Origin of the sequence: Mesorhizobium sp. B2-3-4, from assembly GCF_006442315.1 — a bacterium.
GTDB lineage: Bacteria > Pseudomonadota > Alphaproteobacteria > Rhizobiales > Rhizobiaceae > Mesorhizobium.
This window is the reverse complement of the sequence record NZ_VFVY01000034.1, coordinates 1-42314: the sequence shown is the minus strand read 5'-3', so window position 1 is coordinate 42314 and position 42314 is coordinate 1. Positions and strand designations below refer to the sequence as shown.

General features: G+C 61.2%; 52 protein-coding genes and 1 tRNA gene. 15 read left to right on the top strand and 38 right to left on the bottom strand.

Annotated elements, in window-relative coordinates:
* The first annotated feature begins 238 nt into the window (after positions 1 to 238).
* The 4 genes from FJ967_RS32405 (at position 239) to FJ967_RS32390 (ending at position 1699) form a co-directional block, all read left to right on the top strand.
* A complete protein-coding gene (locus tag FJ967_RS32405) occupies positions 239 to 493 on the top strand; it encodes a hypothetical protein (RefSeq protein WP_140736383.1) in 255 nt (84 codons plus the stop codon).
* Entirely contained in the window at positions 490 to 756 is a 267-nt protein-coding gene (locus FJ967_RS32400; RefSeq protein WP_140736382.1) for a hypothetical protein, read from the top strand. Before FJ967_RS32405 ends, FJ967_RS32400 begins: the two co-directional genes overlap by 4 nt.
* A 284-nt stretch (positions 757 to 1040) precedes the next feature.
* Entirely contained in the window at positions 1041 to 1295 is a 255-nt protein-coding gene (locus tag FJ967_RS32395; protein ID WP_140736381.1) for an XRE family transcriptional regulator, read from the top strand.
* Positions 1292 to 1699 (top strand): hypothetical protein, encoded by a 408-nt coding sequence (locus FJ967_RS32390; protein WP_140736380.1) that lies wholly within the window; start codon positions 1292 to 1294, stop codon positions 1697 to 1699. Before FJ967_RS32395 ends, FJ967_RS32390 begins: the two co-directional genes overlap by 4 nt.
* Positions 1700 to 1942: 243 nt before the next feature.
* Here FJ967_RS32390 and FJ967_RS32385 read toward each other — a convergent pair whose 3' ends face one another.
* Both FJ967_RS32385 and FJ967_RS32380 read right to left on the bottom strand, forming a co-directional pair.
* On the bottom strand, positions 1943 to 2458 hold the full coding sequence (locus tag FJ967_RS32385; RefSeq protein WP_140736379.1) for a response regulator: 516 nt from the start codon (positions 2456 to 2458) through the stop codon (positions 1943 to 1945).
* 654 nt (positions 2459 to 3112) lie between these two features.
* Positions 3113 to 3223 carry a putative RiPP precursor gene (locus FJ967_RS32380; protein ID WP_140707696.1) on the bottom strand — a complete coding sequence of 37 codons (111 nt, stop codon included), beginning with the start codon at positions 3221 to 3223 and terminating at the stop codon, positions 3113 to 3115.
* Between the two features lie 452 nt (positions 3224 to 3675).
* On the opposite strand from FJ967_RS32380, the gene FJ967_RS32375 reads away from it, so the two are divergent.
* Positions 3676 to 4611, top strand: a complete 936-nt coding sequence (locus tag FJ967_RS32375) for a KilA-N domain-containing protein (RefSeq protein ID WP_246675473.1) — start codon at positions 3676 to 3678, stop codon at positions 4609 to 4611.
* 38 nt (positions 4612 to 4649) lie between these two features.
* On the opposite strand, the gene FJ967_RS32370 is transcribed toward FJ967_RS32375, so the two are convergent.
* From FJ967_RS32370 to FJ967_RS32345, 6 genes are all read right to left on the bottom strand, one after another.
* Positions 4650 to 5315: a hypothetical protein gene (locus FJ967_RS32370; RefSeq protein ID WP_140736378.1), complete on the bottom strand. Its 666-nt coding sequence runs from the start codon at positions 5313 to 5315 to the stop codon at positions 4650 to 4652.
* Positions 5316 to 5500: 185 nt separating this feature from the next.
* Positions 5501 to 5794, bottom strand: a complete 294-nt coding sequence (locus tag FJ967_RS32360) for a hypothetical protein (RefSeq protein WP_140736376.1) — start codon at positions 5792 to 5794, stop codon at positions 5501 to 5503.
* Between the two features lie 4 nt (positions 5795 to 5798).
* On the bottom strand, positions 5799 to 6593 hold the full coding sequence (locus FJ967_RS32355) for a glycosyl hydrolase 108 family protein (protein ID WP_140736375.1): 795 nt from the start codon (positions 6591 to 6593) through the stop codon (positions 5799 to 5801).
* Between the two features lie 87 nt (positions 6594 to 6680).
* On the bottom strand, positions 6681 to 6923 hold the full coding sequence (locus FJ967_RS32350; RefSeq protein ID WP_140736374.1) for a hypothetical protein: 243 nt from the start codon (positions 6921 to 6923) through the stop codon (positions 6681 to 6683).
* Positions 6920 to 7063, bottom strand: a complete 144-nt coding sequence (locus FJ967_RS33580) for a hypothetical protein (protein WP_181176222.1) — start codon at positions 7061 to 7063, stop codon at positions 6920 to 6922. Before FJ967_RS33580 ends, FJ967_RS32350 begins: the two co-directional genes overlap by 4 nt.
* 65 nt (positions 7064 to 7128) lie before the next feature.
* Positions 7129 to 9639: a hypothetical protein gene (locus FJ967_RS32345; RefSeq protein ID WP_140736373.1), complete on the bottom strand. Its 2511-nt coding sequence runs from the start codon at positions 9637 to 9639 to the stop codon at positions 7129 to 7131.
* Between the two features lie 134 nt (positions 9640 to 9773).
* On the opposite strand from FJ967_RS32345, the gene FJ967_RS32340 reads away from it, so the two are divergent.
* Positions 9774 to 9977: a hypothetical protein gene (locus tag FJ967_RS32340; protein WP_140736372.1), complete on the top strand. Its 204-nt coding sequence runs from the start codon at positions 9774 to 9776 to the stop codon at positions 9975 to 9977.
* Here the strand turns inward: FJ967_RS32340 and FJ967_RS32335 are convergent.
* The 20 genes from FJ967_RS32335 to FJ967_RS32245 all read right to left on the bottom strand — a co-directional run bounded on the left by FJ967_RS32335 (position 9971) and on the right by FJ967_RS32245 (position 30815).
* Positions 9971 to 14215, bottom strand: a complete 4245-nt coding sequence (locus FJ967_RS32335; RefSeq protein WP_140736371.1) for a hypothetical protein — start codon at positions 14213 to 14215, stop codon at positions 9971 to 9973. The two genes, FJ967_RS32340 and FJ967_RS32335, sit on opposite strands and share 7 nt — an antisense overlap.
* Positions 14215 to 17376, bottom strand: coding sequence for a D-alanyl-D-alanine carboxypeptidase family protein (locus FJ967_RS32330; RefSeq protein WP_140736370.1), 3162 nt, complete (start codon positions 17374 to 17376; stop codon positions 14215 to 14217). The genes FJ967_RS32335 and FJ967_RS32330 overlap by 1 nt, the downstream gene beginning before the upstream one ends.
* A gap of 3 nt (positions 17377 to 17379) precedes the next feature.
* Entirely contained in the window at positions 17380 to 17757 is a 378-nt protein-coding gene (locus tag FJ967_RS32325) for a hypothetical protein (RefSeq protein ID WP_246675472.1), read from the bottom strand.
* Between the two features lie 83 nt (positions 17758 to 17840).
* Positions 17841 to 19997 (bottom strand): hypothetical protein, encoded by a 2157-nt coding sequence (locus FJ967_RS32320; RefSeq protein ID WP_246675471.1) that lies wholly within the window; start codon positions 19995 to 19997, stop codon positions 17841 to 17843.
* 296 nt (positions 19998 to 20293) lie between these two features.
* Positions 20294 to 20893 carry a hypothetical protein gene (locus tag FJ967_RS32315; RefSeq protein ID WP_140736367.1) on the bottom strand — a complete coding sequence of 200 codons (600 nt, stop codon included), beginning with the start codon at positions 20891 to 20893 and terminating at the stop codon, positions 20294 to 20296.
* Between the two features lie 2 nt (positions 20894 to 20895).
* A complete protein-coding gene (locus FJ967_RS33575; RefSeq protein ID WP_181176221.1) occupies positions 20896 to 21057 on the bottom strand; it encodes a hypothetical protein in 162 nt (53 codons plus the stop codon).
* A gap of 71 nt (positions 21058 to 21128) precedes the next feature.
* A complete protein-coding gene (locus tag FJ967_RS32310; RefSeq protein ID WP_140736366.1) occupies positions 21129 to 22118 on the bottom strand; it encodes a Coat protein in 990 nt (329 codons plus the stop codon).
* A 42-nt stretch (positions 22119 to 22160) separates the two neighbouring features.
* Entirely contained in the window at positions 22161 to 23063 is a 903-nt protein-coding gene (locus FJ967_RS32305) for a hypothetical protein (protein WP_140736365.1), read from the bottom strand.
* Positions 23064 to 23269: 206 nt separating this feature from the next.
* Positions 23270 to 23842 carry a hypothetical protein gene (locus FJ967_RS32300; RefSeq protein ID WP_140736364.1) on the bottom strand — a complete coding sequence of 191 codons (573 nt, stop codon included), beginning with the start codon at positions 23840 to 23842 and terminating at the stop codon, positions 23270 to 23272.
* 446 nt (positions 23843 to 24288) lie between these two features.
* Positions 24289 to 24615, bottom strand: a complete 327-nt coding sequence (locus FJ967_RS32295; RefSeq protein ID WP_140736363.1) for a hypothetical protein — start codon at positions 24613 to 24615, stop codon at positions 24289 to 24291.
* Complete coding sequence (locus FJ967_RS32290; RefSeq protein WP_140736362.1) at positions 24612 to 26336, bottom strand: portal protein; 1725 nt, start codon at positions 26334 to 26336, stop codon at positions 24612 to 24614. The genes FJ967_RS32295 and FJ967_RS32290 overlap by 4 nt, the downstream gene beginning before the upstream one ends.
* On the bottom strand, positions 26336 to 27007 hold the full coding sequence (locus FJ967_RS32285; RefSeq protein WP_140736361.1) for a hypothetical protein: 672 nt from the start codon (positions 27005 to 27007) through the stop codon (positions 26336 to 26338). The genes FJ967_RS32290 and FJ967_RS32285 overlap by 1 nt, the downstream gene beginning before the upstream one ends.
* 210 nt (positions 27008 to 27217) lie before the next feature.
* Positions 27218 to 27619 carry a hypothetical protein gene (locus FJ967_RS32280; RefSeq protein ID WP_246675470.1) on the bottom strand — a complete coding sequence of 134 codons (402 nt, stop codon included), beginning with the start codon at positions 27617 to 27619 and terminating at the stop codon, positions 27218 to 27220.
* A 146-nt stretch (positions 27620 to 27765) separates the two neighbouring features.
* Entirely contained in the window at positions 27766 to 27975 is a 210-nt protein-coding gene (locus tag FJ967_RS32275; protein WP_140736359.1) for a hypothetical protein, read from the bottom strand.
* Positions 27972 to 28727, bottom strand: a complete 756-nt coding sequence (locus FJ967_RS32270; RefSeq protein ID WP_140736358.1) for a terminase family protein — start codon at positions 28725 to 28727, stop codon at positions 27972 to 27974. Before FJ967_RS32270 ends, FJ967_RS32275 begins: the two co-directional genes overlap by 4 nt.
* Positions 28728 to 28743: 16 nt before the next feature.
* The gene (locus FJ967_RS32265) at positions 28744 to 29463 is read right to left on the bottom strand and encodes a terminase family protein (protein WP_140736357.1); all 720 of its coding nucleotides are present in this window, start codon (positions 29461 to 29463) and stop codon (positions 28744 to 28746) included.
* The gene (locus FJ967_RS32260; RefSeq protein ID WP_246675469.1) at positions 29381 to 29908 is read right to left on the bottom strand and encodes a DNA-packaging protein; all 528 of its coding nucleotides are present in this window, start codon (positions 29906 to 29908) and stop codon (positions 29381 to 29383) included. Before FJ967_RS32260 ends, FJ967_RS32265 begins: the two co-directional genes overlap by 83 nt.
* Complete coding sequence (locus FJ967_RS32255) at positions 29908 to 30258, bottom strand: hypothetical protein (protein WP_140736356.1); 351 nt, start codon at positions 30256 to 30258, stop codon at positions 29908 to 29910. The genes FJ967_RS32260 and FJ967_RS32255 overlap by 1 nt, the downstream gene beginning before the upstream one ends.
* 29 nt (positions 30259 to 30287) lie before the next feature.
* Positions 30288 to 30578, bottom strand: a complete 291-nt coding sequence (locus FJ967_RS32250; protein WP_140736355.1) for a hypothetical protein — start codon at positions 30576 to 30578, stop codon at positions 30288 to 30290.
* Positions 30579 to 30737: 159 nt separating this feature from the next.
* Positions 30738 to 30815 (bottom strand) — tRNA-Met (locus tag FJ967_RS32245).
* A gap of 268 nt (positions 30816 to 31083) precedes the next feature.
* Between FJ967_RS32245 and FJ967_RS32240 the strand changes: the two genes are divergently transcribed.
* On the top strand, positions 31084 to 31560 hold the full coding sequence (locus tag FJ967_RS32240) for a hypothetical protein (protein ID WP_140736354.1): 477 nt from the start codon (positions 31084 to 31086) through the stop codon (positions 31558 to 31560).
* 78 nt (positions 31561 to 31638) lie between these two features.
* Here the strand turns inward: FJ967_RS32240 and FJ967_RS32235 are convergent, their stop codons facing one another.
* Genes FJ967_RS32235 through FJ967_RS32195 form a run of 9 tightly spaced genes read right to left on the bottom strand, consistent with a single transcriptional unit; the run spans position 31639 to position 37050 of the window.
* Positions 31639 to 32247 carry a hypothetical protein gene (locus tag FJ967_RS32235; RefSeq protein WP_140736353.1) on the bottom strand — a complete coding sequence of 203 codons (609 nt, stop codon included), beginning with the start codon at positions 32245 to 32247 and terminating at the stop codon, positions 31639 to 31641.
* A complete protein-coding gene (locus FJ967_RS32230; protein WP_140736352.1) occupies positions 32244 to 32483 on the bottom strand; it encodes a hypothetical protein in 240 nt (79 codons plus the stop codon). The genes FJ967_RS32235 and FJ967_RS32230 overlap by 4 nt, the downstream gene beginning before the upstream one ends.
* Positions 32480 to 32914: a hypothetical protein gene (locus tag FJ967_RS33875; protein WP_246675468.1), complete on the bottom strand. Its 435-nt coding sequence runs from the start codon at positions 32912 to 32914 to the stop codon at positions 32480 to 32482. The genes FJ967_RS32230 and FJ967_RS33875 overlap by 4 nt, the downstream gene beginning before the upstream one ends.
* Positions 32911 to 33828 carry a ParB/RepB/Spo0J family partition protein gene (locus tag FJ967_RS32220; protein WP_181176219.1) on the bottom strand — a complete coding sequence of 306 codons (918 nt, stop codon included), beginning with the start codon at positions 33826 to 33828 and terminating at the stop codon, positions 32911 to 32913. Before FJ967_RS32220 ends, FJ967_RS33875 begins: the two co-directional genes overlap by 4 nt.
* A gap of 38 nt (positions 33829 to 33866) precedes the next feature.
* Entirely contained in the window at positions 33867 to 34154 is a 288-nt protein-coding gene (locus FJ967_RS32215) for a hypothetical protein (protein WP_140736350.1), read from the bottom strand.
* A 3-nt stretch (positions 34155 to 34157) separates the two neighbouring features.
* Positions 34158 to 35060: a hypothetical protein gene (locus FJ967_RS32210; RefSeq protein ID WP_140736349.1), complete on the bottom strand. Its 903-nt coding sequence runs from the start codon at positions 35058 to 35060 to the stop codon at positions 34158 to 34160.
* Positions 35061 to 35063: 3 nt separating this feature from the next.
* Positions 35064 to 36509, bottom strand: coding sequence for a DnaB-like helicase C-terminal domain-containing protein (locus FJ967_RS32205; RefSeq protein WP_140736348.1), 1446 nt, complete (start codon positions 36507 to 36509; stop codon positions 35064 to 35066).
* On the bottom strand, positions 36506 to 36844 hold the full coding sequence (locus tag FJ967_RS32200; protein ID WP_140736347.1) for a hypothetical protein: 339 nt from the start codon (positions 36842 to 36844) through the stop codon (positions 36506 to 36508). Before FJ967_RS32200 ends, FJ967_RS32205 begins: the two co-directional genes overlap by 4 nt.
* The gene (locus FJ967_RS32195; RefSeq protein ID WP_140736346.1) at positions 36841 to 37050 is read right to left on the bottom strand and encodes a helix-turn-helix transcriptional regulator; all 210 of its coding nucleotides are present in this window, start codon (positions 37048 to 37050) and stop codon (positions 36841 to 36843) included. Before FJ967_RS32195 ends, FJ967_RS32200 begins: the two co-directional genes overlap by 4 nt.
* Positions 37051 to 37181: 131 nt before the next feature.
* Between FJ967_RS32195 and FJ967_RS32190 the strand changes: the two genes are divergently transcribed.
* Together FJ967_RS32190 and FJ967_RS32185 are read left to right on the top strand one after the other, a co-directional pair.
* The gene (locus FJ967_RS32190) at positions 37182 to 37508 is read left to right on the top strand and encodes a helix-turn-helix transcriptional regulator (RefSeq protein WP_140736345.1); all 327 of its coding nucleotides are present in this window, start codon (positions 37182 to 37184) and stop codon (positions 37506 to 37508) included.
* 247 nt (positions 37509 to 37755) lie between these two features.
* On the top strand, positions 37756 to 38034 hold the full coding sequence (locus tag FJ967_RS32185) for a hypothetical protein (RefSeq protein ID WP_140736344.1): 279 nt from the start codon (positions 37756 to 37758) through the stop codon (positions 38032 to 38034).
* 65 nt (positions 38035 to 38099) lie between these two features.
* Here FJ967_RS32185 and FJ967_RS32180 read toward each other — a convergent pair whose 3' ends face one another.
* A complete protein-coding gene (locus tag FJ967_RS32180; protein WP_140736343.1) occupies positions 38100 to 38375 on the bottom strand; it encodes an Arc family DNA-binding protein in 276 nt (91 codons plus the stop codon).
* Between the two features lie 86 nt (positions 38376 to 38461).
* Between FJ967_RS32180 and FJ967_RS32175 the strand changes: the two genes are divergently transcribed.
* The 6 genes from FJ967_RS32175 (at position 38462) to FJ967_RS32150 (ending at position 41683) form a co-directional block, all read left to right on the top strand.
* A complete protein-coding gene (locus FJ967_RS32175; RefSeq protein ID WP_246675465.1) occupies positions 38462 to 38638 on the top strand; it encodes an Arc family DNA-binding protein in 177 nt (58 codons plus the stop codon).
* A gap of 65 nt (positions 38639 to 38703) precedes the next feature.
* A complete protein-coding gene (locus tag FJ967_RS32170; RefSeq protein ID WP_140736342.1) occupies positions 38704 to 38949 on the top strand; it encodes a hypothetical protein in 246 nt (81 codons plus the stop codon).
* Complete coding sequence (locus tag FJ967_RS32165) at positions 38946 to 39536, top strand: hypothetical protein (RefSeq protein ID WP_140736341.1); 591 nt, start codon at positions 38946 to 38948, stop codon at positions 39534 to 39536. Before FJ967_RS32170 ends, FJ967_RS32165 begins: the two co-directional genes overlap by 4 nt.
* A complete protein-coding gene (locus tag FJ967_RS32160; protein WP_140736340.1) occupies positions 39533 to 40081 on the top strand; it encodes a hypothetical protein in 549 nt (182 codons plus the stop codon). Before FJ967_RS32165 ends, FJ967_RS32160 begins: the two co-directional genes overlap by 4 nt.
* On the top strand, positions 40078 to 40323 hold the full coding sequence (locus FJ967_RS32155; protein WP_140736339.1) for a hypothetical protein: 246 nt from the start codon (positions 40078 to 40080) through the stop codon (positions 40321 to 40323). The genes FJ967_RS32160 and FJ967_RS32155 overlap by 4 nt, the downstream gene beginning before the upstream one ends.
* 439 nt (positions 40324 to 40762) lie before the next feature.
* Positions 40763 to 41683: a tyrosine-type recombinase/integrase gene (locus tag FJ967_RS32150; RefSeq protein WP_181176217.1), complete on the top strand. Its 921-nt coding sequence runs from the start codon at positions 40763 to 40765 to the stop codon at positions 41681 to 41683.
* Positions 41684 to 42314 lie beyond the last annotated feature (631 nt).

Below are 42314 nucleotides of genomic sequence, written 5' to 3'. Positions count from 1 at the left end.
TGGTGCCGCTTAGGTGACTCGAACACCTGACCCCATCATTACGAATGATGTGCATCCCTACGTTTTGCGCGGTTTTGCCGTCAAAACAGGGCGGAACGCAACGAAAACATTCGAGGGTTTCTGTACGGTTTCTGTGCGGACGACTTGACGTGAGGGGAATGCGCTAAAACTTAGCATCGGCTGAGTGCAGTCGCGGTCGTCAGATTGCGGCACACGCCACCAACGGCTATCGTAGGGCATGTCCGATCCCAACCAGAAGCGCCCGAAGCTCATCGTCGTCGTCGCTTTCGATCGCGGCAATGATGGCGAGCTATTCCCTGCATTTGGGCCGGCCGACCAACAGAGCGAAGAACGGGCAATCCGAACGGCCAAGGGGCTCGCCGGCCAGCACGTTGGCGTGATCGCATGGAGCCGCGAGGCAAATCCCGACATCGGGGAATACGGCCCGCCCACTATCCTGTTCCGGCAGGGCGAAGTCCCGGACATGGAATGACGAAGAAGCGGGTTCTGGCTTTCCTCGCGTTCATCGTGTGCCTCACGGCCGTGGCGCTGGTCGATTGGACCGGCGAGAGGTCGACCTACACTCTGTATAGGAACTCGGTGACGGCGCCGATGCGAATCCACATCGCCACCTTCAACACCAGCGATGGCGAGGACTATAACCGGCAAAACTGCGACATCGCAGCCAATCTCTTTCAGGCGCAGCCCGGCGTCATCGTGAAATATTGGTGCGAAAAAGGCTCCTACCGCCGGTAATCACCAACGGAAAAGCCGCCCGGTTGGACCCGAAGCGGCTTTAAAATATCGCACATAAAATGTGCGTTTTTGGTTGTCATCACACACAATATGTGCGATATTGCCTTACCGAAGCAATCCCGCTTCGGTAACTGGACTGGAGGACACCATGAGCTTCAAGCTCACCTTCCAAGTCCGGATCGGCAAGTGGAGAGTAGCTATCTCCATCGGCCGGTAACTCCGGAGCCGGGTGGGGGTCCAAACCTCACCCGGTCCCGATATAGCGCAAATGAGGATTTCCTTCAATGTTCCGTGAAACGCTACTGGAAATTCGGGAGCGGCTTGAGGTTAGCCAACCGACGATGGCGGAGGCGATGGGCATGCCTTTTCGCACGTACCAGGCGATCGAGGGTGGAGTGAACCCCACGCGTCCGGTTCATCTGCGAGCCGCCTACACTGCCTCGATGCAGCTGGCGCTGTCGGCCGGCCGGCCCGAGATGATGCCCGCCGATCTTCAGGAGCTTGTCGGCGAACTCGGCGACATGATGCGCAGGCCATGATCAGGATCGAACACCGCGAAGAGGCCATCATTCCGCCAGCGCCGACACCGCGCCGGCCTATGTCCCAACGTCGCCGGCAGGCGATCTTCAGCGAGAACTGCACCGCCCACAACATCGCGCCGTGCTGTCTCTGCGGCGACCCGGTGCACCGCCACGAAGATCAATGGATCATCGAGCACAAGCGCGCGCTCGGGTTGCTCGGGCCGGACATAAACACGAACTGCGCACCGGCGCATGCGGCTTGCGGCTTGAAGAAAACTGCAGAGCAGGACTTGCCGCGGATCGCCAAAGCAAAGCGTCAGGCTGCAGCTGGCCGCAAGGCGGAAAAAACCAGCGCTCGCCCATGCTTCAACTCACGCCTACGATTGGCGGCGCGCCGCTACATCCGGAACGAGCCACCATAAAAAAGGCCCGCCGCCATCAGGTAACGAGATGGCAACGGGCCTATAGCTGAGGTGGGTCCAATGGGATGGGGGGACTTGGGTTTGGACCCACGGGCACGATGCGCCCACAACGTGAGCCACACCTTAACAAAACCCGGACAGTTTTACCGAGCTTGGCGACCCTGTGGATAACTTTGCGGTAGCGCGAAACGAGCGCGTGTGCGGCATCCCGTCAGCATCACCGACCGCCAGCGTCATGTTGCACTATGGCATCGAACACCGTTTCATAGACACGCTGCCGGTGTCCTCTTCGATCTCGGTGCTGGTGATCCCGAGTGCCTTTGCGTCAGAGAAAAGCTTCGAGGCCTTCACGGCGGCAACGATATCGGCAGGGTTGGATGGCTTTTGGACCGCTATGCCGTGGGCAAACACCTTGTCGACACTGAGATACCCACTGTGAACGACGAACGGAATTCTTCGCTCCACAAGCTTTTCGGCAATGGCGACGCATGGGCCATCTGACAGATCGACATCAAGGACCACGGCATCTGGGCGCAGGTTCTCCAAGATTGTCTCGGCCTCCGCGCAGCTCGTGGCGATGGCCACGTTGAAGCCCGCCTCTACCAAAGTCCCTTCGACGTGCAGGCCAATCAGCGGCTCATCCTCAAGCACAAGAATAGTCGGACGGTCGACCACCAGAGCACCTTTTGACGAATATGACACCCTGGTGGTTTGAAGACGGTCCGAGGCATCGCTGTCAAGCTCACGAAGAAGCGGCACGAATGATTTTTGCGCCCGGGGCGCCTAACGGTGCTCGACGCGCCGGAGTGCTTCAAGCGCCCTCTTCATGCTCTCGCGCATGCTCTCAAGCAGGCGCTGGTCCTGCCCAAGAGGCCGACCCTTTGCCCGCTCTCGCTCGATCGCCCTGTCCTGGATAGACAGAGCTTTCTCATAGTAGTGAACGACTTTGAAAAGATATGATCGGACGGTGCTCATGCTCCATCTCGCTGTTCGGGCGAAAGCATGATGTTCACTTCCAAGCGTCCGATTGCCGGAAACCGTCACAGACGACCAAGGCACTGTACGCCCTGTTGAGGCAGATAGCGAATCGACAGCCCATCACGTTGACGGCGCGGCCCTCATACTATTTTGTGGCCCGCGCGGCGGACCTGTGGGTCGCCCGGCCGGCGCGGTAGCTCTCAGGCACTGCGTCGGCCTCCAACATTCCGTTTAGTTTGGTCGCCGGATTGTCTCTGGAGGGCCGCCTGCAATCGTGCGGCGGCCAGGAGAATGCTATCCGGTATCGGTTCGGGCTTGACCTTTTCCATAAGCGGTCTAACAAATGTGAATCTCGATTGTTCCGATCCGGACAACGCAAAAGCCCGCTGGCGTGAAGCCAGCGGGCTTGATGGTTGACTAGGCTTGTCGAATAGATCAGTCGAGCACTTCAGGCGGCGGCGGCGGTACCGATGGGCCGGGTCCGGCCGTGACAAACGAAAGTCGTTCGCGCTTGATCAGCGCTGGCTTCTCATAGGTTTTCTTCATAGGTCTTCCCCGTTAGCCCTCAATGGGCGGAAACTGCCTAGCACCTGCGGCGTTGTCAACCTCCTGCGCCGGAGATCACCAGCTCGGCCGCCAGCCAAAAGCCGCTCGCCATAAAGAGCAGCACCACCATTGAAAATAGAAACAGCCGCATGCAAAGCCAGCCCCCGCCTGCTGAGTGGCTATTGTAGCATGCACTAAAAAAGAGAAAAGCCCGCCACTCTTTGGGGAGAGCGGCGGTAAGACAGGAATGCTGGGATCAACCAGCGTGCGTAGGTCAACGAGCGGAAATGGGGTTGGTTGCGGGCCGGGGGGGGGCGCGAAATATTGTTAGTGTACATCCGACTTTTTGAGTCGATTATTTCGGCAAAGGTTACTTTTGCGTAAAAAAATTGCGGCCAGCCCTTGCAGGATGCCGCTCACGTCAACATATGATGTCGGTTTACCGAGTCTCGGTGAAACAGAGCGGCCCGGAAGGTGTTGACGCACCGACCGGGCCTTTATTGAAACCACCGTCGGGCGGTGGGTGTCGTGATCACTTGGCGGTTATGTGGGGTATCATTCCCACATGTCAAGCGATTTTCGACCCGGAGCTGCTCGACGGTACACCACAAAGGTACCATACTGACATGCAGCAGCACTTCGATCTCATTCCGCATAAAGCCCAAGGGACGATCGTCTATCAGCGTCCCATTGATGGTTATATAAACGCCACTGCCATGTGCCAGGCGTCCGGGAAACAGTTCAAACACTACAACGAAAACCGGACGACGAAGGACTTCTTGGACGCCCTTTCGAGCGCGGTCGGAATTCCGACCACGAAACTGGTACAGTCCATCAGTGGGGGCGACGCGCGCCTTCAAGGAACGTGGGTTCATCCCCAGGTTGCCATTCACCTTGCACAATGGTGTTCAGCTGAATTCGCAGTGAAGGTCAGCCAGTGGGTCTATGACTGGATGTCGGGCAAAGGGAAGCCCACCCAGAGCGGCATGCCGTACCATCTTCGGCGATATGTCGCGAACCAGCAAAACGTCCCGGTGGGGCATTTCTCAATCCTGACCGAGTTGACGCAAGCGTTAATCGCGCCGCTGGAGCTTATGGGCTACACCTTGCCAGAGCACATGGTTCCGGACATTTCCCACGGGCTCATGTTTTGCAAGTGGCTCCGGTCCAAAGGCATCGATACGGACTCGTTGCCGAAATACTGGCATTTGTATGAGGATGGCCGTCGCATCCAGGCAAAGGCTTATCCCGAAAGCCTTCTCGCCGACTGGCGGCGACATTTCCGTGAAGAGTGGATGCCCAACAAGGCGATAGATTACTTCCGAGGTCGCGACAGTGCTGCGTTGCAGTATCTGCCGAAGCTGCTGCCGAAGCCGAAGGCGGCCTAAAATAATTGGGCCGCCACTTCGTAAGGGGCGGCGGCCCATCAGCTAGGAGGCACCTTCCTCCGCAACTCGTCTATCTCCCGCTTCATGTCCTGGATCACGTCGCGTGTCCCATAGACGGCACCGAAGTCCTGCCGCAACTCGTCCAGTCGCCGGCTGAATTCAGCGCCCTGCTGATCGATCGCCCGACTGCGCTCCATCCATTCCGAACGCGTGACCGTGCCGCCGCGTAGATCGGCGATAGCCGCTTCCATCCTGACGCGGTCTTCCGCTCCACGTTGCGCGCGCCAGTCCATCTCCTGCCGGCTCACCGTGCTGGAGGCCAATGCCTGGATCGACTTGTTGGTCTCGCTTGCAAGGGACTGGATGATGCGGGCAGTCTCAACGTCCGATGCCTTCAGATCGTTCGTGCTCTCTCTGATGGGCCAATAGGCCATACCGCCGAGGATTGCCGCAAAGGTCAGCGCAACGCCCAATGCCTGCCACTGCGGCTTGTTCCGCTCAGCAAGGTTCGTAGACAGGTTCGCCAATCCGGACCGCATTTCGCTGGCCAGCTTGTCGATGATGTTTTCCATCGATCGGAAAGCTGTGCGGGTCTCGGCCTCGCTGTCGGTCTGCCGACGGTTCAGGTTGGTGATCCGCTCGCTGAGCGCCGCTATGGAATCGGTCGGCGCGTAGGTTCGCGTCGGCTCGTTGCCGTTGTTCATGTCATCCGCCATCTGCCCCGATGCCCTTACTTTGCTATTTCAGTTCGGCCCGACGCGCGGCGCTGGCCTTGGTGTGGCGGTCGCACTCGGCGGCCGTGTAGAGGCTGACGGCGCAGCCAGGCGCCATGGTGCGGTCGATCTTGTTCTGATCGGCGAGCGTCTTGCCCTTCGCTCCGGCGAGGCTGCTACCGATCGCCGCCCGGAGGGCTGGAACACCGTTGACGCCGGAAGTCCCACAACCCGCCAGCAGAAGTGCAGTCATCAAGATTCCGGCTGGCCTCAATGCCTTTGCGGATCGCATCGGTATTCTCCCTTTCGATCTTGGCGCGGACCTCGTCGGCGCCCTTGTGCTTGATGAATTCGTAGACCCCGAGCGCAGCGCCCGAGGCGAACAGGGCGACAGCACCCCAGATCACAGCGCCGGCCGCCAGGCGCGAAATACCGAGGCGACCGACAATGATGGTGATGAGCGCGGTCATCGTCTCACTCGACCTCCGCCTTCACCTGGCGCACGGCCGCGATGATCTGGGAGCGGAGCAGCAGCAGGACCAGGATGAAGACGAGGAGCACGACGCCGCCGGCAAGGACGGCCTGCCAGTCCATGCCGCCAAGCCAGCCAAGGCCGATGGCGCCCGAGCCGAAGAGACCCGTCAGCCATGACAGGAAGCCGGATTTCTCCTTGACCTTCTGCTCGACCTTTTCGGGGACAACAGGCTTCGGAACCTCGACAGGCACTTCCACCTTGACCGGCGGCGGCGTGTCGGGGAGAGCGGCCATCTTCAGCGCGTCGGCGCGCACGCTGGCGACACGAGAGGTCCAACCCTTGCCAAACGTCTTCCACGTCGGCAATCGCTTCAGAAAGCCCATGCGCTGGTCACAGGTCTCATCGATCACCGTGGAGCGCAGCATAGCCTTGACCTTGGTGATGGTGTCCGGGCCGATCTTGCCATCCTGCTTGGCGCCCACGACCGCTTGCAGGGCCTTCGCGGCTCGGGCCGGCCCGGAATTCACAGCATAATCGAACACGGCATAATCGACGCCGCCGGGCAGCTCCGCGCCGCCCACGGCGTCCCAATAGAACCGCCGGTACACCGTGGCGGTCTGTTCATCGCTGATCTTTTTCAGATCTGCCTTCGTGGCATCAGCTTTCACGTAACGTCGGAAGTTGGCCAGGGTGACGCCGCGCATTGTGGCGCCGCCGGGATCGGCCGGATTGTCGCTCCAGCCACCTTCGGATTTGAGGACGAGCGCAAGCGCCCGCGCGAAGTTGCGGTCCATGGCAGTTTTCCTTTTCGAGGGAAGTGATAGCGGCGGCCAACGCGTAGCGCGGCCGATGTCAGATTCTCTGACGGTTCTGATTAGCGGTTAGCGGATGCGGGGAACGGTCCCGATAGCCGGCAATTCCACGTCCACGGTGGCCGCCTCAACGATCAAGTCGCCGATATCGAGAACGAGGCCACGCCCCCCGAGCGTCCCGATATTCTCCCGGACGTAGGCGGCAAACTCAGCGCGGCTCATCACCTTTTGTGCGTCAGCCAGGCAGCGGAACGCGTGCTTGACGGCAGTTTCCGCCTGGGCCTTGGTCGGCCGCCGCCAGGCGTCACTCATTCCAGCCACCAGGCCAGTGGGATCAACAGAAGCGTGGAAACGATTATCGGCCAGAAACTGGCGACAATTTCCAGCGCTAGCTCACGCCTGCTCATCGTCGGCTGCGGCTCGCGGAAGCTTTCATGGTCCGGCTCAATCATTGCGATTCGCTCCCCTTTGCTAGAGTAGCGGTAATGAGGGGCTGCTTTCAAGCTACGCAACGAGTTCACCGGGTAACCCACCGACCAAGACGAACGCGGCGAGTAGCGGCAGCAGCAGCTGGCAGCGCCGCAGCCAGAGTGACCGTATTGCCCGATGGCGCCCCACTGACGGTCGTGTTGTGCCACTGGCGTTCCGTGCCGGTGATGACCGTATCGACCTCGATGCCGATCCGGTCGCCGCTGGCGATGCCTGTCGCGTCCACAACATCAATCGTGGTGGCGGCAGACAGCGCCGCCGTGTTCAGCGTCGTTTTCAGTGCGAACGTGTTGCGGTAGCCGGCGAAGCCGTTGCGCTCGATGGTGGCGCCTACGGGAAGATAGCTTTCCATGTTTTGGCTATAGCAGAGGCGGCTTATGTCCGTCTCCTGGTCGCGCAGCCGCAGCATCGGCGCGGCATACCCCTGCTCGAAGTCGATGCTTTCGATGATCGTCGCCCCGATCCACCCGGACGCGCCGACGAAGAAGCTGTCGACGCTCGGGTGTATCCAGAGCCAATTCGTCGAAAACTCGTAGATCGACGCCCCGGTGCGAGCGACCGACTGGCCGTTGCTCCCCTTCGCATAGTAAGGCGCATTCCCCGAAAGCACGGCGCCGTCGGCGTCAAAGCAGACAACGGAAACCGCTCGTGAGCCGTTCAAGAAATTGAGGAACGCTGCCTGGGTGGTGTTGGCTTTCTTGTAGATGTGCCCGATAGCCTGCCCCGAGCTTGAAACCACCAACTGCCCGTCGCCATTGGCCCTCGATGTCCGGGCCGTGACGCCGTTCGTCAGGAACGGCGATGGCGCGGCATATCCGCCCGTGGCGCTGTCATAGAGCACGACACCGGGAACGCTGATGCGACCCTCGGCCTGGACTGGGAAGAACCTCGCACCTTCGAAACGACGCACCAGGTTGGCGCCGCCGGTCGGCCGATTGGACATGTCGCGCAAGGTGACGAACAGCCGCTTCAAATCGGGCGAGATAATGTTTGCGTCATCAATGCCGGAGGCCGACAGCAGATCGATATTGAACGATGCAAACCCTGTAGCCGATGGCACATTGACCAGAGCCAGGGTGTTGGTGAACGCGCTGTAAGTCTCGATCCGGGCATTCCTGAAAAACACGGTCGTCAGGTTGCTGGTACTGCCGAGCGTCGCCATCACAAAAGCGGCGTGCGCCACGCCAACCGAGCCGCCGTCGATGCCGATTTGCGGGCTGTCGATCAGCACTTCCTCGATCGCGGCGGTCCCGGCAAGCGTGATCTTGAAGGTACCGCGATCGGTCGCCTTCTGGTTCGTGCCGATGTACCAAGTGCCGCCCCTGAACTGGTTGTTCACGAAATAGCTGGCACCGCCCAGGTTGCAGTGAACGTGCGAGCCGTTGTTGTAGAGCGTCAGGATGTTGAACTCGTTGCTCACCCAATTGGTGTTGACCGAACCATCGAAATAAAGGCCTTCGTCAAACCCGCGCGCATGCAGCCAGAGCTTGCTTTCCGCCATGCCGCCGAAATGGATGCCGCGCGTCCCCGCAACAATGGACTTATCGGTGCTGTTCTGCACCTCGAGCCAGATGCGGGCACGTCGTAGCACGTTGGTGCTTGTCCCGCCAACGCGCACGGCGGACATGCCGTCGAACGCCCCCACGATCAACGCGCCCTTGCCGTTGATTTCGGCTATGTCCCGAAAATCGAGCGTCGTGGAAACGGCGTAGCTGGTCGCGACCGGTGGAATGAACAGTCCGGCCTTGGTGATCCGGCAGTACGTGGCCAGCGCATTCAAGGCGGGCGCATTGTCGGCCGCGCCCTCATAGGCGCCGAACATGGTTGCCGAGGCCGGGCTTTCGTTCAGCACCCAATATCCGCCATTCGTGACATGCGTCGTGCCGTCGGGAAGGAAGCGATCGGTTGATCGGAAATAGGCCAGGGCTGGGTAGCCAGCCGCATCGATGGTCGCATTCGACATTCGGCTATAATTGGCGCCGCCAACAAGCGAAGGGAGAGACGCATAAGACGGAGCATTGAACTGTGTCCGAAGGCTCTTCACGCCCGCAGCGATGGTGCTGCCAGCCGCGCTGGCCACCGATGCATAGATGGGCACGTTGACTCCCGAGACGCCGGCCGCGTCCGCCGCATACTGCTGCGCGAGGTCGGCAGCAGCTTGGGCGGCATCAATAAGCGGTTGGACGGCGCCGGCGAAGTCTCCGGCCGGGTCATCGGATAAATAGAAGGAAATAACGATGTTGCTGGTGCCGATCACGGGGTTAAGCGTTTGGAAGGCATAGACACAGCCGCCCGAGACGGTGCCTTCCTGGACATGGACCGTCGTGCCCTTCTGCATCGTGCGGGGCGAGCGCGCGTCGGCAGCGCGATACCAATACCCAGCACTGGCCGTATAGATGCCGTTGAGGCGGGCGTCGGTCTGATCCTTGACCAGAATCCGGTCACCGACGGCTGTCAGGAAACCGTCGATCGTCTTCAGCCCCATGATGCGCGAAACGCCGGCAACCGTGACCGTGGGAATATTTGCTGTAGTTGCCAAGCGCACGGGCTCCCGTTCACCTGTCAGAAGTCGAACTGCGGCAGTATCCGGCGGGGCCATCTGGTGTACTCCATTAAGCAACGCCCGGAGGCGAGGCTTGAAAGATTTCTGGTTTTGAGGTTGAGTTGGCGGCCATGGTTCAGGCCGTCAGAAAATTGACCCACTACCAGCGCTTCCGCATCTGGCTGGAGTTCGATGTGGCGTGGAAATGGGTGATCGTTGTTTGGTTTGCTGCCGTCGCCGTATTCGCTGCTACCCATCAAGGCCATAGGAGCAGCGACGGCGCACCAAGCGAATGTCACCGAGGCATGAACGTTACCGACGACTGCGATTATTGAGCGTCGACGGCCTGCTTTACCATTGGCTTCAGGCCACTATCGCCCAAGCCGAAGCCGCCTTCGATCGCCCACCGCCAGTACGGCAAGGTCGCGAACGGGATCATCTTCGAGATCCGATCGATGTCCTGTTTTTTCAGGTCCGGGTTGGTCGACGGATCGCCGTCAGTCAGCGACGACAACGCCTGGGCAGGAATGCCGAGGAGCTGCGCGGCATCGGTGCCGAGTTGGAATGAAGGCCCGAGCAGAGCACCGAACGCATCTCGGTTTGCGTAGCGCGACGCAGGCCCCCGCTTGTCAGCCGATGGGTCGATCTTCATGCCGATGCGAGATGCAACCTCATAGAGGCCTGGTGCCCCAAGCTTTTCCCATGTGTTGTTGATTTCGAACGCTAGAGGGAAGACGCCGGCGCGGTCGAGGCCTTCAGCGACGAGGGTGCCGACGTTGTTCGTTGCTTCTCGGTTCGATTCATAGTTCTTGAAATAGTAAGCGGCCATGCCGAGCGTCATCATCGCCAGGGTGCCTTGGATGAAAGATCGCGGCCCTTCTTGCAGGCCGCGCATCAGCACCCGCTGGTTGGATGCAATTGCGAACGACCGGAACTGGATCAGCGCGCGGCCGGCGGGAGTGTGCGTAAATAGCGGCACGTCGGCCACGCTCTTGGTGACGATGATCGTGTCGACATCCTTGTTGATGGCAGCGGCGAACGCCCGGCGTGCACCGATGTCGGTCCAGTGGTCGATCCCGGGCACGTGCACGTTCCCCTCGATCGATCCGAACTGATCGAACTGCTTGGCGATCCGTTCCGCCATATCGGGGTTGATCCCGACGAAGCCCATGTATCGACGTTCGGCCGCAGCGAGGTTCGCATAGTCCTGTGTCACGTTCTTCAGCACGCGGTTTTGCGTCAGCACCGAACCAATCGACTTGTGCATGTCGTTCCAAAACGGCAGCAGCGTCAGCTTCGAGAAGGTGTTGGACATGTTGTCAATGAAGCGCTCGAAAGGCGAATTGTGCGAGTACGGATCGGCAAGTTCCGCCATCGACGCCAGGCGCGATTGCAGCACGTTTTCCGTGACGGCGCCTACCGTTCGCGCGTCCTCGACCGCCAGCTTGATGGCCTTCAGGTTCGTGAATAGAGGCGCGACGCCTTCGCTCACATACCGGCTGAAACCATGCACCATCGCCGGCCGCGCCGCGTCCGTCGCCGACGCCACCAGAACACCGCCGAGGGACCGCACATAGTTGAACGCCTGGACGACGCGAAGCACGCGCGCGAAATTGGTGTTGGCGCCGCCTACGTTGTATTGCCCGCGCAGCAGATCGCGAACGGCCGCAAGGTCTTCAACGTCGTTCGTCTCCCGAGCCGTGAGCGCCTTAAGCGCCTTTGCCTTTTCCTTCTGATCGAGCGCCGAGGCGTTCACCGCGTCGCGCTGCTGGAGATAGTCGGTGCGCACTCGGTCGATCTGGGATTGCAAAGTCGGATCGCCCTTGCCTCCCAGTCGCTTGTCCATGCGAGCAAGCTCGATGTCGGTAGCCATTACGCGGGCGTAGCGCCGGCCAATCATTTCTATGTCGTGCTCGAGGAAGTCTTCGATCAGATGATCCGGGATGTTGAAGGTGCGTTCCTTCATCGGGCCACGGTCGCTCATGACCATATCGTACGACGGCATGCCCTGCCGCGCGCGGCCAGTGAGTTGCGTGTGGATGTCGTTGACGATGCCGTTTACATAGTCGGCCCGATCCGCGTCAGAAACGAAATCTGGGATCTCCTGTTTGACCTTGGGCACAAGAGGCTCCAGCTTGTTCGCCTTCACCTTCAGGCCTTCGATGTTGGCCTGGAGCCGATCCAGATCAATCGACTTGGCGGCCAGTTCTGACAGCATCGCATCGTTCGACCGGCCTTCGGCATCCATTCGGCGAAGTGCGTCCACGCGCTTGCGCAGAGACCGCTCCGAAAGCTTGGCCTTGAAGATGTCTCGCTTCACGGTGGCATAGTCTACGACCAGGCGCACGCGGGGCGATGACTTGGCGAGGTCGACCGACTTGGCGATTTCATCTTCCAGGGACTGGAGATGGTCGCTGGCGTTCTGCAGTTCGGTCTTGCTGATCGCATGTTCGTTGACGACCGCGTCGGTTGCCTGATCGAATTCTTCAAGCTCCCGTTCAAAACGGGAGATGCGAGTATCGAGGCCTTCGGTGTTTCGTTCCGCAGCCTGCACGCGCGCAATGTGATCGCGCACCTGTTTCACCGAGGCATCGGCCGGCAGGCCGACCTGATCGAGCCATTGCGCCGCCGTCTTGTCCAGATCGTCCAGCGCGGCCGCCGCAGCCTCTTCGTCAGCGGTGCGCAACGGATTGCCGGCTAGTTCGGAACGAATCGCCTCCATTAGGTCGCGATGGTCGACATAGCCATTGCCGTCCTGGCCAAGGTTGGCGAAGATCTCGTCTTCGGCATGGACGAAGTTGTCGACATCGCCAATGCCGCCTTTCTTCACGAACATGCCGGGATGAGACTTCGGCGTCACGCCCATCGCGCGCAGCTCATTGTCGAGTTTCGAGCCGACGCGCGCTCCGCCTTTTGCCTTGATGATCGCCAGCACAGGCGATCGTTCGGCAAAAGTCTGCTGCTTGCCTGCGGAACGCTCGGCAACGCGAGCTTGCTTCACAGCGTCCACCATCACGGCGTTCTCGTCCGCGCCGCGCAGGCGCTTCACCAGCGCCGCTGGCGCACGTGTCTTGAGCACGTCGAGCCGATCTTGGTTCAGCTTCGTGAGCGCATCGGTGCGGCGCTGGCGCGAGCCGGTGCGTTCGGCCAGGCGATCTTCGAGGTTCTGGACCCGCGACGTGAGCCGGTCATGCGTCTCCATGGCCTTGTCGCTGTCGACAATTTTGTTGCCGAGCCGGATTTCGTCGCTCTTGAATTCGAGGTGCGAAATCTGCTCGTCAATCCATGGCCGGACGATTTCCTTGAAACGGGCCTCTTCGGCGGTCAGCCGCGGCGCATTCCACATACGGGTCAGGTACGATGTCGCCGTCTTCACGCTGACATCCGGCGGCAGCCGACCCTCGCGAATGGCGTATTCCTTCAGCGGCTCGAACAGCGTGGAGCGCCAAAAGCCGGCCGCTTTCGAAACGGCATCGTGCTCGCTCTCATCGCCCCGGCGCATGGCTTTCGCCACGGCAGTGCGGAATTCTTCCGGCGTGAGGTTGAGGCCGTTCTTGACCCCGTCGCTGTAGAGTTCGCGCGTTGTCTTCAGTGCTTTCGCAACAGCGCCGCGATCCCATTCCTTGACCGCGCTTTCGACGGAGATGTCGCCTTCGCCGCGCGCGTTGCGTTCGAGATAATAACCCGTCTCGGCCATGTTCGACATGATTTCACGAACGGGCGCGGAAGGGCTGTGAGCAGCCCGTAGCAGCGGCACCATTTGCGCCTGCGCAGCGCCCACCAACTTCGCGCCCTTGCCGATGTCATAGTCTTCCAGCACCGGACCAGGCACCGCTTGCGCATTGACCCCCTGGGCAACGCCGTCGCGAAACTCGGTGTAGGCGTTCGCGTTGCCGGGGTCGGCCATGATCCGCTCGACCGTCTGAAGCGCAGCGCGGCGCTCGGCGGCCGACATCAAGGCGCCAGCCCCGCCACCGAGGAGCGCGCTCAGGACCGCCCCGGACCCGACGTTCAGGGCGCTTTCTGAGAGCGGCCGGGTCTGCTGCGATGCTTGGAGGGCGATTTCAGAGGCTCCCGCACCGAGCGCGCCGGCGACACCGGTGCGAATGCCGGTCGTGACAGCGGCGCGGCCAATTCGGACACCGGTGGCCAGTTCGCCACCAGGGATCAGGCTTGGAAGGTCGATCAGGCCAGCGCCGAGGCTCGCTATGGTGGCAGTCCACCCGCCGGCATCGAGGTTGCGCTTGTCTTCGCGCTCCATGTCGATCTGCGATTTCATCGCGTTGAAGGCGATCCGGTTGCGCATCGGGGCGAAGCGCGACCAGTCGCTTTCGTAGGACGTGCCCCGGATTTCATCCCACCGCGCCTTGCCGTCGAACCCATCTTCGGGCGTGCGCGTATCGATCCCGGCCATCTTGTTCGACGCCATCGACGCGACGGTGTTGCCCTGACGAAAGGCGGCGCCGACTATCGTTGCCGTGTCGGGATCAACCTCTTTGTCAGGGTCCGGCCGGTAGTCGATAGCACCGAACCCGGCCAGCGGCGGATCGTCGGGATAGTTCAGGATGCCCATCAGTTGTTCCCAAAGCCTGTCTTCTGGCTTCCATCGTAAGTGCTCGTGCCGCGATCCCTGGCGCGCTGATCTTCAGGCGTGAGCGGTGCAGGCGCCACCGGCTCAGCGTTCTGTTGCCGGTACATGTCAGCTTGGACCCTACCGGCGCCGACCGTGGCTTCGGAATTGAGCGCCTTGATGAAATCCTCTGTGCCGGGATCGGCGTTTATGGCGCGGGCCTTCTTCTCGGCGGAAAGCTCGATGTCGTTGGCACGGTCCGACACGTCCGAGAGGTGAACGGATTTCTTGCCTGCATCATCCGAATACTGCCGCATCGCGTCAGCACCGACGCCCCACGGGCCAGCAAACACCTCGGTGAAGGTCGGCTGGCCATGATCGCTGTACTGGTAGAACAGGCGATAGCGTGGCGGGCGGCCCTGCTCGATGTCGGCGCGCGTCTTATCGGACGGCCAGATCGTGACGTTCTCGACCTTCTGGCCGCCGTGCTCATTGGCATAGGCTTGCGCGGTCGCCATGGCATCCTGGCGCAGATAGTCGTAGTTCCCGCCGATCGGCGGATAGTGCAGTTCCGGCGGCATGCGCATCAGCGTCGGTGATCCGGTGATGTTCGTCACGTTCCAGCGCTTTTTCAGATCCTCGACCGCCCGAGCTTTCGCGAGCCCGACATCGCCATTGGTGTCATAAAACTTCTCGGTGGCGATCTCCCGATATTCTGCCAGGAGCGCCGACGACTGCTCCGGCATCAGCCCGGCGCCAGGCTCGCTGCTGAACATCCCGGGATCGAATGCGTTCGTCACGTCGCCGACCGTCAGCTTTTTTGCGAACTCGTCCGCCTTTGGCTTCAGCACCTCGCGATTGACCTTCACGGCCGGATCGGCGCGGCGAAGGATTTCAGCCGCGGCGGCTTCGCCCGGCATCCCCAGATCATTGACCATGTGCCGGAAGTCAGTGAGCTTGGTCTGCACATCGCTGCCGGGGATCGCACCGAATGACGCCGGCGCGATCTTCTGGAGGGTGTCGGCTTGCGAAAGGCTGGCTGCGAGTGCTGGCGCGGTGGTCGATGCCGCACCCTGCCGAAGCTGCGCTTGCACCTGGTCAGGAATGTAGCCGGTCGCCGCGACATAGGTCGCAGTCGCCGCAGGCTGATTTTCCGGCGCCACCTTGGCGACATATTGCCCGAAAGCCTTATCGCCGATCTTCGTCTGATCGCTGTCGAAGGTGTTGATCGGAACCTTCTGGTTTGCGCCGAGCGCGCTGATGATAGCGTCGACCCCGGCATTGTCTTTATTTTCGTTCTTCTGCATCTCGTACAGCGTCGCCTGATCGCCTTCGTTCAGCTTGCTGTTGAGGATCTGGGCGGGGTCTCGGATTTCGCCCGTGCGAATGCCAAGCTCGATGTGGTCTTTGTAAGCCTGATACTCGACCTTGGCCTGGGCAACGTCCGCCGCCTGCTTCTGCCGGAAAGCAACATCGTCCTGATTTGCGAGCTGCAACATGTCGTCAGGCGACATGCCGGCGAAGCGCTTATCCATCGTCGCGTTCGCCGGAGGCCGGCCGCCGCGCGTCTCGTCTACCTCGATGTGCCAGTTTTCATTGGCCAGCGGGAACTTCAGACCGAAGGCGCCGGCATTGTCATGCACCCAACTGACAACGGCGGCAGGCGCTTTCGCCAAGGACTGACCGCCATAGGACAGGTCGGCCGCCTGGCCCTTGTTGTGGTTGGACTTGCCGGGAGGGGCAACCCATTTACGGGCTTCCTCCTCGGAGCCATATTTTTTCAGGGCGGCGGCATACAGCTCGGCCTGCCGCCCATCAGACCGTGCGCCCGAGAAAATCCCCAGCTTGTCGCGGATGCCGGGCGGGGCCGATTGAATGAATGCTGCAAGCCGGTTTTGCAGCGCTGGCTGCATGTTGGTGACATGGTCCGCCGAGTGGCCGACCAACCGGCTTTCAAGAAAGGTGACGGCTTCCGGGTTCGGCGCATCTGGGATCGACCGAGCGCCGACATCGTCCAAGCTGCGGGCGAAGTTGCCGTCGCCAACGTTCTTCAATCCCGTCCATGTGGACGAGAGGGCCTGACGGATGTTGGCCTTGACCTGGGCATCCGGTGACTTCAGGTCGGCTTGAAGGTCGCGGCCCGTGTTGGCCTTGTAATCCTGCTTTGCCAGCCACCATGCGGCTCGGTCCTGATTGGCCTCCGAGAAATCGGTGAGACCAAGAGCCTTCGACGCTCGATCCCAAGTCGACGGCAGGAATTGATATCGGCCGGCCGCGATGCCGGAATCGCCGTGCTGTCCAGCCTTCGGGTGAGCCGCGAAGCTGGAGAACGTTTCACCGCCGTTGATGACGTTGTACTTGCCGCCGCTCTCCGGCCCGGCAATGGCGTTGAGCAGCGCCGCGCCTTCCGGCGGGATGTCGGTCGCTACGATGCCCGTTGACGCGCTGGCACCCGCCGGAGGCGCCATGCCGAACAGCCGGCGCAACTGGCCCGGATCGCGTGCGGTGATCGCCTGCGCGAGCGCCTTCGGTGCGGCCTGGTCCCAGCCTTCTAGCGTCGATTGCTTCGCCAGCGGTGCGAGCGGGCTTGCAAGGATCGCCTGCCGCCCCTTGGCCTTGTAGGCGTCGTAGGACGCGCTGTCGTTCGGGTCCATCTGCAGGATGGTGCTGATCAACCCGTTCTGGATTTTGGTCGTTTCGAGCGTTGCATATTTCTGCTCCTGCTCGAATTGGGCCGACGCAGCGCTACCCGACAGCTGCAACCGCTTTGCCGGAAGGCTCGCATCGAAATACCCTCGCTGGCTTTGCGGGATCTGCGCGCGGTACCTATCAGCAATGGTGTCGAACAGCCCCGGCTTCGCGACCTTCCCGGTTGCCGGGTCGACCTGACCAACAATGGTGTCGTGGAGGCCTGCGCCGTCCGCCGAGCCGTTGCGCGCCGCCTCCGCCGCCTGGTTGGCGGTGTCGGCATCCATGGCGTTCTCGATGGTGATCCGCTTGAAGCGGTCCATCTCGTCTTGGCGCTGCTGGATGCGGTCGGCAACAGCCGTGAAGTCGCTGCCCACTTCCTGCAAGGCGCGGCCGGTTTCGCCGCCCTGCGGGTACTGGACGACATTCCCCGGATCGAGGCGACGTTCAGCGATTTGGAGAGGAATGGTGGCCATGGGTCACTGCGCCGCGAAAGGAGATTGAGCCATCTGGATTTTCTGGATGCCCGAAAACAGATTACCACCCGCCTTGAAGATGCTCCCGGTGACCGCCTGCTTGCCCGAGAAGCGCGAGATCGACGCCTGGGTGTTCAGGTTGTTCTGGCGAAGCTGCGAGTTGAACTGGATCGCCTTCAGGTCGAGCTGGTTTTGCCGGGCGTTGGCGGCAAGCACTTCGGTCGGCGAGCCGGCCAGAGCAACACCGGACGCGCCCGCAGCCGCGACGGCTTGCGACTTCAATAGATCCTGCTTGTGCTTTTCCTGGGCCTGTTCGAATGCCGAAGCTTGGGCATCAGCCTGGGCCTGCTGCTGGTAAGCCTTGGCCTGCATATCGGCCATCTGCTGTTGCTGCTGGCCTTCGACCAGCGCGCCGCCGACCGAGAGGCCGAGGCCAATTAGGGCAATGGTGCACATCGGAAAACCTACGGTTCAGCGTCAAAAGCGGGAGTGAATGCGCGGATCGTGCAGGGCGTCGGGTTGGTATGGCGGATGCGGACCCTGCCCTGGCCTTCCCATGTGTCATCGATCGGCACTTCAACGTTGCCGGTGAACAGGGTCGCTTTGCCGTCAGGAGCAACGATGCTTGGAAGGCGGACATTCTCCCAACGCCCCCGCATGAACGATTGCACCGATAGCCCGGTCGTGTCGGTCTCCAGCAGCGACATGATCACGCGCGCGACCTTCTTGCGCCGACCGACGATTGACCCGTCCTTGCCGCCCACGTCGAGCTCGAGCGTATCGGCTTCGGAATTGAACGGCAGACCGACTTGCCATTTTGCCGCGGTTGCCCCACCGGGCAATGTCACCTGTCCCGATCCGACCGTGAGCCCCTTGAAGACCTTGCCATCGGCGAGAACATCGACCGTCTGGCCATTGAGGTGCGAAAGGCCGGAAACCGTCCCCACGGTCGCGCCGGAATAAGTCAGCCCGCAGTCGACGGCGAACGCATCGTCGATCGCGTCATACTCGAAAGGTGCCTGGAGCACTTCGATATAGCGCTTCGTTACGCCGCTGATGGTGCGTTTCACGATGAGCCAGAGATCATCATTTCCGGTCTGTCCCGGCGTCACACATGCGCTTTCCACGATGCCCCACGCCGAACCCGAATAGGCGCCGGCGATGTCATGGCGATGCATGCCGCGCACGTCCTGCGATGGCTGATGGGTGTAGCCGCCAAGTTCACCGTTATCGAGCGGGAACCACAACAGCGGATCGGGATCGGTTTGAAAAGCAAGCTCGACCACGCCCTTCTTCGGAATGTGCTCTGAAATCTGGCCAATATCATCGGAGCTGAAGCGGCCGGTGTTGACCTGGGAGAGTTCGGCGATGGTCCTTCGCGATCGCGTCACATAGAGAAAGGATTGCCCGGCATCGATCGGACGAATGCGCGAGCATCCTGCGGTGCGCGAGCGCCGGTTCTTGAACGAGGATGGCGTCAGCGCCTCGTCTATGCCCGAGCCCGACAGCGCACGCACACCGCCCGAGGTGCCGATCAAAAGCGCGCCGTCGGAATCGGCGATCCATGTGATGTCATTGGCCTGACCGCCGCCGGCCTGTAGAAATGCCATCGCATCATCGTCTTTTTCACCGACCGCGAAATTGTTGAAGTCACCGGTTGCCGAGGCGTACACGGAAAACTTGCGGCTGAACGCAAGGCGCTCTTCGTAGAGCGAGCCGGATTCCAGATATTTGCCATTGATCAGGGTGCCGAGGCGCCAGCGGGAAATCGGGGAGAGGTCAGGCAGCGGAAGGCCATGGATGACGATTGTCACGACGGTCGCGCTTGTCCGTGCCTTGATCTCCGCCCAGCGCCAGTGGCCATCCGAGCCGAGGAGACGGACATTGCGGCCTACATCGGATGTCTGGAAACCAGCTCCATCGTTGATGCCGGCGGTCGAGGACGCCGTGAGATTGAATGGCGTCTGGCTGGCGGCGGCTCGGTTCAGACCGATTTCCGCAATTCTCGTGTTGTCGCCGCCATTGTTCCCGAGCCAACGGAAGCGATGGTATTCGTAGGGCGTCTTGTTGAAGAACTCAAAATAGCGCGTTTCGGTGCCGGCCCAGCCGTTCTCACCTTGCTGACTGTCGATGGTCGACCAGGCCGCGCCGTCGTTCGATCCCTCCAATTTCCATGAGCTTGGGGCGTCGGACCCGGCATACTTGCCGCTGGAGGTGACGAAATAGGCATCGACAATGGCCTGGACACCGCCCGCCAAGCGATAGCTGATGAAGCCGTCCTGGACGGCAAAGGAGACCTCTGAGCCGCCGTCCTTGTCGAACAGTTTCCACGCGTTGGAATTGGAGCCTGTGCTATCCACGGTGCCAGACGGCGTCGTGAGGCCGGTCATCTTGGGCGTGAGCGAACCGTAATCCGCCGGCGTCAGCGTGGTCGAAGTGTCGTTGATGTCATCGTAAGGGCCGTCCTCGAAGGGATATTCATCGAGCGTCCATGCCATATGTGCCGTTCGGGTCAGAACCTTCAGCGGATAGTCCTTGTGCATGATCCACATCTGATCGGCGGATTGCACATACTGGATGTCGAACAGGTCGGCTTCGATATAGGGCGAGACCACTTCCACGGTGCCAACGCGGGCGCCGTAGGCATAGACCCTGATATAGAGATCACCGAATTCGAGCGCATAGGCCTGATCCGCCGAAAAGATGAACGGGATCATCCGGGTCTTCTTTGCCGAAGTCTTCACCTCAGCCGCGAAATAGGTGCCACCGCGCTTGCGGATGCCGCCATGCGGCAAGGTGACAAAATTCAGGCACGTCGACAGCGCCGCGCGATAGAGGTCCAGTGATGCACGGGCATGCAGACGCGGCGATACCTCACCACGAACGAACGTGTCCTGGACTGGGTAAAGCGTCGCCATCAGCGCGAAATCCGCCAGTCGCCACGGGCTTGCGCCCAGGAGTTCGTCCCCATCCTTCCGCCGCGCTGGATGGCTTGCGCGGAGAACGCCGCGTCCAGCGCCCTGTCATAGGCGCTGCGAGCGATGTCGATCATGCCCGACTTGTGGGTCAGAGGATGCGCAACCTTGATGGCGAGCGCAGCGACAACCACTTCGGTGAACAGCGCGTCCCAGTCATTGGGATCAGTGAGGTTGGCGATGTAGCGGAGAGTCAGCGGGCCGGAGAGGTTCGTGTAGATGACCCCCGCTTCCTGCCGCCATGAGATCGGCACGCCGTCGGGCTCGCCGTTGTCAGTCGGCGGCAGCGGCCGCAGGCAGTCGCCCGGCAGTTCATATGCCCAATTCAGCGTGCATTCGCCCGAGCCGGTATCGGCGCCGGCGATCGAGGACCGCAGAATGGCAAAAACCCAGGCATGCTTCGTTAATTCGGCTTCGCGCGTCAGGTTGAAATGCAAGTTGAGGAGACGTGCCGCCTTGATGTCCTGATCAAGGCTATCGATCGGTGCTTCATCAAGCACCGCGATCGCCATGTTGGCCACGTCGAGATCGGTCAGCGCCATGGTCAGACTTTCAGGTTGCTATGGCGCGGCTGTTTCCGGGGCAGTCCGCGAGAATTCAAGATCTGCACGAACGGGCTCGGGTTGAGCCGTTCGGCCTGTTCGCGGAATTGCCGGCGCACCGCTTCCTTGCGCGTCTCGGCTGGCTTTCGTTTCGAGGTAATCATCGGTTCTTTCCTCACGACAAAAGGGCGAGCAGCCGAAGCCGCCCGCCCGTTGCAGTTCCTTGGCCCGAAGATCAGGCCTCGGTGGTCTTGAGCGCGATGAACGTCATGTTCTTGACGCTCGACGCGGTGCGGTCCCAGTTCGCCGCCAGCGCCAGTTCGGCGTCGGTCGCGAATTCACCGGCCGTCGAAGCGTCGAGGAAGCGAGTGCCGGGGACGTGCGGGACGAAGTGACGACGCCCTACCATCTCGGTCACACCGCCGCCGTGCGCCTGGCGCGGCTTGCGGTCGAATTCCAGCGGGCCGCCTTCCGTGTTGACCGGAAGCTCGTTCCACATGATCGCCTTATCCTTGAACATGAAGGCGGTGTATTCGCCGGTTGCCACAGGGATGTCGTCATCGACCACGGCGCGGAGCCCCATGTAGTAGGGGATCAGCGGCCCACCCTGCTGCGAGGACGGAACGTAGTCGATCAGATCAGCCAGCTTGAGGGCCTTCATCTGCTTCGAATGCATCCAGACCGTCTTGAACTTGTCGGCGCGGTCGCCCATCAGGTAGGCCGCTTCGATGATGTCCACATCGGTGATGGAGGCGTTGGTGTCGCGCACCAGGTCGCCGCCATCGTTCAGGATGTTGTCCGCGATCACGCCTTTCAGGATGGCGATCAGCGCCAGCTTGTTCGCACGCTGCCAGTATTCCGTCTGGCGCTGGACGATGATCTTTTGCGGATCGTCGCCGGCAAGGATTGAGGTCAGGTCGGGAATGCCCCATGCCTGTGCACGGATGTTGCGGGCCGCGACTTCACGCCGCGAACCGATCTTCTTCATCTCGATGGAATCGGACGGATCGTCATTGACGGGTTCCGACGGATCGTTGCCGAGATCCTTCCAGCCGGGCATGTCGACGGAGCGGCCGCCCATGCTCAGCTTCGCCGAGATAGCCGGATCGGTGTAGAGGATGCCGGCCTGGAAAATTTCGAGGGACTGCACGTGTTCCTCGAACGAGTACTGCGCATAGACGGACGGGACGATCGAGTCCGCAATGCGGGTGTAGGCGTCTGCCATTTAGATGGTTCCTTTAAGCAGTGCGGAGCGGTGTCGGTCCCATCACAGGGGATTGCTGGACACCCACAAATCCGGGTTCTCACCGGCTTCGCGGGCAAGCCGCTTCGCGCGTTCAGGGTCGCTTTTAACGAGGGCTGAAATCGCCGTCATGCTCTTGATCTTGCCGGCGCTGTCACGCTTGAAGGGGTTTTCGCCCACCGCCGCGTTGCCGCCATCGATCGTGTCTTCCTTGAACATCGCATCACCGACCGCGAGGAATGCCCGCGCGATCTGCGGATCGGTCAACGTGCCATCGGCCAGGAGGATACCCTTGGCTTTGTACGCGTCGACCAGGCCAAGCTTCTTCAGCGCGCGGTTGGACACCTCGAGCTTCTGTTTGAAGCCGTCGCTGTCCACCGGTCCCCAGTCCTTCACGAGTTCGGTATGGGTTGCCTCGACCGATTGGGCGAGCGCGGTTTGAGCCGCCTTCGCCTGTTCGGCCGCGTAGGCCACATACTTGTCGTGATAGGCCTGCGCCACCTTCGGGGTTGCGCCCGCGTCAACAGCCCATTGCTTGGCCGCCGTTGCGAGTTCATCCGAATAGGGGACGTTCTCAGGGAGCCCTTCCGGGCGCTTGAATTCCAGCTTGTCCGGCGATGTCACCGGCCGCATCGCTTCGGGAAGCTTGGAGTTAAACTTCTCCCACTCTTCCTTCGGCGCGTCGGCCGCCGGCACCGCGACAGATGTGCCAAGCTTCTGTTCGAGGCTCAGCGCAGCCGACACGATGTCTTCGTGCGATTTGTAGCCCTTGGTGTCGACCCATTTCCGGGCGCCTTCGGAAAGACCGGAGAATGGACTTTGGTCGGTCGTGACAGCGGACCCGTTGTCTGTCGTAACCGCTGGCGTTGCAGGGGCGCCCGCCGGTGGATCGACCACCACGGACCCGGCGTCTGCCTGATCTGTCATGAGAGAATGTTCCTTTGATTGAGCGGCTCACCCAGCCGCAGGGTGTCAGGCGGCCTTACGGGGCCGCTTTGGTGACAGCACGAATACAGTGCGGAATTGGTGATCACTCGGCTGAGACTGCACCCTGGCTCCAGATGGCCGCACTCGCCGAAAGGCGCGACCTCTCATGCGCTTTGCGAGATGCCGTCGAGAGACAAAGAAGCACATCAGACGTTGTCCCCCCAGTTTTCCCACAGGAGGGTGATGGTGCCGGTCACCGCCAGCGTGCCGTCGGCGTCGATGTCGGTGCCGGTGGCGAACGACAGGTTGAGGTAGAGATCCACCGGCGTGACAGTGCCGTCGAACGTCGCGGCCGCCACTACATCAGCAGTGGACGCAGTCGAGGGAGCAGCAACCGCGCCGTCGAGTGTGCGCGAAGTCACGGGGACCACATTCTGCATGGTCGAGGAGAGCGTGGCATTCGATGCAGCGACCGTGCCGAGCCCCCATGTCAGGGCGGCATTGTCATTGATGGTCGAGGCGCGTGTGGTCAGGACTGCGAACTGCAGCCGTGCCGTGCCGCCCTTCACCCTGATCTTCCCATCGAGAAAATCGAAGATCTTCTGCGAGGCGTAGGCCAGAGCATCCGTGACCGGCACCTGCATGCCGTTGAAGGTAAAGACGGTCTTGAAGGTGCCGCCACCACCGCTGGTGACGGCTGTCAGTCCTGACTTGGGCGGCGCAACGCCGGCCTCACGCGCTGCGGCGCGCTGAAGGGTTCGCGGAAGTCCACGTGTCATGGTCGTATCTCCATTCTTGGGAAGATTTTCGGCTGAACCCGCCGCGGGCAAACTTTTTAATCTGTATGCGAGGTCAGTCGTCGCGGTGTAAGGTCTAAGCGTGCGCTCGGGAGGATTATGAATGCGAACCGCTATTACCTTGGCGTTGCTGGCCTCTGTGAACGCTGCTCACGCCGAAGAGCGCACGCAGCTGGAGACGAAAGTCGGCGACTGTTTAAGGATTCCCGTCGAACTCCAAGGACATTTCAGAGTTGTTTTCCAAATCACCCTTGACAGCAAAACCAGACCTTCGACTGTCGACGTGATTGAATACGAGCCAAAATCTGACCCGACTGCAAAAGGTGCAGCCAAACTTGCCATACAACTCAAGAAGAGATGCTGGCCGGCCGGTGTGAAGACGAAGGGTCCCATCCGATTGGACTTCTCGATGGACATACCCTCATCCCTTATTGCCCTTCCAAACGCGCAGCGCGTTCGAGCGCGATCAATTGATCGTCCGTCAGCGTCAGGAACGCCATGATGTGCTGCACCACTTCGGCACGTGCATTGGATAGAGCGCTGTGCAGTTCGAAGCCGGCGGGCGACTTCCGGTCTTGCAGCCACTGGGCGTACGACGGCCGGCGATAGTAGCCGACAGTCGCCACCAGATCGGCAAGCACCATCTCGCCATCCTGCCCGGAGAAGACGCGCAGATACGCTTTGGTGAGCGCGTCGGCGGACTTGGCAGGTCCGCCGAACTGCTTGGAGTGAACGAACGGCTTGGCCTTGCTCACTGCTGACCACCCTGTGGCATCATGCCTTGCAGGGCATCGAGTAGCCCGCTGTCACGCGCCTGGACCGCCGCCGGCACTGCATCCTTGGCAACGCTCGCCGCCGTGGCGATTCCGGCCATACCCTTTTGTGCTTGCGCCGCCTTTGCCTTCGCATCGCGGAGCGCGGCGACCTCATCCTGATTGCGGAAGAAGCGCTGCGGGCTACGACCGGCGCTGTGGATGATGCGCAACGCCTCCTCGCCATCGATCGCGTCCATCACATCGGGTTGGAACTGTGCGATCTGTACCGCCGCGCCGATGACTTGCATGGTGTCCTTGGCCTCCGCGGAGCGGCGCAGCACATCGAGCGGGCTGGTGAAGGTCGGCCGCACCTGCTTGCCGGCCAGGCTCTCGGGCGGCAGGAAGCGGCTGTCCTGATCATACAGGCCCTTCTCCTCCAGAATGCCCATCTCACGATCGAGGTTCGTCGCGAAGCCAGCCTGGATGATCGAGCCCGACGGACCGAGCAGCGAAGCCTTCTCTTCGTTGCGGATCAGGGCTTCGGTCGCCGTCATCTGCGGATTTTGCACGAGAACCTGAAACAGGTTCACGAACATCATATCCCGGACTTCGTCGGCGCGCGTCTTGGCGTAGTCGAAGGCGAACGTCGGGTTTGCCCCAGTGTTGATCGGCACGATCTGCGGACGCCCGTTCTGGTCTAGCAGCCCTTCATAGTTCTGCCCGGGGTTGAGCACCGGCACATAATCGAGGCTGGCCTTCGAGGCGGTGGCAGGATCGGTGATCTGTTGCAGAGCGCGTAGGCCGGAGCGCCGCACCGCGTTTTCTTCCTTGACCGTGACAAGCGCCTCGATCGTCGGCGAAATGCCGTAGGGATCGCCTTCATACCGCCGCCAGCTAAAGGTCGAGATCGGGAAGGTGCGGAACCCGCTTTCCTTCACGATCGTCTCTTCCTCCTCGATGACGTGGTAGGAGACAAACGCCGTATCCAGATAGTCGTAGCGGCCGGCGAGATTGTACATCTTGCGCTCGTCGCGCGGCTGCACACACTGGATCAGGCTGATTTTCTGCTCGCACTTCGTCGGATCATCGACCATCGCCTTGATCTTGGCGGGCAGATTGTCATAGCCCAGGAGCTGCGCAGCCTGCCGCGCCGTGCGCTCGTAGCGCCGGTGGAAGATGTCGACCTGGCCCCAGCGGTTGCGGGACAGGTACCCTTCGACCACGGGAATGGAAGCGTAGCGGATCAGCGTCGATCCGAAGCCCTCCTCAGCATAGAGATAGGCCGGGCCGTAGCGCACGACATTGCGCAGGCAGGCCTGCGTGGCCGGCACGAAGTTCGAGTTCGCCGAGTAGCGCAGCGCAAACAGGAAGTCGCGCAGGCTTTCGGCCCATTCCTTCTCTTCGTCGGTCTCCTCATCGTCCATCGCAGCCGTAGAGAGGCCGTGCCACTTTTCGGACTGCGGAATGATGAGGCTTTCGAGCCCGGCGGCCAGCCGGTTGGCAGCGCTGTTGATCGTGTTCGCGTACACCCGCGAGCCACGGCGCTCCTGCCGCTCAGCCTGGCTCTCACGGCCGCCACCCGAGCGCCGACCGCGCCACACGTCGGGCGCGTCGGGATCGCAGAATTCGGCGACGGTTTCCCATACGGTCTCGTACGCGGATCGCTCCGTTTCGAGATCCGACTGCCGCGACAGGATGTCATGTGCACGCTTGTCGGTCATCAGGCATACGTCAGGGTAAGGCCGACGATATCAGCGGCGGTGAGGGCACCGGTGTCGAGCAGCGCCGCCCCAGTGGTCAAAGCGAATGCGATGCCGGTACCGAGGTAGTGGCCACCCAAGTTCAGGTTGAAGGCGCCAACCGGCAGCGCGATGACCATGACAGGCGTATCCGTGCCGACCGTCGGCGCCGAGGCCTTGTTGAATACCTTCAGGTATCGCACCGACGCGGCGGCGTTGAAGCCGCTGATGCACCACAGATCGCCAGCGGAGGCCTTGGCAAAATCGGAATTGGTCGACGCCGCCGCGGACGGCAGTATCTTGGTGGCATTCGGCTTGCGGTTGCGATCCCAGGTGGCGCCGTTGAATTTGTGCTGCGCCACGGCAACCGGCCGGTTGGTGTTCCGGGCGGTATCAGTGCCATAGATGAGCGAATTGGGAACAGCATCGACGCCCGTAACCGCCGTGCCGATCAGGCGAGTGTAAAGGTTGCCGTTGTTGTCCAACTGCGCATCGCCGCGTTGTCCGGCCGTCAGAGCGGCAAGACCGAGAGTGTTATAGACACCTCCAATCTTGACCGGGTTGCCGCTGTCGGCCGAGCCCGAGGCGACGCCGGCAAGAGCGTACCAGATCGCGGAGAGCCAGCCGGTCCAACCGACACCGCCGGTCGGCATTGCAGCGGCCGTGATCTTGGTTTCAGTCGAGGCTGGAGCGACAGGCTGCGGCCGGAACGGACCATTGTGCTGCGATGCTGAGGTGCGCGCCATGATCAAACTCCCAGCAAGACGCGCTTCTGCCCGACAACGTCGGACGGCGCGAGATCGGTTTTCACCGTGCCGGCTGTGCCCTGCTGCTGCTGGTTGAGCGCAGCTCGGGCGGCATCCTCACGGGCTTTGACATCCGCGTCGTTCACCGTCGGCGTCGGCGGCAGCGGCTTCAGTTCCGGAGGTTTCTGAAATAGGCACATGGTTCCATGTCTCCCTTGTCCAATCGAACAGGATGAAGTCTTCGCCGTTCTTGCCGTAGGCAGGCAGATGGCAGCGTTGCGTTGCGCCGAGGCGATGCAACCAGCGGAGCGCCAGGTCATTCGATGCCAGTGCCCGAGCCTCGACCCGCCATGCACTTTGCGCTGCCACGTCAGGCCCGAGCGTTTCCCAAAAGAATTTCGTGATCCTTGGAACGCAGCGCTTCATGCGCCGAGTGCCCCACGACCAGGCTATCCAGAGGCCCGAGCGCAGTTCCGCCGCACCGAATGCCGCTTCCGGGTTGCCGTCGAGTTCGACCACATAGGCCGGCCCCTGCAGGCCGGTCAGTGCCAGCGTTGCCGGCGTCCAGGTGTCAAGCTGGCAGTCGATCTCTGCCCTGTCTTCGGGCCGCAGGTTAGCCGCGATGTAGCTCAGGTCGCGGAGCGTGCCGCCGACAATACGAACGGTCAGCGGAAATCTCCAAGCGGATCGCTCTGGCGCACCGCGACGCGCTGCCGCGTCATCGGCTCGATCTCATCGACGCCGGCAAACGGAGACGCCAACGGCTTGCCGGGCCGTCGAACGCCCGGCTGCTCTTGCAGCACGGTGCCAGTCGCCACATCCAGCAGGATGTAGTTTCCGGTCTCAGGATCGAAGCGCTGGACGCGATTGCTCATCGATAGCCCGCCAGTGGATCGGATTGCACGTTGATGCGTCGCGCCGCCTTGAACTCGGCAGGGTCGACAACCGCCTCTCGTATCATCATGACCCCGTAGCGGGTCGCCGACATCAGATCGTCTCGCAGCTTCACGACTTGCCCGTCCTTGCGATGGTACAGGCGGAATTCTTCGAACCACGGCAGCAAGTTGCTGAAGACGCGTAGCCGACCCGACTGCATCCGGTCGAGCATTTCCATCAGTCCAGCCTCGACCGATACCGACTTGTCGGCGAACTGCGCATGTTGCGACATCATGTTCAGCCCAGCAGCGCTGTATTGCTGTGCCAGGGCTATGCCGGCGCCTTCCAGCGTGTCACGGCGACCATCCCGAGGCCAAGCCCATGGCAACCAGATGCCCCACGGCTTCAGCGTGATGGCCTGCATTGCCGGTGTCTGTTGCGAGGCTCGATGCGCTTTCGTGACGTAGATCACGTCAGCTTCCGTGTCCCAGGCCAGTTCAACCGCGGCAGATGGGTGATCCCATCCGAAATCGAGAGCACCGAGGCGAGGCCAGAAGCGCGGCAACCGGAACGGTTCACACGAGATCAACTCTTCCGCGACCGGGAAGATCCGACCGGACCCCAGCACCGGAATGCCCTTGGCGCGGGCTTCTCGCTCATGCTCGGGATATGCCGCGATGATCTCCGCACGTTGCTCGGGCGTATAGTGCTCGGCATCGTCAATGGTCATGAATGTGACGTGGCGGCTCATATTCCTGCCTCATCCACTACGCTTTGCCCTTCACCATCATGTTGACCTGGTCAGCAGTGAGGAACATGAGGACTACTTCCGACATGCCGAGCAGCGGGGTGAATGTGATCATCGTGATGCCGCCCGTGGCGTTCGTGCGCGTCAGGCCTTCGCTGTAGATGTCCGGTGGTGGCTCCTCATCGAACCACACACCATCGAGCGTCGGCCCCTGCCACTTCTCACGGCCTTTTTCATATGACTTGAAGCCGAGGATGCTTCGGCCGGCCTGCACGTCACCCCCGCCGCCATGCTTGACCACGATGCTGTCGAGCGCGTTCGGGATGCCACGAGCCAGATACGTTTCGGCAAAGGCATCGCCGGGGATCATGCCGGCTCCCCAAGCGTCTTTGCGCTCAGGCTGACCGACCAGCATCTTTTGAACCGTGTCGCGCGTGGATTCGCCAGTCAGACCAGCCGCCCACATCGCAACGGGTTTCGAAAATGTCTTGCCTTCCCACCAGTCGGGATATCGCCCGGTCAGGTGCATCGCCCATTCAGCCCCACCAGCAAGCGTCTTGCCCAACTGGTTGCCGGCCATGAAGAGCCGTTCGCGGTTGGTGGCGCCAGCGGCATGGAAGAGGCGCTGCTTGGCATAAGGCTGGTAGGCGAGGAGCCTATTTCTTGCCTTCCGCCTTGCCCGCTCCTCCAGGAGGCGCGCCAGTTCGACCTTCTTCGAGTAGGAGAGCGATCCGTGCATCCAAGTCCTCTCCCGACATCGTCTGCAGTGAGCCGGCGACGTTCAGTTCCGACTTGTCGGCAAGTCCGAGATCCCGGGCGATGATGTTGGCGTTGAGGAGGTCCGCCGAGGCGCCTTCGAACTTCTGGGTGCGGACGATCTCGTCTATGCGCGTTGTGATTTCACCAAAACCATCGCGTTGTTTGTATTCCGACCAGGCCTGCTGGCTGATATCGAGGAAGATGCACAGCCCTGTGATCGTCATCGCGCGCATCTTGGCAATGTCGGCGCGGACAATCCCGTCCTTACCGTTGAACACCTTTTCCTCAGTGAGAGGATTGGCCTCGACCCACTCAAAATACTCAGCCGCCGCCGACCACAGATCGTCAGGAGTTGCGAAGATAGGCTTGCGCCCGTGGGAGCTTCGCTGCTCCCAGAACCTGTTACCCACGGGCGCCGGCATCATCAGGCATCCGACTTGTCGGGATCGACGGGCGGATCGTCAGCGGCGGGCTTGTCCTTGGCCTTGGGACCACGCTTGCCCGTCTTTATCGCCTTGGCGCGCCGGTCCGAGGCTTCATTGGCCTTGGCAATGCCGATCGCGCGGCCGTCAGCGCCAGGCGCACCGTCCGGGAAGCCGAAGCCGCCGACCGAATCTACGGGACCACCCCGCACCATGCCGATCAGGACGCCGTCGGCGACCTCCTCGACAGTGCCCGAGCGCACGCGCGGTGCGCTGCCTTCGAACAGCCCTACGTTTGAAACGACCTCCTGGCCGTCGTCATCCGTGATGAGCGTTGCGTATCGTGTCGACATCGAAAGTCTCCTTTGTGGTGGGGACCGGTTTAAAGCCGGCTTTGAATGCGTTGCATGTCGCCCATGATCCGACTTGCATGGGCATTGACGGCCTCGGCGACGTCGTCGATCTGGCCGAAGACGCTTGCGGACTGGGGAGCGGCTTCTTTGCCAACCGCTTCGGGCTGACTGCCGCAAAGTTGATCTGCCATGTTCCGCGTCGTCGCCGCCGCCTCGTTCAAGTTCTTGAGTGCTTCGTACAGATTTGCCAAAGGCACTTGCCGCGTGACTTGCTGGGCGGCAGCGCTGCCACGGCCCACTCTGAGATGCTCTGCGTCCATGATTGTTCTTCCTTTCCTGTTGGGGAGCCTCGGCGCTTTCGCTTCCCCGGTTCAAGACGACCGTAGCCACCTTGCCCCGCCGGGTTCTTCTCAGGATCGAGCGAAAAGCCTTTGGCCGCGTAGCCGAGATCAGCGCTGAAAAGCCGGGGCAAGGGAGGGTGGTTGCAGGAAGCGGATTCGAACCGCTGACCTCATGGTTATGAGCCCACGCGCGCTACCGGGCTGCGCTACCCTGCTAAATTCTTGTCGAAAGGGGTGCTAAAAATTGAGCTATTTAGCTTGACATGTGCTCAAAATTGAGCAATTGTACAAATGCACTTGAAGACGGACACCCTGTCAGTCTGGTGCACGGAGGAAGAGAAAATGTCTCACGAGACACTTCTTCTCATCCTTCAAACCTTAGAGGTGGCGATAGCGCTGGCTACGTTGATCGCCACTCTCCGAGGCTAGAAGGGGCCGGGGGATCGAAAGGTTCCCCGGTTCCTCCAAATATAGGAGATTTCCGATGGAAGCGAAAGACTTCAATGCTTGGATCGCCCACATGGGCTGGAATGATAGCGAAGTGGCGCGGCAGCTCGACATTTCCCGCAATACCGTCGCCACGTACAAGGTCAAAGGCGCGCCCGTAAGCATTGGCTACGCATGCGCGTCGCTGGCGTTCGGACTGCCAGCCTGGGCCGAGCCGAGCCGAAGCGATCCGGCATACCAGGACTGGCTACAAGTTGAGGCCACCACGCGTGCGCAGATGCGGGCGAAGGTTCTTCAGCAAATGAACACACTTGCTAAGGTGGTTGGCGTCTGCACCGAGGATCTTCAGCCCACACTCATCAGCGATAGGCCGCTACGCGAAGCAATCCGTTTGGTCGCCGAGGGGATCGAGGGCCATTTGACGAGCGGTGCTCGCGTCATGTTTGGCCAAGATGGGTCTTTGGATCACGCCCAGTGCAAGGATATGCTGAAACACCATGGAGACGAATTGTAACAAAAAACCCGCCTGATTTGGCGGGTTCCCGGCGCAGTTCTGCGAATGACGATCAACTACGGGGTTTCGTGTTGAAAGTCAACGTCGATTGCCGCCCAGAAATTTGAAGTGCTGTGCACAGGCGCGCAGATCGTGGTGGAGCACCGGGGCCATCTCCCGTTCCTTGGCCCCGTGCTTCATCGCGATCTGTGCCGTCGTCAGGCCGCCGACGCAATAGTCGATCAGCCTCGATGCCGGCACCCGACCCATATCCTTGATGAAGCCGTCCAGCTTGTCGATCGCGGCCACACGACCATCGGATATCTCGGTCGCGTAGCCTGAGCTGGTGCCGCGCATGAAATCCGCCGAGCTGGCGAGAGCGATGCCGGCGCGCTCCCATAGCGTGGCCAAGTGACTGCCGGCATGGAAAAGCACGTCCTGCTTTTTGCGGCCATATCGCCATTCGAAGGTGCCTGGCCTCGACCGCATGGCCATGGTTTCAGACCGCTTGCCAGATATCCGGATCTTGACCGACGTCACCTTGGCGCCGCCCTTGCCGCCGTCGGCACGGCTGAGCTTGGCGACCGCTTTGTCCTGTCGCTTTCTGCCGGTCTGCCGTTCCTCCGGCGTGGTGCGGTGCGACGGCGGTTTCTTGCGCTGCTCGCGAAATGGCTGCTCGTCGAAGAGCTTGCATGCTTTGGTTTTCATTGTGCAAGCCTCGTCATCAGGATGAATATTCTCCGGACATCCTCCAGACCGTCGGGCTGGTGCGTCATGTCCTTGCGCCGGTTCGCCCAGCCCCAGCGATAGGCCGGAGACCGGTTTTCGCCGGGCTGCGGTTCTTCGGGTCGATACTCGCGATATCCGGCCACGACCTCATCGGTGTCGTATGCTGCGATGTCCCATTCGTCGCGAGGCGGGAAGACCATCCCATGTTCTGTCATACGGGCCTCACTGGATTTTCGGGATCGCGCGCCATCAGCCTGGCCAACAAAGCGTTGTAGCGAGCGGCGCCTAGGCGCCTGATTTCTTGGCCGTTGAAGGCACTGGAAAGGATATTGTGGAAGTCGTCGCGGATAGTGTTCCAGAGCGTGCGCGGCACGCCCCTCGCGATCATCTGCTCTTCGCGAAGCTTGAATATCTGACGAACCGCCTTCGCGAGTTCCTCGTCACAGTCGAACATCGCCAAATGGTAGGCGTCGTCCAGTTCGTCTTGGCTGAGCGAAACTATCGCCTCGAACCTGGGCCGAGCGCGCTCAGCCAGCAGCGCGTTGGCGATCAGCTTGTATTGCTCCCAATCGGCGTCAGTGTCCGGGCCGAACTGAGCCCGCACGATGTCCGTGGCGATCTGATCGATGTCACTAGGCCACTTCATGATGCCCTCCGCTGGTCAAGTGCCGAACGTCCAGGAGCCGGATCACCCATGACCGACGACGTGACATTGGTTTTTGGCTGCGAGGATTGGCGTGCCGCCATCTCAGCCGCGCGCTGCGCCATCTCAGGGCGGACAAGAGACCCCAGCTTCGACGGGATCGTCTTGGCCGCCGGCGCCGGCGACGCTGCGGGCCGCCGCTTCTTGCACTTCTGGAACCATGTCGACGCCAGACCCTTCCAGAAGGTCACGCCGTGCGTTGCTGCGAACCGGCGAGCCTCTTTGTCGAGCGACGTACCAACGGCCTTGATCGTGTGAGCGAGATCCTCAGCCGCAATGTGCGGCGCGAACTCGCGATCGGTCAGAAGATGCTCGACCGCCTTCAGGTGATTGGCGGTAATCGGCCGGAAGCCGCCAGCAGCGACCGTGGTTAGAAATTCGACGACGCGGCTTTCGACATAGCCGGCGATCAGCTTCTGCAGTTCGCCCACGGCTATCGTGTCGTTGGGCTTGAAGTTGCCGGGAAACTTCGGGATGCGAATGCCCGCATGGCTGGAAAGCCTTAGCGTTTCGGCAGCGCTGCCGGTGCCGGCCGCCAGCTCGGCAAAGAACAGTTCCAAGGCACTAACGTTCTTCCGGTTCTTGTTCACGTCGACGAAGATTGACGCCTCTTGCGCGATGTCATCGGCCTGGACGATGACCGCCGGCACATGCGTCACCTTTGGATGAAGCTTGGCCGCCTCGAGGCGGTGCTGGCCGTCCGTGACATGGTAGCCGTCACCAGAGGGCACCACGACGATCGCGCCGAACGATCGCCAGGTGAACGCCTTGGCCATAGCATTCACCCGCTGCTCATCGAGCGGGCGCTGATACAGAGGATCGACCGCTATCCTGTCCGTCTCGATCCAGTCGAGCACCGGCAGTTCACCAGGGTCGGGAAATATATTTTCTTCGTTCATGCGGCACCTTTAGGGCCGGGGTCGCGGCGGGAACCGACCCACAGCGGCTCGACCACTTCGAAGCACTCGATGGCCGCAAACCGCCTCATTTGGTCGGCGCGGTTCTCGTCCCGCCAATGGTCGAAAAGATTGATTCCCGCGAGCCAGCGAATTCGGTGTTTGTCGCACTTGAACCAGTGCTGCGAGCCCTTGTTCACAAACCCGTCGTGAAGGCGGCACATAGGGCAAACGCCGAATTGTGGGTCTGATTGGCGCTTTGCTCGGAAAGCTACGATGTTGCCCATACCTCAGGCCTCCCACTCGGCCCACGATTGGCCGTCGCTTGGTTGAATTAGATGGTCAGGGACTTTGCAGCCGTCGGCGCCAGGAGGCGGCCCCCACTGCTGGTTGTGCCATTTTTGATTGCGCCGCCCGAACTGGAGGCGTTTATCCCAATCCTGGTCAGTCAACGGGCGCGGAGTTGCTGCCTTGGCCTGTTCGGCAAATCCTTCAAACCGACGCTCGTTGATGAACGTCGCCGCGTGCATGGTCGGATGGTCAGGCTTTGAGGTCAGGAACGCGCGATAGGCTGGTACAGCATCGCAGCAGGCCGCCCGCTGATCGCCCGTCAGCTTGTTCCAGCCGATCAGCGCTTTCGACTTCGACATATTCGGAGACCGAGGGTAGGTGAGCCAGAAAGCTTCAAAGTCGTCAGGATATGCGTTCGGGCCTCTTGAATGCGGGCGAACGTCCGAACTCGGTTCGGACAACTGTTCTTCCCTTCCTTTCCCTTCCCTTCCTTTCCCTTCCGCTTTACCGGCGTGCCTCACGCGTGGTTGACGCGTGGACGACGCGTCAACTTCGGTAATGATTTCAACGGCGGGAGGGATGATGCTCGCGGTTTCGCGGTTATTGATGACCTGATGCCGGCTCCATGACGGTACGTGCCCAAACTGGCGCCCGTCCGACGCGTATTTGACGACAAAACCACGCGTGGCCAACGCGTCGAGCACGCGTGAAAAATCCAGTTCATCATAAGGAAGGATGTCGGCTTTCAACTGGCGCGGTCGCCAGACGAAGCGCCCTTCACGGTCGCATTGCGTCCATAGCCCAGCGAACGCTAGGCGAAGCGGCAGGCCGGTCTCTACCTCGGCGTCATAAAGCTCTTCGTGCTTGAAGAACTCGGGCTTGATTGTCCTGATGCGCGACATGGCCTAAAGCCTCGCCGCGTTGCGAACAGCGGAGCACGCGATATCCACGAACAACTTGACGGTTTTTGTCGGCCCGTTGCGCTGCTTGGCAATGATGAATTCGAGTTCGTTCTGGGCGTCGATCAGACGGCTAAGGCGTTCCTCCTCCTTGTCTGCGTCCTTACCCTTGGCCTTCTCGAGGTAATAGGCCTCGCGATACAGGAAGGCGACCATGTCAGCGTCTTGTTCTAAGGAACCAGAATCGCGGAGGTCCGAGAGCTGCGGGCGCTTGTCATCGCGGCTTTCGACCTGGCGCGACAATTGGGAGAGGGCGATAACCCCGACACCGTATTCCCGCGCGAATTCGCGGAGCGCCCAGGATATTTCCGCGATCTCTCCCACGCGATTGCCAGAGTATCGGGCTGAGGGGCGAACGAGTTGCAGGTAGTCGATCAGAAGGACGCCAAGCGGCTTCCTGCGTGCCGCCGCCATTTCCGACATCCGGTCGATCTTGACGCGAATGTCGGAAATGGTGAGGCCGGACTGCTCCTCGATCCAAAGCGGCAGTTCGTCAGCATCATGATTGGCCGCGAGAACGCTTTCCAGATCCTGCGGCGAAACCTTGCCTTTGATCAGATCAGAATAGGGAACCTTGATGCTCCAATCGAAAGCGATGTCGGTCAGCCGGCGCATCGCGAGTTTCTTGGCGCCCATTTCCAGAGACAGGAAACCCACGCCTACGCCGGCTCCAGCGCTGCGCAGCGCCACAGAGAGCGCGAAAGCCGTTTTTCCCATTGATGGCCTGGCGCCGATGATCGCCATTTCGCCCGGCTGAATGCCGCCTGTGGCTGCGTTGATATCGGTCAAGCCCCAGGTGTGGCCGGTCAGGCCGTTGCCACGCGCCATGGCGTCTTGGATTTCCACCACAGCCTCCTGAGTTGCGGCGTCAAGGGAGTACATGGTCTTGCGCCTTGGGCCGGCGCGAAGTTCCGCGGCGATGTTATCGAGTTCCCCAGCCACGCCCTGAATGAGCGCCTTCGGTTCGGCTGTTGCCTCGTGCGCCGCGTCGCGCAACATCTTCCCGACTTCGGCCGCCTTCAGCCGCGCCCATTGTTCGATGACTGCACGACCGGCGCGCTCCAGGCCGGAATTGCCAGAGACCGAATCGTCCGACAGCGAAGTCATGTACGACACCGGCGACCGATCGGTCTTCTGAGCGAAGAGCACGGCCGCGTCGGGCGGTATCAGTCTCAGGACGACCGGCAGGGCAGTTGACCCATACTGTTCAAAGGCGAACCGGATCGCCTTGAAAAGCACCCTGTGAACGTCGGAAACGAAATGGTCTTCCCTCAGGAAGGACGCCACCTTGAGGAAGTCGCCCCGGAACAACAAAGAGCCGAGAACGTCCCGCTCGATCTCGGGTACGTAAGCGGCGTCGGGGATCTGCGGCTGCTTCGCGACGCCGTTCAAGATTGGACCCCGCGCAAAGGGATCACGTCGGCGAATTGCCGACCTTCGGGCTCGACAAAAAGATTGTGGAACCGACCAAATGCCTTACCCGAGGCGATGCCATCGGCCAAGTCGCCGGTCCCAAGCGCCTTTTGCCGCAAGGCCAGCCACTCGTTCCAAGCTGTTTCGATTTCGGATCCGCTGTTCGGCGCCATGCAGCTTCTTCCATTGGAAAGCAGGCGCCGCAACTCGGCCAGCGCCTCATCAAGAGTTGAGCCGGAGGCGGTGAGGCCGGACACCGTGCCCCGCGCGATCACCATGCCGTCGGCGGTGCGAATGAAGGTGAAGGCCGTCATTGATCGGCGGGGCCTGCCGAGCCGAAGAAGTCGTTCGGGGTGAGTAGCCCGCCAGCGTACTTGATCAGCCGATCAAGGGACGGCCGAGACGGCGACTGCTTATAGGTCTCGATCCGGGAAAGAGAGGCCTTCGAGAGCTTGGTGTCTCGGGCGACATCGGCGAGCGGGATCTTCCGCGCTTTCCGATAGGCCTTCAGCGGGTGCATTCGGGTTTCTCCTGCGTTGTTCCTACTAGTGTAACACTACACCGCGTTAACGCTGTTGCGCAAGATGCTATCGCAAATTGTGTCTGGCTTGTGTAGAGTTGCATTTAACGGAACAATTCCGGGGAGACATCATGTCACTTCGCTTTCAAAAACCCGGCGCAGAACGCCGGCGTCATTTTATCAAAGAGTGGCGCGCGCATCGCGGCCTGACGCTGGACCGCCTGGCTGACCGAGTGGAAATCTCAAAAGCCACGCTCTCCCGCATTGAGAGCGGCAAGCAACCCTATACCCAAGATACGCTGGAAGCCTTGGCTGACGCGCTGCAATGCGAGCCGGCAGACCTGATCATGCGTGACCCGACCAAAGCCGGCGCCATCTGGTCTCTTTGGGAGCAGGCCAACCCGGTACAGCGTCAGCAGATTGAGAGCGTTGTGCGGGCTCTGCTTGACGCCGCATAACGTTGCCTTGTGGGTAACTCTCGAACGCTCGCGATTTCAACAGCTTGATCGCCTACCGCAACATGTTACGCACAACGCAACGATTTTTATTGATGAGCTGTCTCTACTAGTGTAACTTGGTCTCGAAATCAACGAGGCCAAACGAATGAACGCCCCTTCTCTTCTCACCTCAGATTATCAGTGGACCAGCCCCGGCATCGGGGCGGTCATCGCCATCCATCGGGCAGCGGTCGCGGCCGACGAAGCCATGTTCGACGACGATGGCAACCGCCTCGATGCCGACGGCGCCGCGCGGACGGAAGCCCGCGAGCAGGCCGCGTGGGAATCCTTCATCGACGTGCCATGTGACACTGCCGCGGATGTGCAAGCCAAGCTCGCTTACGTGCTCGAACCCGCCGTTGGCTTCCGTGAATGCAACCTCAGCCTGATCGGTTTGAAGGATGGCGAGGCCGGCGACCTACAGACTGGTCCCGAACGGACGGCGAGATTTTTCCGCTCTCTCCAATTGAAGGATTGCGCGGCGTGACCAGCCCTCGCGCACGTGCACGCGTATGCGTATGCGCGGGTGGCGCGCGGCGCGCGATCTCCCGCTCAGCCCTTCTCGTCGAGCCGACGTTGAAGCTCGCGATTGTGGTCGATCTGCTGACGAAGCATCTCTTCAGCTGTGTGCACCGTCGCCTCGAGGCGCTTGATCAGCGCGACGAACCCTTCCGCCGACATGTCCAGGAATGCGCCATCAAGCGACTGCTGGAGGCGAACGACGATTTCGGAATTGATCGATCGCCCGCTCTGCGCAGCCGACTGCTCGATCTTCTCCTTCATTTCTGGAGGAACGCGAAGTCGGAAATGTGGGTCGTCTCTGGCCATGACGCTATGTGCGTCATATTTCGCTTGACCGCAATGACGCATCGTGCGTTATAGTTAATGACGCATTGTGCGTCAAAGGAGGATGAATGAAACGGTCCGACCCGCAAATGAGGATACGGCTTCCCGCCGATGTGAAGCGGTGGCTTGAAAAGGCCGCGTCCGCGAACCTGAGAACCCAAAATGCCGAGGTCGTTGTTGCCTTGCGAGCGGCAATGACCGTGAAGACGAAAACGGCGACCAGCGAGCCGGCAAGCTCGAACTGATCGCCGTTCCGAAAATGAACCGCCCGGCAAGGCGGCCCCACAATCATCAACCCCAGAGAGAGAAGATGACCAAGACTTCAAATAGCACGGCAAACGTGAAAGTTCCAGATGCCCCCGACCTCGGCGAGGCTCTGAGCAAGCTGACGCGGGTCAAGAGCCTGAATGAGCTGGTGTTCATGTCGGGCGAAAGCCTGATCATGACGCTACCCAGCGCCGCGAACGCGATTACCGCTGGCTGCGACGTGATCAACGAACTGCTGATCGAGATCCAGGAGATTGTCGAAGGCGCATGGAAAGGCGGTGCAGCATGAGCGCGCCCGACCTTAACGACCTGCATACGCAGAGCAACGGCCTGCACGCTCTGCTCTACATGCTCTACGAAGCATCCTGTGACTTGGACTACGCCTCGGACAACGCTCCGGCGGTGGTGGCGGCAAACCGTGTCAACAGTCTGATCATCCTCGCAAGGGACGAAGCCGAAAGACTTGATGCAGGCATCGGCCAGTGCATCGAAGGGCGGCGCCCGGTCGCGCCGGCAAATATCGGCGAGCCGATCTTTGAGCTTGGCAAGCTCTCGCTGGACGCGCTTTTCTCAATGCACGACGCGCTCGGCACCATATCCGATGTGATCAGCGCTATCTCGTGCCAACCGCGCTTCTGCTCGGAGGGCCTGTCGCCTGCCGGCGAAATGCTCGAAAAGCTGGCGGAGTTTGTGGAGATCGCGCGCGGCGACATCCATGATGAAGGCGCCGCGCGTCCATCAGCCACAGAACGCGAACGGTGGCTGAGGTTCTATTTCCTGGCCAATCGAGCGGTCGACGGATCGTCGTCGCCAGAGCACTCCCTTGCGGATGTTGCGAGCGCAGCGGCGGCCGTCGGCAAGGCGGTGAAGTCATGACCGCTCCAAACCTTCACGACCTGATTGCAGCCCATCGGTCGGCGCTGGCGGCATGGGACGCAGTGCCAGATGCCGAGTGGGACAGCCCCGAAGCTTCGCGGCTTGGGTCCCTGGCGGATGTTGCGCGGGACGCTTTGTTCGCGCACCGGCCGGCGACGCTCGATGAGGTCGGACAGAAGACGGCCTATATGGCCTCGTGCCGCGCCTTTACTGAGTGGGAAGACTTCGACCGGGCCAAGCTGATTGAAGCTCTGTCGCCGGACGTCGCCGGCATTGAAGCTCTCATCCAGACCTACATCGAGAAGCGCGATGCCTACCGTGCGTTGGACCCCGATTGCAATGGCGGTCCCGAATGGGACGCCTACGGGGCAGCGGAGCACGACGTCATTGTCTTCCCCTGCACGACGCTGGCAGACGTGCAGACAAAGGCGCGGTTCTTCATCGAGAACGCCAGCGCCTATGACACCATCCGCAACTGCTCGAGCGGCAACGAGGAAACGCTGTACCCCTTCCTGCGCTCCCTGCTTGGGGAGGCGCCGCGATGAGGCTTCTTCGCGCCCTGCTTGCCGTCTATCATAGCCAGCGTGCCCTATGGCACCACGCCGCCTATGCGCGCCACGCCAACCAGGCCGACGCATTGCTGGCCGAAATCAGGATCCGCCGATTGACGGGTGCATCTGGGGACCATCCCCAGATGGCTCCGGCCGGCCGTGTCCTGCTGGCCTCGCTCGTCGGCCTGTTCATCGCCGGGCTCTGGATTTGGATCAGCTTGAGGGCCGGACAGTGACAGTGCCCGAGATAGGGGACGCGCCCCTGACGCTGCGCGAGGCCTGCGAGGTGTTCTTTCGCGGGCGGATCAAGCCGGCGACGTTGCGAGCAGAGGCGCGGCGTGGCAGGCTTATCATCATGCGAGTAGGAAGAGCCGACTTCGTCACGCCGTCGGCCGTCAGGGAAATGATGACCAAATGCCAAGACCCTCAAAAGGCCCAAGGCTCTATCTCCACCCCGTCGAAAAAGTCTGGCTCATCCGAGACGGAGAGGTCACAAAGCGCACTGGCTGCGGCGAACCAGATCGGGCAGGCGCTGAAAAAGAACTTGGCATCTACATCGGCACGAAATTCAGACCAGTCGCCCGCGAAAGTGATCCCGCTCGCGTCTCGGTCGCCGAAGTCCTGACCGCATACGGGCGAGAGCATGCCCCCGACACGAAGGGCTCAAGCCCGTCGATGGCAGGCTACAACATCGTCACCCTGGCCGGCTGGTGGGGCACGCGCACCATCGCCGAAATCAACAAAGCGACGAGCAAGGCCTATTCTGACCATCGTATGGAATCGGAGCGCGTGAACTCGACCGGAACGCCGCGCCGCGAACTGGCCATCCTACAGGCAGCCGTTAACTACTGGCACGAGACGCACGGCCCGCTTACCGCTGTGCCACAGGTCACGCTGCCGGCCAAGCCGTCGGCGCGCACTCGCTGGCTTGATCGATCAGAAGCGGCCAGACTGCTGGCCGGCTCGCTCGGCTGGTATGAATGCTTCTGGACAGACTTGGCCACCCGGCGCCGGCATTCGAGGTGGTGCCGCTATGCCGGTGGCATCAATCGCCACCTTTCCCGCTTCATCCTGCTTGGCCTGTCCACCGGTTCAAGGAAACAGGCGCTGCTTGGTGCGCAATGGATGGCGAACCTATCCGGCGGGTGGATCGACCTTTCGCGCGGTATCATCTACCGCAAGGCGGCGCAGCAGGAAGAGACGAAGAAGCGCCAGCCCGCCGCCAAACTCGGCCGGAAGATCCTGGCTCACTTGCGGCGCTGGAAACGGCTGGACGACGCCGCGCGCGCCGAGGCCGAAGCGCAGCGGCCGGCTGAAGAGCAGGGGAAGGCCCTGCCGATGTTCCTGCATGTCGTGTCCTGGCGCGGCCACGGCGTCGGATCGGTGCGCACCGCATGGGAAGCCGCCGTCGAATTGGCCTGGCTCGACGATGAAGTGACGCCGCACGTTCTCAGGCACACGCGCGCCACGTGGATGATGCAGGGCGGCATCGACAAATGGCAGGCGGCCGGCGCGCTCGGCATGTCGCTACAGATGCTGGAAGAGAACTACGGCCATCATCATCCCGACTGGCAGCGCGAAGCGGCCGAGGTCTAGAATTACCTCGGCACGTTTTGACAGGCGTTCGCCAGTGCATACTTGCCAATGATCGCAAAGTTGCCACCATTGCAGCCACCAGACACTTCATCTCCGTCCCACGGCACCCAAGCGGGCGGATCGGTGGGGTTATCAATGTGGCGATTTTTCAGGCATTCCTGGGTGTCGATAGCAATTCCATTTCCATCACCGCCTCCCGCAGCCTTTCTTAGGCTAGCTGCATATGGACCGTTATCGTCCAAGCACTGAATTATGCCGCTGCACACTCTGACGGGGTCACAGGCGCTTGCGGTCTGCGTCGATATCGAGGTTACTGCCAGCAGCGCAGCTAGGAGATGGTGGATTTTCATCGCTCGCCCGATAATGCATTCCGGTCATTACTGCACGCGAAACGCTGCAAGGCGAGTCAAATCAGCGTTTGGTTTGTCAAATATAATCGCCAAAGCTTAGGCGGAGTTTTCGCCATTCGGCCGGTAGCGCGGACCATACAACCGAGCGAGTGCCGAAACGCACAGTGCCCGTTTCTGTGCGGTTTCTGTACAAATTGGGCGAGGCGACCAGCTAAGCCATTGAATTTTTGGTGCCGCTTAGGTGACTCGAACACCTGACCCCATCATTACGAATGATGTGC

Bases quoted from the DNA above. Each gene is read 5' to 3' on its own strand.
- FJ967_RS32405 (WP_140736383.1), top strand. From the start codon at position 239: ATGTCCGATCCCAACCAGAAGCGCCCGAAGCTCATCGTCGTCGTCGCT.
- FJ967_RS32400 (WP_140736382.1), top strand. From the start codon at position 490: ATGACGAAGAAGCGGGTTCTGGCTTTCCTCGCGTTCATCGTGTGCCTC.
- FJ967_RS32395 (WP_140736381.1), top strand. From the start codon at position 1,041: ATGTTCCGTGAAACGCTACTGGAAATTCGGGAGCGGCTTGAGGTTAGC.
- FJ967_RS32390 (WP_140736380.1), top strand. From the start codon at position 1,292: ATGATCAGGATCGAACACCGCGAAGAGGCCATCATTCCGCCAGCGCCG.
- FJ967_RS32380 (WP_140707696.1), bottom strand. From the start codon at position 3,223: ATGAAGAAAACCTATGAGAAGCCAGCGCTGATCAAGCGCGAACGACTT.
- FJ967_RS32370 (WP_140736378.1), bottom strand. From the start codon at position 5,315: ATGAACAACGGCAACGAGCCGACGCGAACCTACGCGCCGACCGATTCC.
- FJ967_RS32360 (WP_140736376.1), bottom strand. From the start codon at position 5,794: ATGACCGCGCTCATCACCATCATTGTCGGTCGCCTCGGTATTTCGCGC.
- FJ967_RS32355 (WP_140736375.1), bottom strand. From the start codon at position 6,593: ATGGACCGCAACTTCGCGCGGGCGCTTGCGCTCGTCCTCAAATCCGAA.
- FJ967_RS32350 (WP_140736374.1), bottom strand. From the start codon at position 6,923: ATGAGTGACGCCTGGCGGCGGCCGACCAAGGCCCAGGCGGAAACTGCC.
- FJ967_RS33580 (WP_181176222.1), bottom strand. From the start codon at position 7,063: ATGATTGAGCCGGACCATGAAAGCTTCCGCGAGCCGCAGCCGACGATG.
- FJ967_RS32340 (WP_140736372.1), top strand. From the start codon at position 9,774: ATGGTTCAGGCCGTCAGAAAATTGACCCACTACCAGCGCTTCCGCATC.
- FJ967_RS32335 (WP_140736371.1), bottom strand. From the start codon at position 14,215: ATGGGCATCCTGAACTATCCCGACGATCCGCCGCTGGCCGGGTTCGGT.
- FJ967_RS32330 (WP_140736370.1), bottom strand. From the start codon at position 17,376: ATGGCCACCATTCCTCTCCAAATCGCTGAACGTCGCCTCGATCCGGGG.
- FJ967_RS32325 (WP_246675472.1), bottom strand. From the start codon at position 17,757: ATGGCCGATATGCAGGCCAAGGCTTACCAGCAGCAGGCCCAGGCTGAT.
- FJ967_RS32315 (WP_140736367.1), bottom strand. From the start codon at position 20,893: ATGGCGCTGACCGATCTCGACGTGGCCAACATGGCGATCGCGGTGCTT.
- FJ967_RS33575 (WP_181176221.1), bottom strand. From the start codon at position 21,057: ATGATTACCTCGAAACGAAAGCCAGCCGAGACGCGCAAGGAAGCGGTG.
- FJ967_RS32310 (WP_140736366.1), bottom strand. From the start codon at position 22,118: ATGGCAGACGCCTACACCCGCATTGCGGACTCGATCGTCCCGTCCGTC.
- FJ967_RS32305 (WP_140736365.1), bottom strand. From the start codon at position 23,063: ATGACAGATCAGGCAGACGCCGGGTCCGTGGTGGTCGATCCACCGGCG.
- FJ967_RS32300 (WP_140736364.1), bottom strand. From the start codon at position 23,842: ATGACACGTGGACTTCCGCGAACCCTTCAGCGCGCCGCAGCGCGTGAG.
- FJ967_RS32290 (WP_140736362.1), bottom strand. From the start codon at position 26,336: ATGACCGACAAGCGTGCACATGACATCCTGTCGCGGCAGTCGGATCTC.
- FJ967_RS32285 (WP_140736361.1), bottom strand. From the start codon at position 27,007: ATGCCGACCGGCGGTGTCGGTTGGACCGGCTGGCTCTCCGCGATCTGG.
- FJ967_RS32275 (WP_140736359.1), bottom strand. From the start codon at position 27,975: ATGAGCAATCGCGTCCAGCGCTTCGATCCTGAGACCGGAAACTACATC.
- FJ967_RS32270 (WP_140736358.1), bottom strand. From the start codon at position 28,727: ATGAGCCGCCACGTCACATTCATGACCATTGACGATGCCGAGCACTAT.
- FJ967_RS32265 (WP_140736357.1), bottom strand. From the start codon at position 29,463: ATGCACGGATCGCTCTCCTACTCGAAGAAGGTCGAACTGGCGCGCCTC.
- FJ967_RS32260 (WP_246675469.1), bottom strand. From the start codon at position 29,908: ATGATGCCGGCGCCCGTGGGTAACAGGTTCTGGGAGCAGCGAAGCTCC.
- FJ967_RS32255 (WP_140736356.1), bottom strand. From the start codon at position 30,258: ATGTCGACACGATACGCAACGCTCATCACGGATGACGACGGCCAGGAG.
- FJ967_RS32250 (WP_140736355.1), bottom strand. From the start codon at position 30,578: ATGGACGCAGAGCATCTCAGAGTGGGCCGTGGCAGCGCTGCCGCCCAG.
- FJ967_RS32240 (WP_140736354.1), top strand. From the start codon at position 31,084: ATGGAAGCGAAAGACTTCAATGCTTGGATCGCCCACATGGGCTGGAAT.
- FJ967_RS32235 (WP_140736353.1), bottom strand. From the start codon at position 32,247: ATGAAAACCAAAGCATGCAAGCTCTTCGACGAGCAGCCATTTCGCGAG.
- FJ967_RS32230 (WP_140736352.1), bottom strand. From the start codon at position 32,483: ATGACAGAACATGGGATGGTCTTCCCGCCTCGCGACGAATGGGACATC.
- FJ967_RS33875 (WP_246675468.1), bottom strand. From the start codon at position 32,914: ATGAAGTGGCCTAGTGACATCGATCAGATCGCCACGGACATCGTGCGG.
- FJ967_RS32215 (WP_140736350.1), bottom strand. From the start codon at position 34,154: ATGGGCAACATCGTAGCTTTCCGAGCAAAGCGCCAATCAGACCCACAA.
- FJ967_RS32210 (WP_140736349.1), bottom strand. From the start codon at position 35,060: ATGTCGCGCATCAGGACAATCAAGCCCGAGTTCTTCAAGCACGAAGAG.
- FJ967_RS32200 (WP_140736347.1), bottom strand. From the start codon at position 36,844: ATGACGGCCTTCACCTTCATTCGCACCGCCGACGGCATGGTGATCGCG.
- FJ967_RS32195 (WP_140736346.1), bottom strand. From the start codon at position 37,050: ATGCACCCGCTGAAGGCCTATCGGAAAGCGCGGAAGATCCCGCTCGCC.
- FJ967_RS32190 (WP_140736345.1), top strand. From the start codon at position 37,182: ATGTCACTTCGCTTTCAAAAACCCGGCGCAGAACGCCGGCGTCATTTT.
- FJ967_RS32185 (WP_140736344.1), top strand. From the start codon at position 37,756: ATGTTCGACGACGATGGCAACCGCCTCGATGCCGACGGCGCCGCGCGG.
- FJ967_RS32180 (WP_140736343.1), bottom strand. From the start codon at position 38,375: ATGGCCAGAGACGACCCACATTTCCGACTTCGCGTTCCTCCAGAAATG.
- FJ967_RS32175 (WP_246675465.1), top strand. From the start codon at position 38,462: ATGAAACGGTCCGACCCGCAAATGAGGATACGGCTTCCCGCCGATGTG.
- FJ967_RS32170 (WP_140736342.1), top strand. From the start codon at position 38,704: ATGACCAAGACTTCAAATAGCACGGCAAACGTGAAAGTTCCAGATGCC.
- FJ967_RS32165 (WP_140736341.1), top strand. From the start codon at position 38,946: ATGAGCGCGCCCGACCTTAACGACCTGCATACGCAGAGCAACGGCCTG.
- FJ967_RS32160 (WP_140736340.1), top strand. From the start codon at position 39,533: ATGACCGCTCCAAACCTTCACGACCTGATTGCAGCCCATCGGTCGGCG.
- FJ967_RS32155 (WP_140736339.1), top strand. From the start codon at position 40,078: ATGAGGCTTCTTCGCGCCCTGCTTGCCGTCTATCATAGCCAGCGTGCC.
- FJ967_RS32150 (WP_181176217.1), top strand. From the start codon at position 40,763: ATGGCAGGCTACAACATCGTCACCCTGGCCGGCTGGTGGGGCACGCGC.